Raw genomic sequence first — 57,671 nt, 5'->3', positions numbered from 1 at the left:
CTATGCAGAAAAAACGTGGGAATCCTTCTTTACTCGAGTTAATCGTACTATGAACTTAGTTCAACCCCTGGTCTTTATTTTTGTAGCTCTGCTAATCGTTTTATTGTACGCAGCTATGTTGCTGCCTATGTATCAAAATATGGAGGTAAATTTTTAGATGAAAAAAATGTTGATGAAATTAAAGAAAGCCAAGGCAAAAGCTTTTACACTGGTAGAAATGCTAGTTGTATTGCTCATCATTAGCGTCCTACTCTTACTGTTTGTGCCAAACCTAACTAAGCAAAAGGATGCAGTGAATGATAAGGGGAAAGCAGCAGTCGTCAAGGTGGTAGAAAGCCAAGCTGAACTCTATACTCTAGATAAAAATGAGGATGCTAGTCTAAGTAAACTAGAGGCAGATGGACGCATCACTGCTGAGCAAGCAAAAGCCTATAAGGAATACCATGCAAAACAAAAGACAAGTCAAACAGTTGCGGATTAGGGCTTTTACCATGCTAGAAAGTTTATTAGTCTTAGGAATAGCTAGTATGTTAGCCTTGGGCTTGTCAAGTTCAGTTCAATCAACTTTTGCAGCTGTGGAAGAACAGATTTTCTTTATGGAGTTTGAGGAACTTTATCGAGAAACCCAGAAGCGAAGTCTGGCTAGTCAGCAGAAGATCAACTTGATTTTGGAAGAGAGAAGTATTGGAAATGGCTATCAGAAATTAGCCATTCCAAAAGGAATTCAATTGCAGTCTAATCAATCAATTTCCTTTGACAAGGCTGGAGGAAATTCGTCTCTTGCAAGTGTGAGATTTCAAACAAGGAAAGAAGTAGTTCGCTACCAACTATATCTAGGAAATGGAAAGATTAAACGTATTCAAGAAGCAAAAAATTAAGGCGGTTATTTTACTGGAGGCAGTGATTTCACTAGCTATTTTTGCCAGTATTGCAACCCTCTTGCTGGGGCAGATTCAAGAAAGTAGACGACAGGAAGCAAGACTCTTAGAACAGGAAGAAGTTTTGCGAGTGGCTCGTATGGCTTTGCAGACTGGACAAAAGCAGTTGACGGTCAATGGGCTTACAGTTCATGTTGTATCGAATGAGCGAGGTTTGGAGGTGTATCATGGAACTGAAAAATTACTGGCGATTCAAGATAAGTAGAGTCAGAGCTTTTACACTTTTAGAATCCCTGGTTGCTCTTATTGTGATTAGTGGGAGTTTGCTCCTCTTTCAAGCTATGAGCCAACTATTGGTTTCAGAAGTTCGCTACCAGCAGAAAAGTGAGCAAAAAGAATGGCTCTTATTTGTGGATCAGCTGGAAGCAGAGCTGAATCGAGCCCAATTTGAAAAAGTAGAGAATGATAGACTTTACCTCAAACAGGATGGGAACCCCATTTCCATGGGGAAATCAAAGTCAGATGATTTTCGGAAAACAGATGCGAGTGGACGTGGCTATCAACCCATGGTCTACGGTCTGAAATCAGCTCGAATTCAAGAAAAAGGGCAGGAGCTGCACTTTCACTTTCAGTTTGAAAAGGGACTAGAGAGGGAGTTCATCTATCGTGTGGAAAAAGAAAAAAGTTAGAGCTGGAGTTCTCCTTTACGCGATTACTATTGCTGGAATTTTTAGTCTCTTGTTACAGTTTTATCTGAATCGACAAGTGGCTCATCATCAGGATTATGCACTGAATAAAGAAAAACTTCTTGCATTTGCAATGGCTAAGAGGACCTATGAAAAAGCTAGTTCTGAGAGTGGTCAGCAGTCATTTGATGCAGGAAAGGCAACTTATCGTAATGACCAAAAAGGATTTACAGCGATTGTTGACACCGGAAAAAAACAGTTTGATTTTCACTTTTCTCCTTTGAAAAAGACTGACGACAAGACGAAGAAAACAGAAAAAAAGTCAAAAGAAGAAAGCGAGAAGAAAAAAGAAGAACAGGTAAAAAATGAGACCACCGAGACATCTGAAGTTGCATCATCTAAGAATGACAAGACATAGATTATCAGATTTGTAGAATCTAGTTTAAGTGGTGATGTTGGACTCAGTGGGTTAGGACGAGGTTTTTGTCTGAAATCATGCTATAATAGATACATATGGAGGACGGAATATGTCAAGTGTAAAATTGTATCTAGTACGTCATGGGAAAACAATGTTTAATACAATCGGTCGTGCTCAAGGTTGGAGTGATACTCCCCTAACAGCTGAGGGAGAACGAGGTATTCATGAATTGGGGATTGGTTTGCGGGAATCAGGTTTAACCTTTGAACGTGCTTATTCAAGCGATTCTGGGCGGACCATTCAGACAATGGGAATTATCCTTGAAGAACTTGGTTTGACTGGGCAAATTCCTTATCGCATGGATAAGCGAATTCGTGAATGGTGCTTTGGTAGTTTTGATGGTGCTTATGATGGAGACCTTTTTATGGGTATCATCCCTCGAATCTTTAATGTAGATCATGTGCATCGTTTGTCCTATGCAGAGTTAGCTGAAGGTTTGGTAGAAGTGGACACAGCAGGTTGGGCTGAAGGTTGGGAAAAACTAAGTGGTCGTATCTGGGAAGGTTTTGAAGCCATTGCCAAGGAAATGGAAGCTAATGGGGGAGGGAATGCTCTCGTAGTCAGCCATGGAATGACTATTGGAACCATTGTTTATTTAATCAACGGCATGCATCCGCATGGCCTTGATAATGGAAGTGTGACGATTCTCGAGTACCAAGATGGTCAGTTCTCGGTCAAAATTGTTGGCGACCGTAGCTACCGTGAAATTGGACGAGTTAAGCTAGACGAGCAAGCTAGTTCAGAACAATAAAATTCAGCACTAAATTTAGAAGAATTTTTAAAGGATTGATAGAATGCTAATGTCGTGCTTGCACAAGCTTCTGAGAGCTGAGTGCTTTGACAATAGCATTCTTTTTTGTTAGAATAGCATCAACATGAAAGCATAAGAAGGGACTGACAGAGTTGTCGTTCCCTTTTGTCTATCTTAGAAGGGGGAAATATGCTGTTTCAGAAAATAAAAGCCTATAAATGGCAGGCTCTAGCTTCCTTAATTATGACAGGTCTAATGGTAACGAGTTCACTCTTGCAACCACGTTATTTGCAGAAAGTTTTAGAGGCACTGCTAACAGGTGATAATGAAGCTATTTATCATATTGGTTTTTGGTTAATCCTTGTTGCCTTGATTGGTTTGATTGCAGGTGGCATCAATGTTGTGTTAGCCGCCTACATTGCTCAAGGAGTCTCGTCAGACTTACGGGAAGATGCCTTTCGTAAGATTCAAACTTTTTCATACGCCAATATTGAGGAATTTAACGCAGGGAACCTTGTTGTTCGTATGACCAATGACATCAACCAGATTCAAAACGTAGTCATGATGACCTTCCAAATTCTCTTTCGACTACCACTTTTGTTTATCGGTTCCTTTATTCTAGCAGTTGTCACCCTACCTTCTCTATGGTGGGTGCTAGTTCTCATGGTCGTTCTGATTGTTGTCATAATGGGTTTTATGATGGGAGTGGTGGGACCACGCTTTGCAAAATTCCAGACCTTATTGGAGCGTATCAATGCCATTGCTAAAGAAAATTTGCGTGGTGTGCGCGTGGTTAAGTCTTTTGTCCGAGAAAAAGATCAGTTTGATAAATTTACGCAGGTGTCAGATGAATTATTGGGAGAAAACCTTTATATCGGTTATGCCTTTTCTGTTATGCAACCTGCAATGATGTTGATTTCTTACGGGGCTGTTTTTCTCTCAATCTGGCTTGTAGCAGGTATGGCAGAGTCAGATCCATCAGTCGTTGGTTCCATTGCTTCCTTCGTGAATTATCTGAGTCAGATTATCTTTACTATCGTTATGGTCGGATTTTTGGGGAATTCAGTTACTCGTGCCATGATTTCCCTTCGTCGTATTCGTGAAATCCTGGATACAGAACCGGCTATGACTTTCAAGGATGTGGAAGATGAAGAATTGGAAGGAAGTCTCAGTTTTGAAAATGTAACCTTCACCTATCCAAATGATGAAGAACCTATCCTAAAAGATGTATCTTTCGATATTGCAGCTGGTGAGATGGTTGGGGTTGTCGGAGCAACTGGTGCAGGTAAATCAACCTTGGCTCAGTTGATTCCACGACTGTTTGATCCTCAGCAAGGTTCGATCAAAATTGGTGGAAAGGACATTCGTACAGTTAGTGAAGGGACACTTCGCAAGACAGTCTCTATCGTTCTACAAAGAGCCATTCTCTTTAGTGGAACCATCGCAGATAATCTCAGACAAGGAAAGGGAGATGCGACAGTTTCAGAAATGGAACGCGCAGCTCGTATTGCCCAAGCGAGTGAATTTATTAGTCGCATGGAATTGGCTTTTGAAAGTCCGGTTGAGGAACGTGGAACTAACTTTTCTGGTGGACAAAAACAAAGAATGTCCATTGCGCGTGGGATTGTCAGCAATCCTAAGATATTGATTTTCGATGATTCAACCTCCGCCCTTGATGCCAAATCAGAACGTTTGGTCCAAGAAGCCCTCAACAAGGATTTGAAGGGGACGACTACGATTATCATCGCGCAAAAGATTAGCTCTGTTGTGCATGCGGATAAAATTTTAGTGCTTGACCAAGGGCGTTTGATTGGTCAAGGTAAGCATGCTGACTTGGTTGCAACAAACCCAGTTTATCGTGAAATTTATGAAACGCAAAAAGGAAAGGAGGAGTAGGATGAAGACATTTGAATTTTTTTGGAACTATTTTAAAGTTTACAAGATATCCTTTATCGTTGTCATTGCTATGATTATCATTGCAACGGTAGCCCAAGCCCTCTTTCCAGTATTTGCAGGTCAAACAGTCACAGAGCTGGCTAATTTGGTTATAGCCTATCAAAATGGAAATCCAGATATGGTTTGGCAAAGTCTCCTAGGACTCCTGCTCAATCTTGCCTATATTTTAATCGTTTTAGTAGTTTCTAGTCTTATCTATATGGTCTTGATGAGCCGCATTATTGCCGAATCTACAAATGAGATGCGTAAGGGACTTTTTGGCAAGCTTTCTCGCTTGACAGTTTCTTTCTTTGACCGCCATCAAGATGGTGATATCCTGTCACGTTTTACTAGTGATTTGGATAATATTCTCCAAGCTTTTAATGAAAGCCTTGTGTCTGTCATGACCAATATTGCCCTTTATATTGGCTTGCTGATTGTCATGTTCGCAAAAAATGTCACCTTGGCTTTAATCACAATTGCCAGCACTCCAATAGCTGTTATCATGTTGTTCTTTATCCTGAAGCTAGCGCGGAAATATACAAACCTCCAACAAAAGGAAGTTGGGAAGCTCAATGCTTATATGGATGAGAGTATCTCTGGACAAAAAGCAGTTATCGTTCAAGGTATCCAAGAAGATGTGATTGCTGGTTTTGTTGAGCAAAATGAACGAGTTCGAAAGGCCACTTTCAAGGGCAGAATGTTTTCAGGAATTCTCTTTCCTGTCATGAACGGAATGAGCTTGGTCAATACAGCTATTGTTATTTTTATCGGTTCAGCTGTCTTACTGAATGATAAGAACATCGAGACAGCAACTGCTCTGGGCTTGATTGTCATGTTTACTCAGTTCTCGCAACAGTATTACCAGCCCATTATCCAATTAGCAGCGAGCTGGGGAAGCTTGCAACTGGCCTTTACAGGTGCGGACCGTATCCAAGAAATGTTTGATGCAGAAGAAGAAATTCGACCTCAAGATGCTCCAGTATTTAACGAATTAAAAGAAGGTGTGGAGATTCGTAACGTGGACTTCTCCTACCTTCCAGGACAACCAATTTTGAAAGATGTTAGCATTTCAGCTCCAAAAGGAAAAATGATTGCGGTAGTTGGTCCGACAGGTTCAGGGAAAACAACTATCATGAACCTAATCAATCGTTTTTATGATGTGGATGCAGGAAGTATCAGCTTTGATGGCAGAGATATTCGCGAGTTTGATTTAGACAGTTTGCGAAGTAAGGTGGGAATTGTCTTGCAGGATTCTGTTTTGTTCAGCGGAACTATTCGGGACAATATTCGATTTGGAGTACCAGATGCTAGTCAGGAGATGGTAGAAGCAGCTGCTAAGGCTACGCATATCCATGAATATATCGAAAGTCTACCAGATAAGTACGATACTCTGATTAATGATGACCAGAGCGTCTTCTCAACCGGTCAGAAGCAGTTGATTTCCATCGCTCGAACCTTAATGACGGATCCCCAGGTCTTAATCTTGGATGAGGCAACATCAAACGTGGATACTGTAACAGAGAGCAAGATTCAAAATGCTATGGAGGCAATTGTGGCAGGAAGAACGAGCTTTGTGATTGCCCATCGCTTGAAAACTATTCTCAATGCCGATCAGATTATTGTCCTTAAGGATGGTGAGGTTATCGAACAAGGAAATCATCACGAATTACTCAAGCTTGGAGGCTTTTACTCCGAACTGTACCATAATCAATTTGTCTTTGAATAAGCAAAAAAGTTGTCCTAATTTTGGGCAACTTTTTCTGATAAAAAAATTTTATCACGGACTTAAAAAATACATATTAGACAGGAGTGGGTAAGGGTGATAAGATAAGATTATCAATGGAGAACGAAAGGAAGTCAGTAATGGTAAGAACAGTTGTTGGAGTAGCGGCAAACCTATGTCCTGTAGACGCAGAAGGAAAAAACATCCACTCATCTGTATCCTGTAAATTTGCTGAAAGTATTCGTCAGGTTGGCGGACTTCCTTTGGTCATTCCGGTTGGTGATGAGACACTTGTCCATGACTATGTAGAAATGATTGATAAGCTCATCTTGACTGGAGGACAAAATGTTCATCCTCAGTTTTATGGTGAGGAAAAAACAATTGATAGCGATGACTATAATCTAGCTCGCGACGAGTTTGAGCTAGCTCTTCTACAAGAAGCCTTGCGTCAGAACAAGCCAATCTTAGCCATTTGCCGTGGCGTTCAGTTGGTAAACGTTGCCTTTGGTGGTACACTCAATCAGGAGATTGAAGGTCATTGGCAAGGTCTACCTTTTGGAACTTCACATTCTATTGAAACAGTGGAAGGAAGTGTTGTGTCCAAGTTGTTTAGTAAAGAAAGTCAAGTAAACTCAGTTCATCGTCAAAGTATTAAAGACTTGGCACCTAATTTCCGCGTAACTGCAGTAGATCCACGTGACCAAACGATTGAAGCAATCGAATCTATCGATGAACACCGTATTATTGGTTTGCAGTGGCATCCAGAATTTTTGGTCAATAAAGAGGATGGCAACTTAGAATTATTTGAGTATTTATTGAATGAATTGTAACGACTGGAAACCTAGTCGTTTTTTTGTCTTATTTCGTTCAAATTTTAATATTGTAACATTTTTTACGCAAATGTTTAAATTATGATAAAATTTGGAAAAATTCAGTATAAAAACTTGAAAAAATCTAAGGTAAGGGTTATGATAGAAGAGAAGAAATTTTGGAGGAATATTATGTCACATATTAAATTTGATTATTCAAAAGTATTAGATAAATTTGTTGCACCACATGAACTAGATTATATGCAGCCTCAAGTGACTGCAGCAGATTCTGCTCTGAGAAATGGTACAGGTCCTGGGGCAGAAATGACTGGCTGGTTGAACTTACCTGAAGAATATGACAAAGATGAATTTGCTCGTATTCAAAAGGCTGCTGCTAAAATCCAATCTGATAGTGAGGTATTGATCGTAATCGGTATTGGTGGTTCCTATTTAGGAGCTCGTGCAGCTATTGATTTCTTGAATAATTCATTTGTAAACTTGCAAAGAAAGGAAGAACGCAAGGCACCTCAGATCCTCTATGCTGGAAACTCTATCTCTTCAAGCTATTTGGCTGATTTGGTAGACTATGTATCAGACAAAGATTTCTCAGTAAACGTGATTTCTAAATCAGGTACAACAACTGAACCGGCTATTGCTTTCCGTGTCTTCAAAGAACTCTTGGTTAAGAAGTACGGTCAAGAAGAAGCTAACCAACGTATCTACGCAACTACAGACCGCGCTAAAGGTGCAGTTAAGGTTGAAGCAGATGCTAATGGCTGGGATACTTTTGTAGTGCCTGATAGTGTAGGTGGTCGTTTTACAGTATTGACAGCAGTGGGGCTCTTGCCAATCGCAGCTGCAGGAGCTGATATCAGCAAGTTAATGGAAGGAGCAAATGCTGCTCGCAAGGCTTATGCTTCTGATAAGTTGGCTGAAAATGAAGCATATCAATATGCAGTTGTACGCAATATCTTGTACCGTAAAGGTTATCTGACAGAAGTTCTAGCTAACTATGAACCATCTCTGCAATACTTCTCTGAGTGGTGGAAGCAACTGGCTGGTGAGTCAGAAGGGAAAGACCAAAAAGGGATTTATCCAACTTCAGCTAACTTCTCAACAGACTTGCACTCTCTGGGACAATTTATCCAGGAAGGTACCCGTATCCTCTTTGAAACAGTTATCCGTGTAGATAAACCTCGCAAAAATGTGCTGATTCCTGAATTGGCAGAAGACTTGGACGGTCTTGGCTACTTGCAAGGAAAAGATGTTGACTTTGTCAATAAAAAAGCTACAGATGGAGTGCTGTTAGCACACACTGATGGTGGAGTTCCAAATATGTTTGTGACACTGCCTGAGCAAGATGAGTTCACTTTGGGCTACACTATTTACTTCTTTGAGTTGGCTATTGCTCTTTCTGGCTACCTGAATGGTATCAATCCATTTGACCAGCCTGGAGTTGAAGCTTATAAGAAAAACATGTTTGCTCTTCTTGGGAAACCAGGCTTTGAAGAGCTGGGTGCTGAGTTGAATGCACGCCTTTGATTCTCATATGCTTTGAGTTCATTTAGAATATAAAAAGATCCACAAGTTCATTTCTTGTGGATTTTTAGTACAAGCCTCTTAATTAGTTTATTATTTTTTTTAAAAGTGTAAAAAAGAGTGTCTTAATTCTTTTATGAAAGCGCTGTATAATTGCCTTGTAAATAAAATTTGAGAGGTATCAAAATGAATGATTGGTTAAACATAAAAGGCAAAACAGTTCTTGTGACTGGCGCGTCATCTGGGATCGGTAAGGCAATCGTTGAAGAATTGCTGGAATTAGGAGTCAATGTAGCGAATTTTGATCTTAGCGACAACGATTTGCGTCACCCGAATCTATTATTTGTAAAAGTTGATGTAACTTCTCGCTCTGAAGTAGAAGAGGGTGTTGCCAAAATAGTTGAAAGATTTGGCAATATTGATGCGGTAGTCAATAATGCAGGGATTAATGTTCCCAGATTATTAATTGATGCAGAAAATCCTAAAGGTCCTTACGAGTTAGACGATGAAACGTTTGAAAAAGTAACAATGATTAATCAAAAAGGTTTGTATTTGGTTAGTCAGGCAGTAGGACGTATTTTAGTGAAAAATGGAAAAGGTGTAATTGTGAACATGGCTTCAGAAGCAGGCTTGGAAGGTTCTGAAGGACAAAGTGCCTATGCTGCAACAAAAGCAGCAGTCTATAGTTACACTCGTTCATGGGCGAAAGAGCTGGGTAAGCATGGTGTACGTGTGGTTGGAATTGCTCCAGGAATTATGGAAGCTACGGGACTTCGAACTCTTTCTTATGAGGAAGCTCTTGCTTATACCCGTGGAAAGACGGTAGAAGATATTCGAGCTGGTTATGCTTCAACTTCAACAACTCCTTTGGGACGAAGTGGTAAACTACGGGAAGTAGCTGATCTTGTAGCATTCTATATTTCAGATCGTTCTAGCTATATAACTGGAGTCACTACAAATATTGCTGGAGGGAAAACTCGCGGTTAAAAAAATGAAGGTGAGGAAGAGAGTTGACCTTAGTAAATCGATGGTATAACATTTTAGAAAAAATGGTCTCACAGCCAACTTATTCCATGATAGATATGCGCTCAGAGCTGGATATTAGTATGCAAACCTTGCAAAAGAGTATCCAACAATTAAATGATGTTTTGGCTCCTAATATCCAGATTATCTCACAAGATGATAAGTTAATGTTAGAAGTGTATGACTATACAGAGTTGGAAAGGATTTTATCTGGTAGTTTAAAACAGGAGAGTGACTTCAATTCTTCCAGTAAAAGAATTGCCTATTTACTAAAACGTTTAATTAAGTCAAACTCCCCTCTTCTTATTGACGACTTGGCTGAGGAAGCAGGTGTTAGTAGAAGTACCCTTAATAAGGATTTAAAACAAGTAAAATCTTTGGCAGAGAGTTACTCTATCACTATTTCAGGAAAGCCCAACCGTGGGCTGGAGGTCTTGGGGGACGAGCTGAATTTGCGCTTGCTCTATATTCACCAAGTGGCCCCTTACTTTGAAGGAAGGACACTCACCGAGGCAACATCTTCTTTTCTGGAGACGCTACTCCAGGAGTATAAAATCCCGAAAGAAACAAAGGAACTCCTTCGAAAGACCATTTCAATTATGGTGGAGCGTATTCATGCATCTAGGGTGTTGAGTTGTCCTATTCCTTACTATAGGAATGATTTAACAGAGACCCCTTTGGTTGAGAAATTAATCTATCATATTGTGATGACTTATAAGATTTCCCTCAGTCAGTTTGAAATAGACTTTTTGTGTTTTCCTTTTAATGTCCGTTTTATTGACACTTTAAGCAAGCCGTCTTATCAATCTGAACAGCTTGCAAACATTTTTCAAGGGATTGTCAAGAAAGTCAAAGAAACAATGTTGGTTAACTTTGATGATGAAGAATTATTTGAAGAAATCAAGTCTCATCTAGGCCCCTTAATCAATCGACTGATTTTCCATGTGCAAGCTAATGATATATTTCATGGCGAGGTTCAAACTCAATATCCTTTTGCTTTTGAAATGGCGAAAATTGCTGGAGAAGAACTATCTGCAATTTTTGGTTCTGAATTGGAATTATCTGAAATCGGATATTTGGCTTTGTATTTTGAAATGATTTTAAGAAAGCAAAACTCTATTGTAAATAGTTCTCGCAAGCAGATAGCTGTAGTTTGCACAACAGGAAGAGGAACTGCTGCGATGATTATTCAGCAACTCAGACGAATCCTTGGAAATGATGTAGACATTACTCAGTATTCTGAAGAGGATTTTAATGTGGATTTGAATCAGGACTATTTCGCGATTTTTACGACAGTTCCTCTAAAATATAAAGATTCTAAATCTCCAGTCATTCAAGTTAATCATCTTTTTGATGATCAATGGTTGCGGGAAGAATGGCAGAGAGCCAATGCTTTTCATCAAAGAAATCTAGAAACAGTCAGCTTACGATTTGTTCGATTAGGTCCACAAAAAACCTATCATCAATACTTGCTAAATATGGTTGCAGAGTTAGAGAAACTTCAGATGATTGATGAAGGTTTTAGAAATCGGATAATTGATAGGGAGAAAAAACAATCAACCGTTTTTGGCGGAGGAATTGCTTTTCCCCATACAATTAACCAAGGTTATGCAAAAACTATTTTAATGTTTGGAAAACTAGAAGAGCCTTATCAAAAAGGAGATGATTGGATTGAATTTATCTTTCTAGTCGCTATACCCTCAGAAATTGAAAGAAAAATGGAAAGTGAATTGCTGGAATTGTATGACGACATTTTTCGAATTGCAGGAGAGCCTTCTCTAAAAGAAGCATTGAGGGCTGTAGAAACAGAGACAGAATTTCTATCATTTTCTAAGAGCAAAGGAGTATTTTAATGAATTCGCTAATAATTTTCGCTGTATTTGTCATGGCAGCTTATATATTTCAAATGTTCCTCGGCTGGCAGCAACTCAAAGACTTCAATAAGACCTATACGATGCTCCGGAAACTGGGGCGCGTAGCGATTGGCAGAAAATCCGGAAGAATCAAATCCGGTACGATTGTCATGTTCGCGGTTGATGAAAACGGTCGGGTTCTTAAAGCTAGCAAAATGCAAGGAGTCACAATCTTAGCGCGTTTTCAAAATATGGACGATTATGTTGGAGAAGACATCCATTATTTTGACAAGTATAATCCTCTTGTGAGAAAAGAAAATAAGTTGATGCAATCAGCTATAGAAGATGCTAGAAAAGTCTATCTTTGGCATGAGGCAGGTATTGAGAAAGAGACAAGTTCTTCTGATTCTTTTCTGGGATTCGGCTTTTATGCGGATTACTTACAATTATCTATTAAACAGTTATTTAAAAAAAATAAGAAAAGGAGTTCCTTATGAATTACATTACAGAATTTGCAGAGAGTTTTATGAAACTCTTCCAATTAGGTGGAGAAACCTTTATTAGCTGGATGACAAATATTGTACCTCTTGTCTTGATGCTATTGATTGCAATGAATACCCTTATCGCTTTCTTGGGAGAAGAGAAGGTCAATTCCTTGGCTAAGATTTCTGCCAAAAATCCTGTTAGCCGGTATATGATTTTACCTTTCATTTCAGCTTTTATGCTGGGAAATCCGATGGCAATCAGTATGGGACGTTTCTTACCAGAATATTATAAACCTAGTTTTGTAGCAGCTCAGATGCAGTTTTGCCATACTTCAAATGGTGTATTTCCACATATCAATCCTGGGGAATTATTTGTATGGATGGGAATTGCGACAGGAATTCAAACTTTAGGTTTAAGTCAAATGGACTTAGCCATTCGTTACATGCTTGTTGGGCTTGTCATGAACTTTGTAGGTGGTTGGGTAACCGATTTTACAACTGCTTATGTAGCAAAACAGCAAGGTGTTACCTTGAGTAAAACATTTGATTTATAGAAAGAGTGAAATTATGTCATATAAGAGTATAAAAGTTGTTAAAGGAAATGGCGGTTTCGGAGGACCTTTGGTCATTACACCTAGTGAAGCTAAGCATAAATTCATCTATATTACTGGTGGCGGAGAAAAGCCAGATATTGTAGATAAAATTGCTGATTTGACCGGTATGGAAGCTGTTAATGGGTTTAAAACTTCTATCCCAGATGAGGAAATTGCTTTAGCAATCGTGGATTGTGGCGGTACTCTTCGCTGTGGTATTTATCCTAAAAAGGGAATCCCTACAATAAATATTGTCGCTACAGGGAAAAGTGGGCCTCTAGCTCAATATATAACCGAGGAAATCTATGTGTCAGCAGTTGGCCTTAATCAAATTTCTGCTGCTAATGAAGACGAAAAAGCGACAACTGTGGTAACTGAAAAGCCAACTTACGATACTAGTAAAAAAATTACAGAGCAAAAAGCTGAAACAAGTATTGTAGCACGAATTGGGATGGGGGCTGGTAAGGTCGTTGCAACTTTCAACCAGGCTGCTCGTGAAGCCATCCAAACAATGCTCAATACAATAATTCCTTTCATGGCCTTTGTTTCCTTGCTGATTGGGGTTATTCAAGGATCTGGTGTTGGAAATTGGCTGGCAAAATTAATGGTTCCCCTAGCGGGGAACATCTGGGGACTCGTTTTAATTGGCTTTATCTGTTCCTTACCATTCCTATCTCCTTTGTTAGGTCCCGGAGCTGTTATTAGTCAGATTATTGGAACTTTAATTGGAGTCGAAATCGGAAAAGGGACTATTCCGCCCCAAATGGCTCTGCCAGCTTTATTTGCTATCAACACTCAAAACGGTTGTGATTTCATTCCTGTAGCACTCGGCCTATCTGAAGCCAAGGCTGAAACAGTTGAGGTTGGTGTCCCTTCGGTACTTTATTCACGCTTTCTCAATGGTGTTCCGCGAGTGCTAGTTGCTTGGATAGCTAGTATTGGTCTTTATCAGTAGACCTTTGATAGATGCCTGAAAACAGAGAACTATTATGTTAAACTTATCTATAAGCCTAAGTTTATGACAAATTAGAGAAAGTATGAATAGAAATCAGATGAAGAAAATTTTTGAAACTAAAGTAATTCAAGTAGGGTCTGAAGCTCAGAATATGATTCAAGATGCCAATATGCTCATTTTATTTGGAGAAGAAGCACCAGAAGATTTATCAGAGTATTGTTTTAAGATTGATAACAAAAATCTGCTAGGTTCAATACTAGAAGGTGGCAAGCTGGTGGTAGATAATCAGGAATATTCGATTAGTTCCGTAGGAAATGTAGTAGAAAAAAATTTAACTGGACTGGGACATATCACGATTTCTTTTGATGGTTCAAAAGAGGGGAGCCTTCCTGGTACACTCCATGTTGTAGCAGAGCAAGCGGTAGTAATTGAGAAAGGTTCTACTATTCAGATTTTTGAAACTGCTTGACCATAATAAAATTTCAAATCAAGCAACTTAGAAAAATAAAAGTCTAAAAAATTGATTCAGAGCCTGGACAAAAAGTCCAGGCTTCTCGGTCTAAATTAGAAAAAATAGATGACGCAGTGGTTGATTGGCAAGTCAATCAAACTAGCCAGTCAGTGTAAGGGAATTTCCAGCAGATGCATCCACAAGGGGTGCTTGAACAGAAGGGAAAGACCAAAAAGGTATCTACCCAACTTCAGCTAACTTCTCAACAGACTTGCACTCATTGGGTCAATTTATCCAAGAAGGAACTCGTATCATGTTTGAAACAGTTGTCCGCGTTGACAAACCTCGTAAGAACGTGATCATCCCTACTTTGGAAGAAGATCTTGATGGACTTGGTTACCTTCAAGGAAAAGACGTTGACTTTGTAAACAAAAAAGCTACTGATGGTGTTCTTCTTGCCCACACAGATGGTGACGTGCCAAACATGTACGTGACTCTTCCTGAGCAAGATGCCTTCACTCTTGGTTACACGATCTACTTCTTCGAATTGGCAATTGCCCTTTCAGGTTACTTGAATGCCATCAACCCATTTGACCAACCAGGTGTTGAAGCCTACAAACGTAACATGTTTGCCCTTCTTGGTAAACCAGGATTTGAAGAATTGAGCAAAGAACTCAACGCTCGTCTATAATAGAATAAAAAAGAGTGGTTTTCCACTCTTTTTACTTTTTCTCGAAAAGAGAAATTGGACTCTGGCAAGACTTGTGATATAATATAGAGAGCAAAAAGGCAGACGCCTAGAGACTTTATAGGAGAAGATATGTCAAAAGATATTCGTGTGCGTTATGCACCAAGTCCAACAGGACTATTACACATCGGTAATGCCCGTACAGCATTGTTTAACTATTTGTATGCACGCCACCATGGTGGAACTTTTATTATCCGTATCGAAGATACTGACCGCAAACGTCATGTCGAAGACGGAGAACGTTCACAGCTTGAAAACCTTCGTTGGTTAGGCATGGACTGGGATGAAAGTCCAGAAACTCATGAAAACTACCGCCAGTCTGAGCGTTTGGACTTGTATCAAAAATATATCGACCAACTCTTAGCTGAAGGAAAAGCCTACAAATCTTACGTTACAGAAGAAGAGTTGGGAGCAGAACGTGAACGCCAAGAAGCAGCAGGTGAAACACCTCGCTACATCAACGAATACCTTGGTATGAGCGAAGAAGAAAAAGCAGCTTATATCGCAGAACGTGAAGCGGCAGGCATCATCCCAACGGTTCGTTTGGCTGTCAATGAGTCTGGTATTTACAAGTGGCATGACATGGTCAAAGGTGATATCGAATTTGAAGGTGGCAATATCGGTGGGGACTGGGTTATCCAAAAGAAAGATGGTTACCCAACTTACAATTTTGCCGTTGTCATTGATGACCACGACATGCAAATTTCTCACGTTATCCGTGGAGATGACCACATTGCCAATACACCAAAACAGCTCATGGTCTATGAAGCGCTTGGATGGGAAGCACCTGAGTTTGGTCACATGACCTTGATTATCAACTCTGAAACTGGTAAGAAGTTATCTAAACGTGATACTAACACCCTTCAATTTATCGAAGATTACCGCAAGAAAGGCTACCTTCCAGAAGCAGTCTTTAACTTCATCGCCCTTCTTGGCTGGAACCCTGGCGGGGAAGACGAAATCTTCTCTCGTCAAGAACTCATCAAGCTCTTTGATGAAAACCGTCTCAGCAAGTCTCCAGCAGCCTTCGATCAGAAGAAAATGGACTGGATGAGCAATGAGTACATTAAGAATGCGGATCTTGAGACTATCTTTGAAATGGCCAAACCATTCCTCGAAGCAGCGGGACGTTTGACAGACAAGGCTGAGAAATTGGTGGAGCTCTACAAACCACAAATGAAGTCAGTGGACGAAATTGTTCCATTGACAGACCTTTTCTTCTCAGACTTCCCAGAATTGACCGAAGCTGAGCGAGAAGTCATGGCTGGTGAAACCGTTCCGACTGTACTTGAGGCTTTCAAAGCGAAACTCGAAGCCATGTCAGACGATGAGTTTGTGGTAGAAAATATCTTCCCGCAAATCAAAGCAGTTCAAAAAGAAACAGGTATCAAAGGGAAGAACCTCTTCATGCCAATCCGTATCGCTGTTTCAGGTGAGATGCATGGGCCAGAATTACCAGAAACCATCTACTTGCTTGGTCGCGAAAAATCAATCCAACATATCGAAAAAATGTTGGCAGAGATTGCAAAATAAGCTAAGTTCCGACTACTTTTGGCTATAGTAATTGTAGGACTTAGTTCAGAGAGAATCACAAGGTTCTCTCTTTTTTATTGTCAAAGTAGAATCATATTCAATTAAATGTTTAGGTGGCGCTTTAAAAAGAGTTATTTTTATATGTACTTATTTGAAAATGCAAAAGTTTTAGTGTATAATACTAAGTGACAGGGCAGGGAAAGAAGTCAGTGATATGGTAAAATTCTTTACAAACAGACTCGAATTAGCCCAGACATCGTCTATGTTGTTTGTTGAGTCGACTTATTTTTTCTTTGCGCTTTGCTGGACACAGGAAGAAATTCATGAGTTCATGCAACTATCATCCATAACGATGCCTTCGTTTTCGATTCGAAGTTTATGTGCGAGACTTTAGATTTAGATGTATATCTTGCTAGAGGTGCATATTTTTCTCTTTCTTCTCCCAAAAATAGAAAGAAATCGACCTTGCTCTGTTTACCTTGCGTTAAGCAAGGTTTTTTTGTGGAATAGTACTGGGCGATTTACGATTTTTCTATCAAGTGGTATAATATTAACTATTCTGATGAATTGAGGAAATCAAATGAAAGAATTTAACAAATCAATCAAATTAGAGCATGTGGCTTACGACATCCGTGGTCCAGTCCTTGAGGAAGCCATGCGTATGCGAGCAAATGGGGAAAAAATCCTTCGCTTGAATACAGGAAACCCAGCTGAGTTTGGCTTTACAGCACCAGATGAGGTCATCCATGATTTGATTATGAATGCGCGTGATAGTGAAGGTTATTCGGACTCAAAAGGTATCTTTTCAGCCCGTAAAGCAATTATGCAATATTGCCAATTGAAAAAATTCCCTAATGTAGGCATCGATGATATCTACCTTGGAAATGGTGTGAGTGAGTTGATTGTCATGTCCATGCAAGGTCTCTTGGACAATGGCGATGAAGTCTTGGTTCCAATGCCTGACTATCCTCTCTGGACAGCTGCAGTTAGCTTGGCTGGAGGAAATGCCGTTCACTACGTCTGTGATGAAGAAGCTGAATGGTATCCAGACCTAGATGACATTAAGTCTAAGATTAGTTCAAATACTAAGGCTATCGTTTTAATCAATCCAAATAATCCAACGGGAGCCCTCTATCCTAAAGAACTCTTACTAGATATCATTGAGATTGCTCGTCAAAATGACTTGATTATCTTTGCGGATGAAATTTACGACCGTATGGTTATGGACGGCAATGTCCACACACCAGTAGCAAGTCTAGCACCAGACCTTTTCTGTGTCAGCATGAATGGTCTGTCTAAATCTCACCGTATCGCTGGTTTCCGTGTAGGTTGGATGGTCTTGTCTGGGCCTAAACATCATGTAAAGGGCTATATTGAAGGTCTCAACATGCTTTCAAACATGCGCCTTTGTTCCAACGTCTTGGCTCAACAGGTTGTTCAAACTTCACTCGGTGGTCACCAATCGGTGGACGAATTACTCTTGCCGGGTGGTCGTATCTATGAACAAAGAAACTTTATTTATAATGCCATTCAAGATATTCCAGGTTTGTCCGCGGTTAAACCTAAAGCGGGTCTTTATATCTTCCCTAAAATTGACCGCAATATGTACCGTATCGATGATGATGAGCAGTTTGTCCTTGATTTCTTGAAGCAAGAAAAGGTGCTTTTGGTTCATGGACGAGGATTTAACTGGAGAGAACCAGATCACTTCCGTATCGTTTATCTGCCACGTGTAGATGAGTTAGCCCAAATCCAAGAAAAGATGACCCGTTTCTTGAAACAGTATCGTAGATAAGGCTTTCATAGCAAAAAAGCTGGAAACATTTGTCAGAGCTATTGACAAATGCAAAAGAATCAGATAGAATAGTAAAGTATGTTTAGTAACTGATCACTTTATAGCCGGCTAAACGAATACAAAATCTATGAGGAGGTATTCATCGTGAAACGTACTTATCAACCAAGTAAACTACGTCGTGCGCGTAAACACGGATTCCGTAACCGTATGTCAACTAAAAACGGTCGTCGCGTCTTGGCAGCTCGTCGTCGTAAAGGACGCAAAGTTTTGGCTGCATAATCCAAACGAATTCAACAAAGAAGTCAGTAGGAACTCGAGTCTACTGGCTTTTCTGTTTATCTAAAAGAGAGAAACTTCTATGGCAATTGATGTAATCTGAAAACTGTAGAAGATGCATTGGAAAGACGATCAATAGAAAAAGCTCAAAATCAGGAGGTGATTTCTCTGATTTTGAGCTTTTCTTTATTCTTTCAAATGATAAGAGTAGCTGGCAACGACGACATCTTCGTGCCATCTGAGAGCATATTTTAATTTGAGACTCATTTGATTGTGGAGGATATTTTGCCAAGGTTTGTTAGGGATAAATTGGGGTACTAGAACTGTGACTGTGTAGTTCTTTTTCTTGGCTTCTTGAGAGATTTTTCGAACATATCGAACTGTAGGTGTGATGATATCGCGATAGCTGGTAGTAATGTTTTTTAAAGTGATATTTGGAAAGTAGCCAGCAAATTCTTGGAGGATTTCTTGGTCTTTTTCTTCGGTTTCCTTGGTGGAAATGTGCATGGCCAAAACTTCATCTCCAATACTTTGAGCATAGTTAATAGCTCCGACGCTTACTCGAGTAACATTTCCCACTAAGACAAGGACGACATTGCCATCGTAGGTTTTCTTTTGAATTCCTTCATAGAGTCGAAGCTGTTTAGCTACCTTTTGGTAATGACTGTGGATGGACAAAAAGAGGAAGGTTAGGACCAGGATGATTGGGAAGAAGGGCCAAATATCTCCAAGTCTAAAGAAGAGTAGGATAAGAACGATAGCATAACAAATGATAGCGCCAAGGATATTTGCGAAGGCAGATTTTAAGAAATGAGAGCCTTTTTCTTTTTTCCAGTGGCGAATCATTCCTGTTTGAGAAAGGGCAAAAGGAACAAAAACTCCGATAGTATAAAGAGGAATTAAGCGTTCCGTATTTCCGTTAAAAATGAGCAGAAGGATCATAGCACCGAAGGCCAAGGTCAAAATACCGTTTGAATAACCAAGGCGGTCTCCCTTTTCCATAAAGAGATGGGGCATGTACTTGTTCTTGGCCATATTGTAAGCTAACATCGGAAAGGCAGAAAAACCAGTATTTGCAGCAACGGCTAGGATTAGGGCTGTTGAGAATTGGAAGAGATAATAAACAATCTGACCGAGAGCTGAATTTCCTAGAATTCCTTTCGCCATTTGTGAAAGGATTGTTTCTCCGTGTTGAGGAGTAATTCCCATCCAGTAGTTTAAGAAGGTAATCCCTGCAAATAGAAATCCAAGGATCAGAGACATGATGGTTAGTGTCTGGGCAGCGTTCTTCTCTTTGGGAGTTTTGAAAAACGGAACAGCGTTTGAGATAGCTTCAACTCCAGTTAGTGAAGCCGAACCGCTGGTGAAGGCTCTTAAAATGAGAATAATTGAGAGACTTGGGACGGTTTGACCAATTGCAGAAGTTGCATGATAGCTGAGAGAACCTGTCAATAGTTGGAAGATACCAAACAATAAGAGGAAGACGGTACTAAAGATAAAGAGATAGACAGGGATCATCAGAGAACTGGCAGATTCCTTCAAGCCTCGCAGATTCAAAAGCATGAGCAAACATACTAGAAAAATGGAGATGTGGAGGTTGTAAGGGTGGAGAGCAGGGAGGGCAGCTGTGATCGCATCAGCACCTGCAGCTACGGATACGGCAACTGTTAGCATGTAGTCAACAAGCAGACTTCCCCCAGCAATCAAACCTAGCTCAGGGGAGAGGTTTTCTCGAGTAACCATATAGGCACCCCCACCTTGAGGGTAGGCGTGAATGATTTGCCGATAAGATATCGTCAGGCTAGCTAATAGTAAGAGGACAAAAATGCCGATAGGAAGACTCCACCAAATAGCGAGGGGAGAAAGACTAGCCAAGACAAGAACGACCTGCTCAGGTCCATAAGCGATAGAAGATAGAGCATCGCTTGAGAGCATTGCGAGTGCTTGTGTTTTTCCAAGAAGTCCTCCTTCACCTTCTGTTAAGGATTTAAGGGGACGACCGATAAAAGTATATTTTAGTTTTGTAAACATTCTCTTTCCTTTTCTAAAAAATTCAACAAGAGTTATTATACTGCTATGAAAAAAGGCCGTCAAGGGAAAATGATTGATTTCAAAATATTTTTTCCTATAAGAATGAGACTAGTTTTTTGGTATAATAGAAGGTAGAAAAAACGAGGGAATATAAATGATTTTTGATACGCATACCCACTTGAATGTGGAAGAATTTTCAGGAAGAGAAGCAGAAGAAATAGCCTTAGCAGCTGAAATGGGTGTGACTCGGATGAATATTGTTGGTTTTGACAAACCAACCATTGAACGTGCCTTGGAATTGGTGGAAGAATATGACCAACTTTATGCGACGATTGGTTGGCATCCAACGGAAGCAGGAACCTATACAAGGGAAGTTGAGAATTACTTGCTAGAAAAACTAAAACATCCAAAAGTTGTTGCCTTGGGGGAGATTGGTTTGGACTATCACTGGATGACGGCACCTAAAGAAGTGCAGGAGCAAGTTTTCCGTCGTCAGATTCAGCTGTCTAAGGAACTGGACTTACCTTTTGTGGTTCACACACGTGATGCGCTCGAAGATACCTATGAAATTATTAAGAGTGAGGGAGTTGGTCCGCGTGGCGGCATCATGCATTCCTTCTCAGGTTCTTTGGATTGGGCTGAGAAGTTTGTGGAGCTTGGCATGACCATTTCCTTTTCTGGGGTCGTTACCTTCAAGAAGGCGACAGATATTCAGGAAGCAGCCAAAGAGTTACCTTTGAATAAGATTTTGGTAGAAACGGATGCACCTTATTTGGCCCCAGTACCCAAGCGTGGGCGTGAAAATAAGACAGCTTACACGCGCTATGTAGTAGACTTTATTGCAGACTTGCGTGGCATGACAACAGAAAAATTAGCTGCTGCGACAAGTGAAAATGCCGAACGAATCTTTGGATTGGAAAGTAAATCATGAAAGAGAAAATATCCCAAGTCATCGTAGTCGAGGGACGTGATGATACGGCCAATTTAAAACGCTACTTTGATGTTGAGACCTATGAGACTCGTGGATCGGCTATCAATGAAGAAGATCTTGAACGAATCCAACGTTTACATGAACGTCATGGGGTGATTGTTTTTACAGATCCTGATTATAATGGGGAACGAATCCGGCGCCTGATTATGACCGCTATCCCAACAGTTCAGCATGCCTTTCTCAAACGTGATGAGGCAGTTCCTAAGTCCAAGACCAAGGGACGTTCTCTGGGAATCGAGCATGCCAGTTACGAAGACTTGAAGACAGCACTAGAACAAGTCACCGAGCAGTTTGAAGCAGAAAGCGACTTTAATATTAGCCGTAGTGACTTGATTCGCCTTGGTTTTCTAGCTGGAGCAGACAGCCGAAAACGCAGAGAATATCTAGGAGAAAACCTTCGTATCGGTTATTCCAATGGGAAACAACTCCTCAAACGTTTGGAATTGTTTGGCATCGGTTTAGCTGAAGTTGAAGATGCCATGAAATCGTATGAGAATTGAGAAACCGTCCCAAAATGTAGGGGGAATATGATACAATAGAAGTAATCATATACGGTTTAATCAGGCTTGGTAGCAAGCATTAGAAAAGTGCTCCACAGGATTAGCCTTGTGTGGAGTTAATGAGGAAAAGTTATGGGAATCTTTGATTTTTTAAAAAAGACGGAAACTGCAGAGGTAGCTGAAATCACTGAAGCACAGAATGAAATAGATGAATTTAAAAACAATGCATGTATTGGAGTTTTAGATTTGTTCCCAATGAAGGAAACGAATCAATTATTGATCGTTGGGAGTTTAGAAGGGACTCTCAAGGTTGGAGATCAGTTGCAGTTTTGCAATCCTGACCAAGGAATGGAAAGTCTTGGTACTATAGAGGTTAAAAAGCTTAGCAGTCAAAACAAAGATACAGATAGTCTTACTGATGAAGTTCTCGCACATCTAGTGGTTGATATGGATCCTTCCTTGACTAAACTTAAAAAGGGAAGTGTCCTCTTTAGTTCAGGTGTTGATGAAGAACAAACATTATCTAGCTATTCAGATGCTCTGTATCGTGCTTTTGTAGCCATCCAAGAGGGGCAGTTGACCAATGAGGACTATTTGGCAGCTAGCCTTGATGACAGTGTAGAGATTTTACGTCTCTTTTTATGGAAATGTCGTCAAAATCAGGAAACTGAAAGTGAAGAAAGCTATCAAGCCAATACTCGCAAGTTGGAAGGTCTAGCGGAAATCGTTAAAGATAAGCTTTTAGAAGCAGATGCAGTTTATGCAGTTTATTCAGAAAAAACAGGCGAACCTTACCTCTTTTCAACTACTTATGATAGAGGTGAGGAAGGTTATCTGTGTACTGATCCCATGATCATGCTTTTGACACCATCTTGGTATCGCCAATTCAAGGAAACCATTGATAGCCGACCAAACTCAGTCGTCAAACTGATTGAAAATACGGAAGATAAAAAAGGAATTGAGAATTTCCTTGGGACAGCCTTTTACTTAAATGGTGCCTTGGGAGCAATCTTTAATTCCAAGGAAGTCAGCATCAGCGCCTCTGCCTTAGTCCAAAAACCAGATTTTTCTGATTTACCAGAAATACAAGTGCCTGTCATGAATCCTGACCTGGTAAGATGGATGCTCTTGATGGGGCAGATGGATCAACCGACTACAGAAGAGCAAGAACTAGTTTATGGGCTTTACTACAAGTTCTTCTCTATGGCTATGCCTAAAGCAAAATTCCTAATTCCTTTAGATGCTGCTTCGGAATTTAAGGACGATAGTCAAGAAGGAAGCTCCTTTGTCTTGGAAAAAGATTCTAGTTTCAACATTCCAGTCAAAGAAGGAAAAGATGGCAGAAATTCTGTTCCAGTATTTACTGATTGGAAACGTCTGCGAATGGTCTTTGATGAAAAATGGAATGGCATGATTGAAGAAGCAGGAGGCATGATTGAAGTTTTTGATTATGCCATTAATCCAACGGAATACTATGAAGCGGGTGCTTATGTTAGTCTGACAGCTTTTAAAGATATGCAAAAGCTCAGTGAGGAACTAGAAGGCAGAGCTAACGGTTAAACAAAGAATGAAAATACGAGTTGATAGAGATTCTGTCTGTATGGGGGATGATGTCCTGTCTCATGAGATGGAATTTGATGTTCCTGAAGATATGACGGTGAAAGACTTTTTTGATTTTTTAGAAAAGGAACGTTATTTGCCGTCTATCCAAGGAAATAATGTGGCCTGGGAACTTCGAAATCGAAATGGGGAACAAGGTGTTTATTTCACTAAAACAGGAGAGATTATCCATCAAGATGAGGTATTAAAAGAAATGTTAGAAGGACTTACTGAGACTCCCTTATTTGTTTTGCTCTATCATTACACCCCGGAAGCATACTACATTAGTAAAGAGAATAAATGAGAATTGCAGATGATGACCTGACCAAGGTTAAACTGGTCATGTAGTGTTATCGTCCCTTGGTGCTTTTATGAAACATCTTTTTCAATGAAGTCTAGGTTTTTGATTGGGGATGAAAAATTGGAAACTTTATAGTTTTATCTACATCCTACTTGAACCACTAACCTTTTTCAAAGATTTTGAAAGGAAATGATATGGCAAATAGAAGTTATATTTACTTAAAAAGCGAAGATGAAGCTCGTATTCTAACAAAGGGAATTTACACAATACCTTATTTTTGGCAATTGTTTTGGGATGAAGAAGATTTAAAAGCTTCTATTGCTCTCTGGAAAACAGCAGAAAAACTCGAAGAAGATGAAGAGCAAGCAGAAAAGTTTTACCAAGAGCAGAATGTAGATATCTTGCTTCCCATTGAAAAATTCCGGCAAAACGCCCTCCAAAACCGGTCTTTTTTAGAAGAAAATGTCCCACAATCCGTGCAACTATATGATGCCTTTGTTCGTTATATTCTTGCAAATGTCAAAGATGGTGATGTACTCGGATTTGATCTTTTGGATGTGGTTTTTATGGATCAAGTGTCTGTAGTCGCTGATAAACTGTTAAAAAATATCCGAGCTGTTCAGGAAAACCAGCCAAAAGATTTGGATTTTTCTCTAACGGATAAGAACTTAATAGGCCTTGCTATGGGCTTTCCTGATTATTATGCTTCAGAATTATTGCCAGAAGACAATATTCTAGATTCGGGTGCCTATCAGGATGAACTGAAGAAAATGAATCCCCAAGAAGATAAGAAAGTGCTTGATATGACTGGATCTGATTCAAAAGGGAATAAGCCTCGTGTTCTTTTAGTGTTTTGGATTTTGTTGGCACTAGGAATGATGTGGGTTTTATATATTATTTTTAGCTAATAAATAGAAAAGAGAATAAATGAGAATTGCAGATTATAGCGTGACCAAGGCAGTGCTGGAGCGTCACGGTTTTACCTTTAAAAAGTCCTTTGGGCAAAATTTTTTGACGGATACCAATATCCTTCAAAAAATTGTGGATACGGCTGAAATTGATGATCAGGTCAATGTCATTGAGATTGGGCCAGGTATTGGTGCCTTGACTGAATTTTTGGCTGAGCGTGCAGCTGAAGTCATGGCCTTTGAGATTGACCACCGTTTGGTGCCAATCCTAGCAGATACCCTGCGTGATTTTGACAATGTGACCGTAGTCAATGAGGACATTCTAAAAGTTGATCTAGCGCAACATATCCAGAATTTCAAAAATCCTGATTTACCAATCAAGGTAGTAGCAAACTTGCCTTACTATATCACAACCCCTATTCTCATGCACTTAATCGAGAGTGGCATTCCTTTTAGTGAGTTTGTGGTTATGATGCAAAAAGAAGTGGCGGATCGTATCTCTGCTCAACCAAATACCAAGGCTTATGGTAGCTTGTCGATTGCAGTTCAGTATTATATGATGGCCAAGGTTGCCTTTATCGTGCCTCGTACAGTATTTGTACCAGCGCCCAACGTGGACTCAGCTATCTTGAAAATGGTACGTCGCCCAGAACCAGCTGTGTCAGTTGAAGATGAGAACTTCTTCTTTAAAGTTTCCAAGGCTAGTTTCACCCATCGTCGTAAGACCTTGTGGAACAACTTGACGGGATTCTTTGGGAAAACCGATGAAGTCAAGGATAAGCTGACCAAGGCTTTGGACCAGGCAGGCTTGTCACCAAGTGTACGTGGTGAAGCTCTTGGCTTAGAAGAATTTGCTAGTCTAGCAGATGCGCTTAAAGGACAAGGACTCTAAGATGCAGGGACAAATCATTAAAGCCTTGGCCGGTTTCTACTATGTGGAAAGTGATGGTCAAGTTTATCAAACACGCGCGCGTGGGAATTTCCGTAAAAAAGGCCATACACCCTATGTTGGAGATTGGGTAGAATTTTCTGCAGAGGAGAACTCAGAAGGCTATATATTGGAAATTCATGAACGAAAAAATAGTCTGGTTCGTCCACCCATTGTCAATATTGACCAAGCCGTTGTCATTATGTCCGTTAAAGAACCTGACTTTAATAGTAACTTGTTGGATCGGTTCTTGGTTCTCTTAGAACACAAGGGCATCCATCCTATCGTCTATATTTCTAAAATGGACTTACTAGAGGATAGTGAAGAACTGGATTTTTACGAGAAAACCTATCGTGCTATTGGTTACGACTTTGTGACTAGTAAGGAAGAACTCTTGCCCTTGTTGACAGATAAAGTGACAGTCTTTATGGGGCAAACAGGTGTTGGTAAGTCAACCCTTCTTAATAAAATTGCACCTGACCTCAATCTCGAAACAGGAGAAATCTCAGACAGTCTGGGGCGTGGTCGCCATACTACTCGAGCTGTTAGTTTTTACAATCTCAATGGTGGGAAAATCGCAGACACGCCAGGATTTTCATCACTGGATTATGAAGTGACAACAGCAGAAGACCTGAACCAGGCCTTTCCAGAGATTGTCTCTGTCAGTCGCGACTGTAAGTTCCGTACTTGTACGCATACCCATGAGCCTTCCTGCGCGGTCAAACCAGCAGTAGAAGAAGGTATTATTGCGAGCTTCCGTTTTGATAACTACTTGCAATTCCTCAGTGAAATTGAAAATCGTAGAGAAACCTATAAAAAAGTCAGCAAAAAAATTCCAAAATAAGGAGAAACCTATGTCTCAATACAAGATTGCTCCGTCAATTCTGGCAGCAGATTATGCCAACTTTGAACGTGAAATTAAACGCCTAGAAGCAACTGGGGCAGAATACGCCCATATCGATATCATGGATGGTCACTTTGTACCTCAGATTAGCTTTGGTGCAGGTGTGGTCGAAAGCCTTCGCCCCCATAGCAAGATGGTTTTTGATTGCCACTTGATGGTCTCTAATCCTGAACACCATCTAGAAGATTTTGCGCGTGCAGGGGCAGATATCATCAGCATTCACGTAGAGGCAACACCTCATATCCATGGCGCTCTTCAAAAGATTCGTTCTCTAGGTGTCAAACCATCGGTTGTTATCAATCCTGGAACACCTGTTGAAGCGATTAAGCATGTCCTTCATCTAGTTGATCAAGTTTTGGTCATGACAGTTAATCCTGGATTTGGTGGGCAAGCTTTTCTGCCAGAAACCATGGATAAGATTCGTGAGTTGGTGGCCCTTCGCGAGGAAAAAGGTTTGAACTTTGAAATTGAAGTCGATGGCGGAATTGATGATCAAACCATTGCTCAAGCCAAGGAAGCTGGTGCAACAGTTTTTGTAGCAGGGTCTTATGTCTTTAAGGGAGATGTCAATGAACGAGTGCAAGCTCTCAGAAATCAACTGGACTAAAGCTGCAGTTTTTGCAGGGGGAGACCGCGGTCACTACCGGACAGATTTTGACTGTTTTGTCGGTGTGGATCGAGGCTCACTCTGGGTATTGGAAGAAGGACTTCCTCTTGCTTTAGCAGTTGGGGATTTTGATTCTGTGACTATGGAAGAGCGTCAGTTGATTCAAAAGCGTGCTCATCACTTTGTCCAAGCCCAGCCGGAAAAAGATGATACGGATCTGGAATTAGCACTTTTAACGGTTTTTGAAAAAAATCCTCAAGCTCGAGTGACCATTTTTGGTGCCCTAGGTGGTCGCATCGATCATATGCTGGCCAATGTCTTTCTACCCAGCAATCCCAAATTGGCACCCTATATGCGCCAAATAGAGATTGAGGATGGGCAAAACTTGATTAGCTATTGCCCAGAAGGGACCAGTCAGCTAGAACCACGTTCGGACTATGATTATCTGGCCTTTATGCCGGTTCGGGATAGTCAGTTGACCATTATCGGTGCCAAGTATGAACTGACAGAGAAAAATTTTTTCTTTAAGAAAGTTTATGCTTCTAACGAATATATAGATAAGGAAGTTTCAGTGACTTGCCCAGATGGCTATGTGGTCGTGCTGCATAGCAAGGATAGGAGGTAGGATGGAGAGTTTGCTTCTTGTATTATTAATTGTTAACCTAGCCGGTCTCTTTCTTATTTGGCAAAGGCAGGACAAGCAGGAGAAATATCTGACCAAGAGCTTGGAGGATCAGGCAGATCATTTGTCAGACCAGTTGGATTACCGCTTTGAACAAGCCAGACAAGCTAGTCAGCTTGACCAAAAAAATCTAGAAGTGGCTGTTAGTGACCGTTTGCAGGAGGTGCGACTTGAATTGCACCAAGGCTTGACTCAGCTTAGGCAGGAGATGAATGAGAATCTTCTCCAAACAAGAGATAAGACTGACCAACGCCTTCAGGCCTTGCAGGAATCAAATGAGCAACGCTTGGAACAGATGCGCCAAACGGTTGAGGAAAAGCTAGAAAAGACCTTGCAGAAACGCTTGCAGGCCTCTTTTGAGACAGTTTCCAAGCAACTGGAATCTGTCAATCGTGGCCTTGGAGAAATGCAGACGGTGGCGCGTGATGTTGGTGCGCTAAATAAAGTTCTTTCTGGAACTAAAACGCGAGGAATTCTAGGAGAACTACAACTGGGACAGATCATTGAAGATATCATGACACCTGCCCAGTATGAACGAGAATTTGCAACAGTTGAAAACTCTAGTGAACGTGTGGAATACGCCATCAAGTTACCTGGACAAGGTGATCAGGAATATGTCTATCTACCGATTGATTCTAAGTTTCCACTGGCAGATTATTACCGTCTGGAAGAAGCCTATGAAGCAGGTGACAAGGACGAGATTGAGCGCTGTCGTAAGTCTCTCCTAGCAAGCGTCAAGCGTTTTGCTAAGGATATTAAGAGTAAGTACCTGGCGCCACCTCGGACAACCAATTTTGGAGTCTTGTTTGTTCCGACAGAAGGACTCTATTCAGAAATTGTTCGAAATCCGATTTTCTTTGATGATTTGAGACGGGAGGAGCAAATTATCGTTGCAGGTCCAAGTACCTTGTCGGCTCTTCTTAACTCCCTATCGGTTGGTTTCAAGACTCTAAACATTCAAAAAAGTGCCGATCATATTAGTAAAACCCTAGCTAGTGTCAAAACCGAATTTGGCAAGTTTGGTGGGATTCTGGTCAAGGCACAAAAACATCTCCAACATGCCTCTGGCAATATTGATGATTTATTAAACCGTCGTACTATAGCTATCGAGCGAACGCTTCGTCACATTGAGTTATCAGAAGGTGAGCCTGCGCTTGATTTGCTCCAATTCCAAGAAGATGAGGAAGAATATGAAGATTAGTCACATGAAGAAAGATGAGCTTTTTGAAGGCTTTTACCTGATCAAGTCAGCTGACCTGAGACAGACACGTGCTGGGAAAAACTACCTAGCCTTCACCTTCCAAGATGATAGTGGAGAAATCGAAGGGAAGCTCTGGGATGCTCAACCCCACAATGTTGAAACCTTTACAGCAGGGAAAGTAGTCCACATGCAAGGTCGTCGTGAAGTGTACAACAATACCCCTCAGGTTAATCAGATCACCCTTCGCTTACCTCAGCCTGGTGAACCCAACGACCCAGCGGACTTTAAGGTTAAATCTCCAGTAGATGCCAAAGAGATTCGTGAGTATATGGCGCAGATGATTTTTAAAATTGAAAATCCAATTTGGCAGCGAATTGTTCGGAATCTCTACACCAAATATGACAAGGAATTCTACTCCTATCCAGCTGCTAAGACCAACCATCATGCTTTTGAGACAGGTCTTGCTTACCATACTGCTACTATGGTTCGTTTGGCAGAAGCGATAGCAGATATTTATCCTCAGCTCAATAAGAGTTTGCTCTACGCGGGGATTATGTTGCACGACCTGGCCAAGGTTATTGAGTTAACAGGTCCCGACCAGACAGAGTACACAGTAAGAGGAAACCTTATTGGTCATATTGCTTTGATTGATAGTGAAATTACCAAAGCGGTAATGGAGCTTGGCATTGATGATACTAGAGAAGAGGTTGTACTTCTTCGCCATGTCATTCTCAGTCATCATGGTCTCCTTGAGTATGGTAGTCCAGTTCGTCCTCGAGTGATGGAAGCAGAAATTATTCATATGATTGATAATCTGGACGCAAGCATGATGATGATGACAACAGCTCTGGCCCTTGTTGATGAGGGAGAAATGACCAATAAAGTCTTTGCTATGGACAATCGTTCCTTCTATAAGCCGAAATTAGACTAGAAACTAAAAAAATGAACTTTATTTAGGCAATAAAGTTCGTTTTTTTGCTTTAGTGTGATATAATGAGAAAAAGACTAAATAAAAAAGAATGGTAAAAATATAATGAAATTAAGAAGAAGTGATCGGATGGTTGTCATTTCCAATTACTTGATTAACAATCCATACAAATTAACCAGTCTCAACACTTTTGCGGAAAAGTATGAATCTGCCAAATCGTCTATTTCTGAAGACATCGTCATCATTAAACGGGCCTTCGAAGAAATTGAAATCGGGCATATTCAAACGGTGACAGGTGCTGGTGGTGGTGTTATTTTTACACCATCGATCTCTCCCCTTGAGTCTAAAACGATTATCGAAGAGCTTCGTGATAAACTTTCAGAGAGTGACCGCATTCTTCCAGGTGGCTACATTTATTTGTCTGACCTATTGAGCACTCCAGCTATTTTGAAAAATATCGGTCGCATTATTGCCAAGAGCTTTATGGATCAAAAGATTGATGCTGTTATGACTGTTGCGACCAAAGGGGTTCCGCTTGCAAATGCAGTGGCAAATGTCCTCAACGTACCATTTGTCATTGTCCGTCGCGACTTGAAAATCACTGAAGGTTCAACTGTTAGTGTCAACTATGTTTCAGGTTCTAGTGACCGTATCGAAAAGATGTTCCTTTCAAAACGTAGCCTCAAAGCAGGAAGTCGTGTCTTGATCGTCGATGACTTCTTGAAGGGTGGAGGAACCATTAACGGGATGATTAGCCTCTTGTCTGAGTTTGATTCAGAGTTGGCTGGTGTAGCTGTCTTTGCTGATAATGCGCAAGAAGATCGTGAACAACAGTTTAGCTACAAATCCCTCTTGAAAGTCACAAATATTGATGTGAAGAACCAACAAATTGCTGTTGAAGTTGGAAATATCTTCGATACAGAAAAATAAGAATTGACTTGAAATACAAAGGTTGGAACTTTCGTCCCAGCCTTTCTTTGATAATGAATATGAAGGAGTCCTATGAAAACACCATTTATTAAACGTGATGCCTTAGAAAAGATTGTTGAGGAGTTTCCAACCCCATTCCATCTTTACGATGAAAAAGGTATCCGCGAGAAAGCACGCGCAGTAAACAAAGCCTTTTCTTGGAATAAGGGCTTTAAAGAATACTTCGCAGTTAAAGCAACCCCAACCCCAGCTATTTTGAAAATCTTACAAGAAGAAGGGTGTGGAGTGGATTGTTCTAGTTATGTCGAACTCTTAATGAGTCATAAACTAGGATTTGCAGGTTCCGATATGATGTTCTCATCTAATAATACTCCAGATAGAGAGTATGCTTATGCGCGAGAATTGGGGGCGACGATTAATTTAGATGCCTTTGAAGATATCGAGCATTTGGAACGTGCAGCAGGCATTCCTGAGATTATCTCTTGCCGGTACAATCCTGGTGGCGTATTTGAACTGGGTACGGACATTATGGATAATCCTGGTGAAGCTAAGTTCGGGATGACCAAGGAACAGCTTTTTGAAGCCTTTGCTATCCTGAAAGAAAAGGGAGCTAAAACCTTTGGGATTCATTCCTTCCTAGCTTCTAATACAGTGACCCATCTCTACTATCCAGAATTAGCACGTCAGCTTTTTGAATTGGCAGTAGAAATCAAGGAAAAGTTAGGTATTTCACTGGATTTTATCAATCTTTCAGGTGGTATCGGGGTTAACTATCGCCCAGATCAGGAACCAAATGATATCGCTGTGATTGGTGAGGGAGTTCGTCAGGTTTATGAAGAAGTCCTCACACCAGCAGGACTTGGTCAGGTTAAGATCTTTACAGAACTAGGACGTTTCATGTTGGCACCTCATGGAATTCTAGTCACAAAAGTAACTCATAAAAAGAAAACCTACCGTACTTATCTAGGAGTAGATGCGTCAGCTGTCAATCTTATGAGACCAGCTATGTATGGTGCCTACCATCATATTACTAACATGATGCATCCTGATGGTCAGACTGAAGTGGTTGATGTTGTTGGTTCACTTTGTGAAAACAACGATAAGTTTGCAGTTAATCGTGAACTACCTCAAACAGAAATTGGTGATTTGTTAGTTATTCATGATACAGGTGCGCATGGCTTCTCTATGGGCTACCAGTACAATGCCAAGCTTCGTTCGGCAGAAATTCTCTATACAGAGGACGGTGGAGCACGCTTGATCCGCCGAGCAGAGCGACCAGAGGATTATTTTGCGACTCTCTATGGCTTTGATTTTGACAAGGATTAATAAATATTTTGAAAATCATGAAAGTTGAAAGTGAAAAACAGATTGTTTTCTAAAAAATAGGCAAAATCTGTGGTTTTTCTTTTCAGTCATGGTATAATAAAGACTATAAAACGTTTTCAAGGAAGGTAACGATATGTCTGAGGAAATAATTGACTATGGACAAGTGACAGGAATGGTGCATTCGACAGAGAGTTTTGGGGCGGTAGATGGCCCTGGAATTCGTTTTATTGTCTTTTTGCAAGGCTGTCAGATGCGTTGCCAATACTGCCATAACCCTGATACTTGGGCTATGGAAACCAATAAATCTCGTGTACGAACAGTAGATGATGTTCTAGAAGAAGCGCTTCGTTATCGTGGTTTCTGGGGAGACAAGGGAGGTATCACAGTCAGCGGAGGAGAGGCCCTCTTGCAGATTGATTTCTTGATTGCCCTCTTTACCAAGGCAAAAGAAAAGGGTATCCACTGTACCTTGGATACTTGTGCCCTTCCATTCCGTAACAAACCACGCTATCTAGAAAAGTTCAACAAGTTAATGGCCGTGACAGACTTGGTTCTTCTTGATATTAAAGAAATTAATGATGCTCAGCATAGGATTGTAACCAGTCAAAGTAATAAAACTATTCTAGCTTGCGCCCAGTATCTTTCAGATATCGGAAAACCAGTCTGGATTCGTCACGTTCTTGTACCTGGTTTGACAGACCGAGATGAAGATTTGATTGAACTTGGTAAGTTTGTAAAAACTCTCAAAAATGTTGATAAGTTTGAAATCTTGCCTTATCACACTATGGGTGAGTTCAAATGGCGTGAGCTTGGAATTCCGTATTCACTTGAAGGAGTTAAACCTCCAACAGCAGATCGTGTCAAGAATGCTAAAAAACTAATGGATACAGAAAGCTATCAAGATTACATGAAACGTGTACATGGATAAAAAAGAAGCCTGATGGGAACATCGGGCTTTTGTGATATAGAAAAGGCTCAGCATTTAAGCTAAGCCTTTTAGTTTTTATCTCGAATGTTGTTTTCCAGCATTGCGTTTTTTGCTTTTCTTCTTGTTAGAAGTTGTGATAGCTGTTGCTGGTTCAGGGGTTACATCTTTACGAGTGCTTGAAGTTTTGCTTGCTTTTGGTGGGTTCTTAGCAAATTCTTCGCGTACTTTTTTGCGAAGTTTTGGACGAATGATGTAGTTGACGATGAATTGTTGAAGAATCATCATGAAACCACCGACAACCCAGTAAAGTGTAACGCTGGCTGGTGAGAAGACAGAGAACACGACAATCATGAGAGGGCTCATATAGAGCATCTTCTTGATTTGTTCTCTTTGAGTTTCATCCTCAACTCCATGTAAAGAAAGGAGTGATTGAAGATAGTAAAGGATACCAGCAAAGACAACCAAAATCATACTTGGTGAGCCTAGAGGAATTCCTAGGTAGCTTGCTTGGGCAACTCCTTCAGTATGTTGGGCAGCAAAGTAGATAGCAGAGAAGAAAGGCATTTGAATGAGGATAGGGAAACATCCCACGCCGCCAAACATGCTGATGCCGTGCTCTTTTTGAGCAGCAAAGAGAGCTTGTTGGGCTTCTAGTTTTTCTTCTTGAGTCGTTGCTTCTTTCAGACGAGTTTGATGTGGCTCAAGGACATCTTTGAGGGCGTTCATCTTCTCAGAGTGAAGGGTCGCCTTCCATGATTGGTAGATACCAAGTGGAAGGATAAGCAAGCGCACGATAATGGTTACGATGATAATACCAACACCGAAGCCGAGACCTTGATTATTAGCGAAGTATTTGATAGCTTCAGCCATAGGCGCTCCGATGGTATTCCAGATAAATCCGGTTGGCTGACCTGTTGCTTTGTCAACCTGAACGCAACCTGTTAAGACTAATAGCATAGCCACTCCCATGACTGAGAAGGCGATTCGTTTAATTGATTTCACTGTTTTTATTCCTTCTTTAAAAATTATACCTTTCTATTCTACTGTTTTTTTGGAAAATATACAATAGTTCTAGAGACTTAATTTGCGACTTTGAAGTCTGAATAAGATGGAAAGTTACTCAATTGAACATCAAGATAGGTTACTTTAGAGAATGGGGTAGGGCCTTTTCGAATCTCTTGGATAAATTTGGCCATGATGGCTGAAGACTCTGCTTGGGCAAGAATTTCAACGGTTCCGTCATCGTTATTCCAGACACGCCCCGTAATGCCACCTAGTTCTAGAGCTAGAGTATAGACACCCCAGCGGAAGCCCACTCCTTGGACGCGACCTTGGGCGATCATTTTAACCTTTTGCATACCAAACCTCCTTGATTGTGTTATAATATTTCTATGACTATTATAACCTCTAAAGCCAATTCTGTGGTGAAAAATGCCAAAAAATTACATCAAAAAAAATATCGGAAAACCTCATATCTGATTGAGGGATGGCATCTGTTTGAAGAAGCTGTTCAGGCTGGTGCAAAGATTGAGAAAATTTTTGCTCTGGTAGAGTATGGAGATAAACTGGTAGACTATCCTCAGACTGTCCTTGTGACAGAAGAAATCTTGCTCGATTTAGCAGATTCTCAAACGCCTCAGGGCATTGTTGCCATTGTTCAAAAGGAGGAGGAGGAGCATTTACCAGATTTGAGTCGGGGGAAATATCTTTTCTTAGAAGATGTGCAGGATCCTGGAAATGTGGGGACCATGATTCGGACGGCAGATGCGGCAGGTTTTTCTGGAGTCATCGTTTCCAGCAAGTCAGCAGATATCTATAGCCTTAAAACGCTTCGCTCCATGCAAGGAAGTCATTTCCATTTGCCGATTTATCGCATGTCTGTTGAAATATTCGTTGAAGAGGCTAAAAAGAATCACCTGCCCATTTTAGCAACCACCTTGTCACAAAACTCTAAAGATTATCGTGAACTGGCTCGGTTAGAAGATTTTGCCTTGGTCATGGGAAATGAAGGTCAAGGGATTAGTCCATTCATGGCAGATCAAGCAGATCAACTGGTTCACATCAGCATGAAAGGGCAGGCAGAAAGCCTCAATGTCGCCATTGCTGCAGGTATACTCATGTTTTATTTGAGTTAAATGATTTAATTTTTGTTATAATCAGTAAAAAGATTTCATAAGGAGAAAAAGATATGAATCAAACAATTATTCAAGAACGTTCAGGTTTGAATCAATTTTATGCAAAAGTTTATGCTTTTGTAGGAGTTGGGATTGCCTTATCCGCACTTGTTTCAGCCTTAATGTTAACAACCTTCCAAGATTTACTTGTTCAGTTGATGCTTAATGCCCGCATATGGCTAATCGTAACAGGAGTAGTTGAAGTTGCTCTTGTAATTGCAGCCAGTAATATGGCTTATAAAAATAGCCCAGCAGCTCTTCCGATGTTTCTCATCTATTCAGTAGTGAACGGTTTTTCGCTGAGTTTCATCGTATCGCTCTATCTTCCAGGAACAGTTTTGACAGCCTTTATCTCTAGTGCAGCCCTCTTCTTTGTCATGGCTATCATAGGAGTCGTCATCAAAAAGGATTTGAGTGGTATCGGACGTGCTTTGATTGCAGCCTTGGTAGGTCTCATTTTAGCTATGATTGTCAATGTATTTTTAAACAGTGGTTTCTTCGACTACATTATCAGTATTGTCATGGTTCTTGTTTTTGCAGGTTTGATTGCCTGGGATAACCAAAAGATTCGCTATGTTTATGAAGAATCAAATGGTCAAGTCGCTACAGGTTGGGCAATTTCTTTGGCGCTTAGCCTCTACCTTGACTTTATCAACCTCTTCCTTAGCTTCTTGCGTATCTTTGGAAGTGACGATTAATACTTTTAGAGCTCAAATGGGCTCTTTTTTTAAACTTTTACTTTTATTTTTACTGGTAAAAGGGTATAATCATCTTATTATTCAAAAGGAGAGATGTATGAAGAAAAGTTTTATCCATCAACAGGAAGAAATTTCCTTTGTAAAAAATACCTTTACTCAGTATTTGAAAGATAAATTAGAAGTTATAGAAGTGCAGGGACCAATCTTGAGTAAGGTTGGGGATGGGATGCAGGACAACCTTTCAGGGATTGAACATCCAGTTTCTGTTAAGGTTTTGCAAATCCCAGATGAAACCTATGAGGTAGTGCATTCCCTTGCTAAGTGGAAACGCCATACCTTGGCCCGTTTTGGTTTTGGTGAGGGGGAAGGACTCTTTGTTCACATGAAGGCCCTTCGCCCAGACGAAGATTCCCTAGATGCGATTCACTCAGTCTATGTAGATCAGTGGGACTGGGAAAAGGTCATTCCTAATGGGCAACGCAATCTAGCCTATCTTAAAGAAACGGTAGAAAAGATTTATAAGGCTATTCGTTTAACAGAGTTAGCAGTAGAAGCACGCTATGATATTGAGTCAATTTTGCCTAAGCAAATTACCTTTATCCATACAGAAGAGTTGGTAGAACGCTACCCAGACTTGACACCAAAAGAACGTGAAAATGCCATCTGTAAGGAGTTCGGTGCTGTCTTCTTGATTGGTATCGGTGGAGAATTGTCAGATGGAAAACCTCATGACGGACGTGCACCAGACTATGATGACTGGACAACTGAGTCTGAAAATGGCTATCATGGCTTGAATGGGGACATCCTTGTTTGGAATGATAATTTGGGTGCAGCCTTTGAATTGTCTTCAATGGGCATTCGTGTCGATGAAGATACTCTCCGTCGCCAAGTAGCTATCACAGGAGACGAAGACCGTTTAACTTTAGAATGGCATAAGGCTCTCCTAAATGGACTTTTCCCATTGACAATCGGTGGAGGAATTGGTCAATCTCGTATGGCTATGTTCCTGCTTCGTAAGAAGCACATCGGTGAAGTCCAAACCAGTGTTTGGCCGCAAGAAGTGAGAGATACTTACGAAAATATTCTTTAATCAATCGAGCCGTAAGGTTCGATTTTCTTTTTTTGATAAGAATTTGGTATAATAGACGTTATGAAAATCGTATCAGGAATCTACGGTGGGCGTCCTTTAAAGACGCTGGACGGTAAAACGACAAGGCCAACATCAGACAAGGTTAGGGGCGCTATTTTCAATATGATTGGCCCTTACTTTGAAGGCGGGTGTGTGCTAGATCTTTATGCTGGCAGTGGCGGTCTATCCATCGAGGCAGTCTCAAGAGGAATGTCCAGTGCCGTTCTGGTTGAGAAGGATCGTCGAGCCCAGAATATAGTCGCAGAAAATATCCGAATGACCAAGGAAACCTCCAAGTTTCAATTGTTGAAAATGGAGTCCAGCCGTGCATTGGAGCAGGTCGATGGTGTCTTTGATCTTGTTTTTTTGGACCCTCCCTATGCAAAAGAACAGATCGTATCCGACATTGAAAAAATGGCAGAGAGAAATCTTTTTTCAGAGGATGTCATGGTGGTATGTGAGACCGATAAATCAGTAGAACTTCCAGAAGAAATCGCTTGTTTGGGTATCTGGAAGGAAAAAATATATGGGATTAGTAAGGTGACGGTTTATGTCAGATAAGATTGGGCTATTTACAGGTTCCTTTGATCCGATGACCAATGGACATTTGGATCTTATTGAGCGTGCAAGTAAGCTCTTTGATCAATTGTATGTAGGGATTTTTTATAATCCCCATAAAATAGGATTTTTACCGATAGAGAGCCGAAAGAAAACTGTTGAAAAAGCAGTAGCACATCTCAACAATGTTAAAGTTATAGCTTCTCACGATGAATTAGTCGTTGATGTTGCTAGAAGATTAGGTGCAGAGATCTTAGTGCGTGGTTTACGCAATGCTACGGATCTTCAGTATGAAGCTAGTTTTGATTTTTACAACCATAAATTAGCGGGAGAAATGGAGACAATCTATCTCCACAGTCGGCCGGAGCATGTTCACATCAGCTCTTCAGCTGTGAGAGAACTATTAAAATTTGGTCAAGATATCAGTGAGTATGTACCAAATGCTGTCCTAGAGGAGTTAAACAATGAAGAAAAAAACTAGATGGCCCTTATATCTCATTATTGGGCTCATTATCACTTTTATAGCTTTTACGGTGCCCCTGCCATATTATATCGAGGTGCCAGGAACTTCTGAAGATATTCGAAAGGTTTTACAAGTTAATAACCAACCTGACCAAGAGGAAGGTTCCTACCAATTTGTGACGGTTGGAGTTAAGCACGCCAGAATGGTTGACTTGTTTTATGCCTGGCTAACACCTTTCACGGATATACATAGTGCCAAAGAGATGACGGGTGGCTCGTCAGATGCAGAATTTATGAGAATCAACCAGTTTTACATGGAAACTTCGCAAAACATGGCCAAATATCAAGGCCTGAAGACAGCGGGTAAGGAAATTGAGATCAAATATCTGGGTGTCTATGTTTTGACTGTAACAGATAACTCGACTTTCAAGGGAGTTCTTAATATTGCTGACACCGTAACCGCTGTGAATGATAAGACTTTTGAGAGTTCCAAGGAGATGGTTGACTACGTTAATTCTCAAACTCTAGGTGATCAGGTTAAGGTTACTTATGAGGAGGATGGAAAAGTTAAGACTGCCGAAGGAAAGATCATTACTCTAGAAAATGGGAAGAATGGTATCGGAATCGGTTTGATTGACCGCACAGAAGTATCTAGTGATGTACCAATCAAGTTTTCAACTGCTGGCATTGGTGGTCCTAGTGCTGGGATGATGTTTAGTTTATCCATCTACACGCAAATTGCAGATCCCACTCTTCGAAATGGACGCATCATTGCGGGTACAGGAAGCATCGATAGAGATGGCAACGTAGGTGACATTGGCGGAATTGATAAAAAAGTGGTTGCCGCAGCTAAAAAGGGAGCAACTGTATTCTTTGCTCCTAACAATCCAGTAACTGAAGAAGCTAAAAAGTCAAATCCAAATGCCAAGAGTAACTATGACACAGCTCTAGAAGCAGCTCAAATGATTAAAACAGACATGAAAATCGTTCCAGTCAAAACGCTTCAAGATGCGATTGACTATTTGAAAAACAATCCCTAAACAGTAGGCGAATCCCTAAACTAGCTTAGAAAAAAAGAAGATGGTATAATAGGCAAATGATTCAATTGTTTTTTACCCTTAGTAGTCATATGTTTTTTGTCTACCTAGTCTTTCAGCTCTTGAAAGATTTGGTCAGATGGGATCAAATTTTGAAGGTGACAAAGGATAATGCGAAGAAGGTTCGACTCTTGGTAGTATTGTGTAGTATCGGTTTAGGATATCTGATTAGTTCCTTTTTCCTAAATCTCTACCAACTTTGGCAAGAAGCAGTTAGAACACTATTCTAAAATTGTAAGTGAAGGAAAATACTCTATGGAAAAAATTGTAGTTCAAGGTGGCGATAATCGTTTGGTTGGAAGTGTTACCATCGAGGGCGCAAAAAATGCAGTTTTGCCACTGCTTGCAGCAACTATTTTAGCAAGTGAAGGAAAAACAGTCTTAAAAAATGTTCCTATTTTATCTGATGTTTTTACCATGAATCAGGTGGTTCGTGGATTAAATGCGAAAGTAGACTTTGATCAAGAAGCACATATTGTTGAAGTTGATGCAACCGGTGATATCACAGAAGAAGCTCCCTATAAATATGTCAGCAAGATGCGTGCTTCTATTGTAGTATTGGGGCCAATCTTGGCTCGTGTAGGACACGCAAAGGTTTCTATGCCAGGTGGCTGTACGATCGGTAGTCGTCCGATAGACCTCCACCTTAAAGGACTCGAAGCAATGGGGGCTGAGATCACCCAAACGGCAGGTTATATTGAAGCTAAGGCGGAACGCTTGCACGGTGCACATATCTACATGGACTTTCCAAGTGTAGGTGCTACTCAAAACTTGATGATGGCAGCAACTCTTGCTAACGGCGTAACTGTCATTGAAAATGCTGCGCGTGAACCTGAGATTGTCGACTTGGCTGTTCTCCTAAATAAAATGGGTGCCAAAGTCAAGGGGGCAGGAACAGAAACTATTACCATTACTGGTGTTGAACAACTACACGGTGCAACCCACAATGTTGTGCAAGACCGTATTGAAGCAGGGACCTTCATGGTAGCAGCTGCCATTACAGGTGGAGATGTCTTGATTCTGGATGCTATCTGGGAACACAATCGCCCCTTGATTGCTAAATTACAGGAAATGGGTGTTGAAGTCATCGATGAGGACGAAGGAATTCGTATTCGTTCTCAACGTGAAAAATTAAAGGCTGTCCACGTTAAGACACTTCCACATCCAGGATTTCCGACAGACATGCAAGCGCAGTTCACTGCTCTGATGACTGTTGCTCAAGGTGAGTCAACCATGGTAGAGACTGTATTTGAGAATCGTTTCCAACATTTAGAGGAAATGCGTCGTATGGGCTTGCACTCTGAAATCATCCGTGATACAGCCCGTATCGTCGGAGGACAGCCTCTCCAAGGTGCAGAAGTTCTATCGACAGACTTACGTGCCAGTGCAGCCTTGATTTTGACAGGCTTGGTAGCTGAAGGTGAAACAGTTGTAGGAAAGCTTGTCCATTTAGATAGAGGTTACTACCGTTTTCATGAAAAATTAGCTCAGTTAGGAGCTAAGATTGAACGGGTAAGTGTGGAAGCTGATGAAGATGAATAAACGATCCAAATATGTCTTACGTCGCTTAATCTTAGTAATTGTAGTATTACTACTAGGAGTCTTAGCTCTTGCTATTGGTTTGATGATTGGCTATGGTATTCTAGGAAAAGGTCAAGATCCTTGGGCTATTTTAGCACCAGCAAAATGGCAAGAACTCATCGCAAAATTTACAGGAAAATAGGCTGGGAGACCAGTCTTTTTCTAGGAAGTGAAATGAAGGAGAAAGTATGAACAAAAAAACAAGGCAGGCCCTAATTGGCCTCTTGCTCTTTTTGCTCTTGTCAGCAGGAAGCTACTATATTAAACAAATGCAGTCTTCCAACACTGCACCACAAACACAAGTAAAACAAAAATCACAGTCGTCTGATACTCCAAGTCAAGAACTGGCTGAAAGTGTACTGACCGATTCAGTTAAAAAACAAATTAAGGGTACTCTAGAGTGGAATAGCGCAGGAGCCTTTATCGTCAATAACAATAAAACCAATCTAGACGCCAAGGTTTCAAGTAAACCCTATGCGGATAATAAAACAAAGACTGTAGGAGGAGAGACAGTTCCCACAGTAGCGAATGCAATCATGTCAAAAGCGACCAGACAGTACAAGGACCGTGAAGAAACTGGCAATGGTTCAACATCTTGGACGCCTGCGGGTTGGCATCAGGTTAAGAATCTAAAGGGAAGTTACAACCATGCGGTCGATAGAGGGCATTTGTTGGGCTATGCCTTAATCGGTGGTTTAGATGGCTTTGATGCTTCTACTAGCAATCCTAAAAACATTGCCGTACAGACAGCTTGGGCCAACCAAGCGCGTGCAGAAGATTCTACAGGCCAAAACTATTATGAAAGTCTGGTTCGAAAAGCTCTAGATCAAAACAAACGAGTGCGTTACCGTGTGACGTTGCTCTATGCGTCTGAGGAAGACTTGGTGCCGTCCGCATCGCAGATTGAAGCCAAGTCCTCTGATGGGGAGTTGGAGTTTAATGTCGTTATTCCAAATGTCCAAAAGGGAATTCAGTTAGATTACCGAACAGGTGAGGTCACAGTCACAAAAAATAGCTAATTGATCAAGAGGTTGAGGAAAAATCCCAACCTCGTTTTTTATTAGTCATGAACTGTAGAAACGATTGCTTGTTTTTTGCTCTTCTGATTTTAAAGAGCTTTTTTGAAGATTCACAAGGCTTGAACTAGGGCGTCGAGACTTGGATTGCAGCTCTCTATTCAGCGCCCCTTTATCATAGAAATTGAAAATTAATGTGTAGAAATTGGAAAATATGGTATAATGGTTTCAATTATACTTTTTAGGAGAAGGAAAATGGAAGACCCGAGCAGTCAGGATTTGTTACTGCAATTTATTTTATTAGTTGTTTTGACCTTTTTAAATGCCTTTTTCTCTGCAACAGAAATGGCCATGGTTTCACTTAGTCGTTCACGTGTTGAGCAAAAAGCTGAGGAGGGAGATAAACGCTATATCCGTTTACTAAAGGTACTTGAAAACCCCAATCACTTTTTATCAACCATTCAAGTTGGTATCACCTTAATTACGATCTTGTCAGGGGCTAAACTAGCAGATTCACTTGGAGAGTTGATCGCCTCTTGGATGGGAAATAGCGAGACTGCCTATGCGGTAGCTAGCTTCTTATCATTAGCTTTCTTGACCTATATTTCTATTGTTTTTGGTGAGCTTTATCCTAAGCGAATTGCTCTAAATCTTAAGGATGCCTTGGCTATCAGAACAGTACCGTTTATTATTGCTCTTGGTAAGATTGTGAGTCCCTTCGTTTGGATGCTCTCAGCATCAACTAATCTCTTGAGTCAATTGACACCGATGACATTTGACGATGCAGATGAAAAAATGACTCGTGATGAGATTGAGTACATGTTGTCTAAGAGTGAAGAAACCTTGGATGCTGATGAAATTGAAATGTTACAAGGGATTTTCTCGCTAGACGAGCTCATGGCACGTGAAGTCATGGTTCCTCGAACCGATGCTTTCATGGTAAATATTCAAGATGACACTCAAACCATTATCCAAAGTATCTTAAAACAGAATTTTTCTCGGATTCCTGTTTATGATGGAGATAAGGACAATGTTATTGGATTGATTCATACCAAGAGTCTCCTTAAAGAAGCCTTTGCCAGCGGGTTTGACAATATTGTCTGGAGGCGAATCTTACAAGATCCACTCTTTGTACCTGAAACTATTTTTGTGGATGATTTATTAAAAGAGTTTAGAAATACTCAAAGACAGATGGCTATCCTTCTGGATGAGTATGGAGGTATGGCTGGTCTAGTTACGCTGGAGGATCTCCTTGAGGAGATTGTTGGTGAAATTGATGATGAAACTGACCGAGCTGAAGTTTATGTTTATACAATTGGCGAAGATACCTATATCGTCCAAGGGACAATGAATTTAAATGACTTTAATGCTTACTTTGATGTTGAACTTGAAAGTGATGATGTAGATACAATCGCTGGTTACTATTTGACCGGTGTGGGAACTATTCCAACATCAGAAAAACTCAGCTATGAGTTAGAAAGTAGCAATAAGCATATCACCCTAACTAATGATAAGGTCAAAAATGGACGTGTAACCAAGCTTAAGGTTCAAATTCAAGAACTTGAATCAGAAGAAGAAACAGAATAAAACAAAAGCTTTATCAGAGCAGAACTGATAAAGCTTTTCTAGTAGTTAAAAGAAAAAGACTCCTGTAGGAGTCTTTGATAATATAGAGGCGGTAGACGGATTTGAACCGACGATCAAGCTTTTGCAGAGCCGTGCCTTACCACTTGGCTATACCGCCTTAGCTTTTATTATTATACCTTTTAAATTAAATCTCGTCAATAGTTTCTTTTCTGAAAATGTAAGTTTTCCTGCTTTCAAAAGGCATGCGACAAAATATTCTGAAAATTCGTTTACTTTTGAAAGGGAGTGTGGTATAATTAACAGTATCTCATTAATTTTATATAGAGGAGTTAACTAAACATGAAAAAAAGTCGGATTCTTGCGGTAGCAGGGGTTGCCCTACTCGCAACAGGCGTTCTCGCAGCTTGTGGTTCTTCAAAATCATCAAATGCTGAAGCACCAAAAGCCTATGGCTATACTTATACTGCTGACCCAGAAACATTGGACTACCTTATCTCTGGGAAACAAAGTACAAAAGTTGCTACTTCAAATGGTATCGATGGACTCTTTACAAATGATAAGTATGGTAACCTTACTCCTGCAGTCGCTGAAGACTGGTCAGTGTCTCAAGATGGATTAACATACACTTATAAGATTCGTAAAGGTGTAAAATGGCTCACATCTGATGGTGAAGAATATGCAGAAGTAACTGCAAATGACTTTGTTACAGGTTTGAAACACGCAGCCGACAATAAATCAGCCGCTCTTTACCTAGCACAAAATTCTGTTAAAGGATTGGCTGACTATATATCAGGGAACAATACAGACTTCTCTGCTGTAGGTGTAAAGGCTGTTGATGATTACACTCTTCAATACACTTTGAACCAACCAGAACCATACTGGAACTCTAAATTGTCTTACGCAATCTTCTGGCCTTTGAACGCAGAGTTTGAAAAATCAAAAGGTAAAGACTTTGGTAAGGCAACAGACCCAACATCATTGCTTTACAATGGACCTTTCTTGCTTAAAGGGTTGACGGCTAAGTCTTCTATCGAATTTGCAAAGAATGATCAGTATTGGGATAAGGACAATGTTCACATCGATACTGTAACACTTTCTTACTATGATGGTTCAGACCAAGAGTCACTTGAGCGTAACTTTACAAATGGTGCATACAGTTATGCCCGTCTCTTCCCTACTAGCTCAAACTATTCTAAGGTAGCAGAAACATATAAAGACAATATTTACTATACTCCACAAGGAGCTGGTATTGCTGGTTTGGGTGTTAATATTGACCGTCAAAGCTATAAGTACACATCAAAAACAACTGACGAAGAAAAAACATCTACTAAGAAAGCCCTTCTTAATAAAGATTTCCGTCAAGCTTTGAACTTTGCTTTTGATCGTACTGCTTATTCAGCTCAGCTAAATGGTAAGGATGGAGCAGCCCTTGCTGTCCGTAACCTCTTCGTAAAACCAGAATTTGTTTCAGCAGGTGAAAAAACATTTGGTGACTTGGTCACTGAGAAAGTTGTTTCTTATGGTGATGAGTGGAAAGATGTAAACTTTGCGGATGGCCAAGATGGTCTTTACAATGCTGATAAAGCTAAAGCAGAACTAGCTAAAGCTAAAAAAGACCTTGAAGCAGATGGTGTGAAATTCCCAATCCACTTGGATATTCCAGTTGACCAAACATCTAAAAACTATATCGCTCGTATCCAATCATTCAAACAATCTGTTGAAACCGCTTTGGGTACAGATAATGTAGTTATCGATATCCAACAAATCACTACGGATGAATTACACAATATCACGTACTACGCTGCTAGTGCGGCAGCAGAAGATTGGGACCTTTCAGGTGCTGTTGGATGGAATCCAGACTATGATGATCCATCGACTTACCTTGATATCTTGAAATCAACTAATAGTGAAACAACTAAGACCTACATGGGCTATGACAATCCATCAAACCCAGCGGTTGCTCAAGTTGGTTTGAAAGATTACGACAAATTAGTTGATGATGCAGCTAGTGAAACAAGTGACCTTAACAAACGTTATGAGAAATATGCAGCAGCTCAAGCTTGGTTGACAGATAGCTCACTCTTCCTTCCAGCTATGTCATCTTCAGGAGCAGCACCAGTTATTTCTCGTGTAGTACCATTCTCAGCCTCTTACACTCAATCTGGTGATAAAGGTTCAGATGTATACTTCAAGTACCTTAAATTGCAAGCTAACACTGTAACAACAAAAGAGTACAAGGAAGCTCGTGAAAAATGGCTCAAAGAAAAAGCTGAATCAAACGAAAAAGCTCAAAAAGAGTTAGCGAGTCATGTGAAATAAATAATGCTCATCAGAACTTTCTCTCCTAAAGGAGAAGGTTCTTTTGGGATTTTAAAGGAAATAATATGAAAAAATATGTTTTTATGCGTATCTTGCGGTCGTTGGTTTCTATTTTCTTAGTAACGACCTTGATTTACACAATCATCTATACGATGGTTCCACGGAAGTTGATCTTCAAACAAGATACTAACTACAATAAAATTGCGACAACGGCTGATAAACGAGATAACTATGAAAATACTGTCTTTGAGCGTATGGGTTATATCGAATATTACGATACGAAAGAGTTGCAGGAAAAAGCTAGTAGCATTGACTCTTCTGTTACAGTAGATGCAAATGATACAAATAAAGCAATCTATGAAAAATATATCCAACAACTTGGGAATGGTTGGACTCTAGGTGAGTTTACAGAGAGTGGACAATTCTACGCTACACGTGAAATTCCTATTTTTGAACGTGTGTTCAAATTCTATGCAAACTTGCTTGATATTGACCATACAAACAAGATTCAAGACCCAGAAAATCCAAACTTAGAGCGTTATTTGCGCTTTGAGAATGACCCTGCGATCGGTTGGTCTCTTGTGGGTTCAGGTACTAAACATAAATACCTCTTGTACTTCAATAGTCAGTTCCCATTTGTTCACCAAAACTTTGTCAACTTGAACCTAGGAGATTCTTATCCAACTTATGCCAATACTCCTGTTCTTCAAGTTATTACACAAGGACAAGGACAAACCAAGACTTCTGAAGTTCAATTCCCAACTGGTAAGAAAACATCATCAGTTAATATTTACTCAAGAACTTATAAATCTCCGAGTCAAGCTGATGCTCGTGAAGTAGCGAACTACGGTAAAGATGATCCATATACAGCTACTGAGAGCAACTATCAGTACCCGTCTATGATTGCAAGTTCTGCTATTACTGGTTTGATTGGTCTTGCGATTTCATATGCGATTGCGATTCCTCTTGGCTCAGCAATGGCTCGTTTCAAAAATACTTGGATCGATAGTTTCTCTACAGGGACTCTAACTTTCTTGTTGGCTCTTCCAACGATTGCCCTAGTCTATATTATTCGTTTGATTGGTTCTTCAATCGGCTTCCCAGACTCATTCCCAATCTTGGGTGCTGGTGATTGGCGTTCTTATGTCCTTCCTGCAGTGATTCTGGGCTTGCTAGGAGCACCTACTATGGCAATTTGGATTCGCCGTTATATGATTGACTTGCAATCACAAGATTTCGTTCGTTTTGCTCGTGCTAAAGGTTTGTCTGAGAAAGAAATTTCTGATAAGCACATCTTTAAAAATGCTATGGTACCACTCGTTTCTGGTATCCCAGGTTCTATCATTGGTGTTATTGGTGGAGCAACTCTTACTGAAACAGTCTTCGCCTTCCCAGGTATGGGTAAAATGTTGATCGACTCTGTAAAGGCTTCAAACAATAATATGGTAGTTGGTCTCGTCTTTATCTTCACTTGTGTTTCAATCTTCTCAAACCTTATTGGAGATATTTGGATGACCATTATTGACCCACGTATTAAATTGACAGAGAAAGGAGGCAAATAATGTCTGCAATTAGTAATGAAAAATTTCAGTTTGTAAAACGTGATGATTATGCCTCTGAAGCAATTGATGCTCCTGCCTACTCATACTGGGGTTCTGTCTTTAGACAGTTTTTGAAGAAGAAATCAACAGTAATCATGCTAGGTATCTTGATTGCAGTTATTTTGATGAGTTTCATTTACCCAATGTTCTCTGATTTTGACTTCAATGATGTAAGTAAGGTAAATGATTTTAGCGCTCGTTACATTAAACCAAATGCTGAGCATTGGTTTGGTACAGATAGTAATGGTAAATCTCTCTTTGATGGTGTCTGGTTTGGAGCTCGTAACTCTATCTTGATTTCTGTCATTGCGACCTTTGTCAACCTTTTTATCGGTGTTGTTATTGGTGGAATTTGGGGGATCTCAAAATCAGTTGACCGTATCATGATGGAAGTCTACAACGTTATCAACAATATCCCATCACTTTTGATCGTTATTGTTTTGACTTACTCTATCGGTGCAGGTTTCTGGAATTTGATCTTTGCCATGAGTGTAACCACTTGGATTGGTGTTGCCCATTCAATTCGTATCCAAATGTTACGTTACCGTGATTTAGAGTACAACCTTGCTTCACGTACCTTGGGAACACCAAGTTACAAAATTATTATGAAAAACATTATGCCCCAATTGGTATCTGTTATTGTTACGAGTACGTCGCAAATGCTTCCAGCCTTTATCTCATATGAAGCCTTCCTATCATTCTTTGGACTTGGCTTGCCAATCACAGTACCAAGTTTGGGACGTTTGATTTCAGATTATTCTCAGAACGTAACAACCAATGCATATCTCTTCTGGATTCCATTGACAACTTTGGTCTTGGTATCCTTGTCCCTTTTCGTAGTAGGTCAAAACCTAGCAGATGCTAGTGATCCACGTACACATAGATAGGAGTAGACATGATAAAAGGAAAAAATGTAATTTTGACTGCTCAAGATATTGTCGTGGAATTTGATGTTCGTGACAAGATTTTGACAGCTATTCGAGGTGTCTCCATCGATTTGATTGAGGGAGAGGTCCTCGCCTTAGTTGGGGAGTCAGGTTCAGGTAAATCAGTTTTGACAAAAACATTCACAGGAATGTTGGAAGAAAATGGTCGTATTGCACAAGGTAGTATTAATTACCGTGGACAAGATTTGACAACCTTATCTTCTCATAAAGAATGGGAAAGTATTCGTGGTGCGAAGATTGCAACTATCTTCCAAGATCCGATGACCAGTCTAGACCCAATCAAGACAATCGGAAGTCAAATCACAGAAGTTATTGTTAAACACCAAGGTAAGACTGCTCAAGAAGCTAAAGAGATGGCTATTGACTATATGAATAAAGTTGGTATTCCAGATTCTGAGAAACGTTTTGACGAGTATCCTTTCCAATATTCTGGGGGAATGCGTCAACGTATTGTTATCGCGATTGCTCTTGCCTGTCGTCCAGACATTCTTATCTGTGATGAGCCAACAACAGCTCTTGACGTGACCATTCAGGCACAGATTATTGATTTGTTGAAGTCACTTCAACACGAATACCACTTTACAACAATCTTTATCACCCACGACCTAGGTGTAGTAGCAAGTATCGCTGATAAAGTTGCGGTTATGTATGCTGGTGAAATCGTCGAGTATGGTACTGTTGAAGAAATCTTCTACGACCCACGTCATCCATATACATGGAGCCTCTTGTCGAGCTTGCCTCAACTTGCGGATGACAAAGGTGAATTGTACTCAATCCCTGGAACACCTCCATCGCTTTATACTGAATTGAAGGGAGACGCTTTTGCTCTTCGGTCAGATTATGCTATGAAGATTGACTTTGAGGAAAAAGCACCTCAGTTTGCAGTATCTGATACTCATTGGGCTAAGACATGGTTGCTTCATGAACAAGCTCCAAAAGTTGAAAAACCATCGGTGATTGCAGATTTACACGACAAGATTCGTGAAAAGATGGGCTTTACACATCTTGAGGACTAGGAGGAAGGAAATGTCTGAAAAATTAGTAGAAATTAAAGACTTAGAAATTTCCTTCGGTGAAGGAAGCAAAAAGTTTGTCGCTGTTAAAAATGCGAACTTCTTTATCAACAAAGGAGAAACTTTCTCACTTGTTGGAGAGTCTGGTAGTGGTAAGACAACAATTGGTCGTGCTATTATCGGTCTTAATGATACTAGCAAAGGTGATATCATCTTTGAAGGTAAAAAAATTAATGGTAAAAAATCACGTGAACAAGCTTCGGAATTAATCCGTCGTATCCAAATGATTTTCCAGGACCCTGCTGCAAGTTTGAATGAACGTGCAACAGTTGATTATATCATTTCTGAAGGTCTTTATAACTACCATTTATTTAAAGATGAAGAAGAAAGAAAAGAAAAAGTTCAAAATATCATTCGTGAAGTGGGACTTTTGGCTGAACACTTGACACGTTACCCACATGAGTTTTCAGGTGGACAACGTCAACGTATCGGGATTGCCCGTGCCTTGGTTATGCAACCTGACTTCGTTATTGCGGATGAGCCAATTTCAGCCTTGGACGTTTCAGTACGTGCCCAAGTTTTGAACTTGCTCAAGAAATTCCAAAAAGAATTAGGATTGACTTATCTCTTTATCGCCCACGATTTGTCAGTAGTTCGTTTCATCTCTGATCGTATCGCGGTAATTTATAAGGGTGTTATTGTTGAAGTGGCTGAAACTGAAGAATTATTTAACAATCCAGTTCATCCATATACGCAAGCACTTCTATCAGCTGTTCCTATTCCAGACCCAATCTTGGAACGTAAAAAAGTTTTGAAAGTCTATGATCCAGATCAACATGACTATGAAACTGATAAACCTTCTATGGTAGAAATTCGTCCAGGTCACTATGTTTGGGCAAACCAAGCAGAGTTGGGACGCTATAAAAAAGATTTGAAATAAGAAAGAGTTTTGTAATCTTGATAGAACAGTTCTATTAAGATTATGAAACTTTTTTATTTTTGTAAAAGAACATTAGTTTAAAGATAGATAACTATATACCCGAAAACATGCTAATACTCAATGAAAATCAAAGAGCAAACTAGGAAGCTAGCCGCAGGTTGCTCAAAGCACGGCTTTGAGGTTGCAGATAAAGCTGACGTAGTTTGAATTTGATTTTCGAAGAGTATAAGATTAGTCTTCAATGACAATTGGATGAGAGATCAAAGGAGCTGTTTTCTTTGAAAGAGTATTGAATCTATACAGAATGGAATGAATAAAACTACTTTCAGATAAGCTTTTATGAATCTTCAAAATTAAAATCACTTTCTATTTAAAAATCCATCTTGCAAAGCCTACCTATATGTGCTAGAGTTATGGTAACGGTTACAAAATTAAGGAGGGTTTTATGAGAAATCCAGCATTAGTAGAAGAAATGAAAACATACCAAGGAAGGGATGAAGTTCCTCATGATTTTGATGCTTTTTGGGATGGGGAGATTGATAAGGTTTCGGTCTTGCCAGATTATCAACTAGAGGAACGTGATTTTCATATTCCAAATGTGAAGTGTTATGAGTTAAGCTTTAAAGGTACCCGTGATGGCCTTGTTTATGCACGTATAGTCTTACCAAAATCAGAAAAGAAAGTACCTGTCATTTTCCACTTCCATGGCTATATGGGACGTTGCTGGGATTGGACAGATATGCTAGCCTTTACAGTAGCTGGTTATGGTGTCGTATCGATGGATGTTCGTGGACAATCTGGATACTCACAAGATGGCTTGCGCTCACCACTCGGAAATACAGTTAAGGGCCAAATTATCCGTGGTGCAGTAGAAGGAAAAGAGCAACTCTTCTATAAGGATGTCTATCTAGATATTTATCAATTGATTGAAATTGTCGCTAGTTTCCCACAAGTGGATGAGGGGCAATTAGCAAGCTATGGAGCTTCTCAAGGAGGGGCACTAGCTCTAGTGGCTGCGGGGCTAAATCCACGTATCAAGCGTACAGTTGCTATTTATCCATTCTTATCAGACTTTAGACGGGTACTCGAGATTGGAAATACCAGCGAAGCCTATGATGAACTCTTTCGTTATTTTAAGTTCCATGATCCATTCCATGAGACAGAAGAGCAGATTATGGAGACGCTCGCTTATATCGATGTAAAAAATCTTGCCCATCGCATTAAGGGGGAAGTTCGGATGATTACTGGGCTTGATGACGATGTCTGCTATCCAATCACTCAGTTTGCTATTTACAACCGTTTGACTTGTGAAAAGAGTTATCGTATCATGCCTGAATACGCTCATGAGGCCATGAATGTTCATGTCAATGATCAAGTTTACAATTGGTTGTGTGGTAGTGAGATCCCCTTTACCTATCTTGGTCACTAAAAATTGAAAAAAAGCTCTGTAGTTTCGAATGAACTACAGGCTTTTCTTTATGTGACCCAGATAATGAGAAAGTAGTTTCAGGTAGTTTGAAACTTCTAAATATCTTTGAAAGTATAATCTATTATAGATTATAAAGTCTAAAATTTAGAATATTTATTATATAATATGATTAAGATAAAATGTGAAAGGAGTATAGCTAGTTGCGAATCTTTTAACATGGAATTTATAAAAGAGCAACAGCATTTCATCTACAAAGAATGACAATTTCATTCAATAATACAGTTTCTTATTTGCAGCTAGTTTGAAAGGCTAAAAATTTTAAGCAAAAAAGAAAGCGCTTTATTTTTTTAAAAAATAACGGAAGGGAACACATGAAACAGAGATATTTTGATAGAAAACAGAGATATGGAATTCGGAAATTTGCAGTTGGAGCGGCTTCAGTAGTGATTGGAGCGGTTGTTTTTGGTGCTGCACCGGCTTTGGCTCAAGAGGCGCCATCAACGAATGGTGAAACAACGGGGCAATCTTTGCCAGAATTGCCTAAGGAAGTAGAGACAGGAAGTCTAGCTAATTTAGATAAGGAGCCTGCAGGCCAAGTAACCACAGTAAATAATAGTGGAACAGAAGTGAGCCGTGAAGAGTTGCAAGCAAACCCAGGGTCTGAAAAACCAACAGAAACAGAAGCATCAAACGAAACTCCAGCTACAGAGAGTGAAGAAGAAGTTGGAAACATTCCTCGTGACTTTTATGCAAGAGAGTTGGAAAATGCCAATACTGTTATAGAGAAGGAAGATGTTGAAACCAATCCTTCAAACGGTCAAAGAGTTGACATGAAAGAGGAACTCGATAAGCTTAAAAAACTTCAAAATGCGACCATTCATATGGAGTTTAAGCCAGATGCATCTGCTCCACGTTTTTACAACCTTTTCTCAGTTTCTAGTGATACCAAAGTAAATGAGTATTTCACTATGGCCATCCTTGATAACACAGCTATCGTTGAAGGTCGTGATGCAAATGGAAACCAATTCTATGGTGATTATAAAACTGCTCCTTTGAAGATTAAGCCAGGTGAGTGGAACTCTGTAACCTTCACAGTTGAAAGACCAAATGCAGACCAACCAAAAGGTCAAGTTCGTGTCTATGTAAATGGTGTCTTGTCGCGCACAAGTCCTCAGTCTGGTCGTTTCATCCAAGACATGCCAGATGTCAACCATGTGCAAATCGGTACAACGAAACGCACAGGCAAAAACTTCTGGGGTTCTAATCTTAAAGTCCGTAATCTAACTGTTTATGATCGCACTCTTACTCCAGAAGAAGTTAAAAAACGTAGCCAATTTTTTGAAAGAGGAGAGTTGGAGAAGAAACTTCCTGAAGGGGCAGAAGTTACTGATAAACTGGACGTTTTTGAAGGTGGTGAGAACCGTAAGCCAAATAAAGATGGTATCGCAAGCTACCGCATTCCAGCCTTGCTGAAAACTGATAAGGGAACCTTAATTGCTGGAACTGATGAGAGACGCTTGCATCACTCTGACTGGGGTGATATCGGTATGGTTGTTCGTCGTAGTGATGATAAGGGTAAAACTTGGGGAGATAGAATTGTCATCTCAAATCCTCGTGATAATGAGAATGCTAAGAATCCAGAATGGCCATCACCAGTCAACATTGACATGGCCCTAGTCCAAGATCCGAAAACTAAGAGAATCTTTTCAATTTATGATATGTTCCTTGAAGGTAAGGCTGTATTTTCTCTTCCAGGAAAAGCACCACAAGCCTATGAACAAATTGGGGACAAGGTATACCAAGTCTTGTACAAACAAGGTGATTCAGGACGTTATACAATCCGTGAAAATGGTGAAGTTTTCGACCCTGAAAATAGAAAAACAGAATATAGAGTTGTAGTTGATCCTAAGAAGCCAGCCTATAGTGATAAGGGTGACCTTTACAAGGGTGAAGAACTAATCGGCAATGTCTACTTTGAGTATAGTGACAAGAATATCTTTAGGGTTTCAAACACAAACTATCTCTGGATGTCTTATAGTGATGATGATGGTAAAACTTGGTCTGCACCAAAAGATATTACCTACGGTATTCGTAAGGACTGGATGCACTTCTTAGGTACTGGACCTGGTACGGGTATTGCCTTGCATTCTGGACCTCACAAAGGACGTCTCGTTATCCCAGTCTACACGACAAATAACGTATCCTACCTCAGTGGTTCTCAGTCTTCACGCGTCATTTACTCAGATGACCATGGTGAAACTTGGCACGCTGGTGAAGCGGTCAATGATAACCGTCCGGTAGGTAATCAAACAATTCACTCTTCAACTATGAATAATCCAGGTGCTCAAAATACGGAGTCAACTGTTGTTCAGTTGAACAACGGAGACCTCAAACTCTTCATGCGTGGATTGACAGGAGATTTGCAGGTTGCAACAAGTAAGGATGGCGGAGCAACTTGGGAAAAAGATGTGAAGCGCTATGCGGATGTCAAAGATGTCTACGTTCAAATGTCTGCTATTCATACGGTACAAGATGGTAAGGAATATATTGTCCTCAGTAACGCAGGTGGGCCAGGACGCTACAATGGTCTGGTGCACTTGGCACGTGTGGAAGCTAATGGGGATCTAACTTGGCTCAAGCACAATCCAATTCAAAGTGGTAAATTTGCTTATAACTCCTTGCAAGATCTTGGAAATGGTGAATTTGGCTTGCTTTATGAGCATGCGACTGCCACTCAAAATGAATACACCTTGTCTTATAAGAAATTCAACTGGGATTTCTTAAGCAAGGATAGAATTTCTCCAACAAAAGCAACTGTGAAAAATGCTGTGGAGATGAGCAAAAATGTCATTGCTTTAGAATTTGATTCTGAAGTATTGGTGAATCGGCCACCAGTTCTTAAACTGGCAAATGGTAATTTTGCGGCTTTCTTGACGCAATACGATACAAAAACATTGCTTTTCGCAGTTAACAAGGAAGATATTGGTCAAGAAATTACAGAAATCATTGATGGTGCAATTGAGAGCATGCATAATTTACCTGTAAGTCTTGAAGGTGCAGGAGTTCCTGGTGGTAAAAATGGAGCAAAAGCAGAAATCCATGAAGTCCCAGAATTTACAGGTGCAGTCAATGGTGAAGGTACAGTTCACGAGGATCCAGCCTTTGAAGGTGGCATCAACGGTGAGGAAGCAGCCGTTCATGATGTGCCAGACTTCTCAGGTGGTGTGAACGGCGAAGTAGCCGCTATTCATGAAGTTCCAGAAATAGAGGTCGAAGAAAATCCACCGGGAACTATCCATGAAGTCCCAGAATTTACAGGTGCAGTCAATGGTGCTGAAGCAGCCATTCATGAGATTCTGGACTTCGAAGGTGGTGTGAACGGCGAGGAAGCAGAAATCCATGAAGTTCCAGAAGGTAGTCTAGTAGAAAGCTCAAAAGGGGAGTCTGTCATTCATGACGTTCCAGCTTTTGAAGGTGGCGTCAATGGTGAGGAAGCAACTACATCAGAAAGCCCAGCCTTCGAAGGTGGTGTCAATGGTGCTGAAGCAACTACATCAGAAAGCCCAGAATTTGAGGGTGGCGTCAATGCAGTAGAATCCGCTAAGTCAGAAATTCCGGAGTATACAGGTGGTGTGAATGGAGTGGAGGCCGCTAAGTTAGAAGTTCCAGAGTATGCAGGTAGCGTGAATGGAGTAGAATCCGCTAAGTTAGAAGTTCCAGAATACATAGGTGGCGTGAATGGAGTAGAGGCCGCTAAGTTAGATTCTCCAGAATACACAGGTGGCGTGAATGGAGTAGAATCCGCTAAGTTAGAAGTTCCAGAATACACAGGTGGTGTCAATGGAGTGGAGGCCGCTAAGTTAGAAACTCCAGAATACACAGGTGGTGTCAACGGAGTGGAGGCCGCTAAGTTAGAAACTCCAGAATACACAGGTGGCGTCAACGCAGTGGAAACTGCTAAGTTAGAAGTTCCAGAATACACAGGTGGCGTCAATGGAGTAGAGACCGCTAAGTTAGAAGTTTCAGAATACACAGGTGGCGTGAATGGAGTAGAGGCCGCTAAGTTAGAAGTTCCAGAGTACACAGGTGGCACTAATGCGGTAGAGGCTGTTAGTTCAGATATCCCAGCTTTTGCGGGTGGTGTAAACGTAAACAGTGCTGAAGCTGCTGTTCATGAGATCTCAGAGTATAAGGGAGAACAGTCAGTTGTGGTTCAGGCTATGGCACAAGATCGTACTTATCAAGCTCCTGCTGCTCGCCAGCATCTCCTTCCTGAAACAGGAAGTGAAGATGTTGCTCCTCTTTCCTCTTTAGGATTTGTAGGCATGCTCCTAGGTATGTTTGCCATGGGGAAGAAAAAAGAAGATCAATGAAATAGTTAAAACCAACGAAATTCATAGAGAAATTTGATCTTATATTAGAAAGGGTCGTGGCTAGAACTAGTTACGGCCTTTTTGATCTAGATAAATCAGGAGTCAAATAGATAATACTCTTCGAAAATCTCTTCAAACCACGTCAGCTTCGCCTTACCGTACTCAAGTACAGCTTGCGGCTAGCTTCCTAGTTTGCTCTTTGATTTTCATTGAGTATAAGTTTGAGATAAAGTTCATTAAAAAAACGATTCAACTGAATGAAGCAATTTTATGTTAGAAAAATCTAAAGCATCCGAAAGTAGTTTCAAATGTCCAATTTTATATTTCTAAAACCGAAAGTAAAATCTGTTCTATATTCATCTATCTTAAAATAGAGAAACTTATTATATAATGAGAATAAGATAAAATTTGAAAGGAGTAGGAGACTCTAGTTAACGATGGCATGATGATAGATTGTTGATCGTTAAGTGAGAGAAAATTTGAAAGAGCGAGTGTAACCATTCGTGAAAAAGTAATTTTTGTCATTTAGTCAGATGACTAAAAATTTTAAGTAAAAAAGAAAGCGCTTTATTTTTAAAAATGAAAGGAAGAAAGATGAAGCATAATCAGTTGGATAGAAAACAACGATATGGAATTCGCAAATTTACAGTAGGAGCCGCTTCAGTCGTTATTGGAGCAGTTGTTTTTGGTGCATCGCCAGTATTAGCACAAGAATCAACAACTACCAATAAGGAAGCGACAGAACTAGGAGTAGAGAAGGATCAGGCAGAAAAAGTAGTAGATACTGAAAAGAGTGCGACAGAGTCTAATGGGGTAGATACAGTCACACATACATCTACAGAAGCACATACTGGAACAGAGACAACTGCAACGGCAGAAACAACTGCAACAGCAGAAACGGCAGAAGCAACTAGAGAAATCGAAAAAGATCCAGCTTCGCTTCCACGTGATTACTATGCTAGAGAGTTAGAGAACGCCAATACTGTTCTTGAAAAGGAAGATGTAGAGACTAATGTTGCAAATAGCAATAGAATTGATCTGACAGAGCAATTGAACAAACTGAAACAGCTTCAAAATGCGACCATTCATATGGAGTTCAAACCAGATGCTTCTGCACCAGCATTTTACAACCTTTTCTCAGCCTCAAGTGATACGGTTCGAAATGAATATTTCACCATGGCTGTTTACAACAACGTTGCCTTGATTGAGGGCCGCGATCAAAACGGCGACCAATTTTATGATAGATACACAGACGCACCATTAACAGTCAAACCAGGTCAATGGAATTCAGTAACCTTTACAGTTGAAAGACCAAGTGCAGATTCTCCAGATGGACAAGTTCGTCTCTATGTAAATGGAGTCTTGTCACGAACAAGTAAGAAATCAGGACGCTTTATCAAAGATATGCCTGATGTGAATCATATGCAAATTGGTACCACAAATCGTGCAGGAAGTATGGTTTGGGGGGC

Annotated in this window: 56 protein-coding genes, 1 tRNA gene and 1 pseudogene (2 of these 58 cut by a window edge); 54 read left to right on the top strand and 4 right to left on the bottom strand. The window is 40.4% G+C overall.

The annotated features are described in order from the left end of the window. From comGB to rpmH, 21 genes and pseudogenes are all read left to right on the top strand, one after another. Window positions 1–157, top strand: the final stretch of a protein-coding gene (gene comGB / locus O3633_RS07170) for a competence type IV pilus assembly protein ComGB (RefSeq protein WP_371620837.1). 887 nt of this gene lie to the left of the window's left edge; 157 of the gene's 1,044 nt are visible here — the last part of the coding sequence; its start codon lies beyond the left edge, outside the window; it ends in the stop codon at window positions 155–157. Beyond that, window positions 158–481 carry a competence type IV pilus major pilin ComGC gene (comGC, locus tag O3633_RS07165; RefSeq protein ID WP_320692970.1) on the top strand — a complete coding sequence of 108 codons (324 nt, stop codon included), beginning with the start codon at window positions 158–160 and terminating at the stop codon, window positions 479–481. It begins immediately after the preceding gene. Then, window positions 444–878 carry a competence type IV pilus minor pilin ComGD gene (gene comGD / locus O3633_RS07160; RefSeq protein WP_049529717.1) on the top strand — a complete coding sequence of 145 codons (435 nt, stop codon included), beginning with the start codon at window positions 444–446 and terminating at the stop codon, window positions 876–878. Before comGC ends, comGD begins: the two co-directional genes overlap by 38 nt. Continuing rightward, window positions 841–1,143: a competence type IV pilus minor pilin ComGE gene (gene comGE, locus O3633_RS07155; RefSeq protein WP_049529718.1), complete on the top strand. Its 303-nt coding sequence runs from the start codon at window positions 841–843 to the stop codon at window positions 1,141–1,143. The genes comGD and comGE overlap by 38 nt, the downstream gene beginning before the upstream one ends. Further along, entirely contained in the window at window positions 1,106–1,567 is a 462-nt protein-coding gene (gene comGF, locus O3633_RS07150) for a competence type IV pilus minor pilin ComGF (RefSeq protein ID WP_371620836.1), read from the top strand. Before comGE ends, comGF begins: the two co-directional genes overlap by 38 nt. After that, complete coding sequence (gene comGG, locus O3633_RS07145) at window positions 1,545–1,982, top strand: competence type IV pilus minor pilin ComGG (protein ID WP_049529720.1); 438 nt, start codon at window positions 1,545–1,547, stop codon at window positions 1,980–1,982. Before comGF ends, comGG begins: the two co-directional genes overlap by 23 nt. Before the next feature lie 109 nt (window positions 1,983–2,091). Beyond that, window positions 2,092–2,793: a histidine phosphatase family protein gene (locus O3633_RS07140; RefSeq protein ID WP_049529721.1), complete on the top strand. Its 702-nt coding sequence runs from the start codon at window positions 2,092–2,094 to the stop codon at window positions 2,791–2,793. 189 nt (window positions 2,794–2,982) lie between these two features. Beyond that, the gene (locus tag O3633_RS07135) at window positions 2,983–4,689 is read left to right on the top strand and encodes an ABC transporter ATP-binding protein (protein ID WP_320692969.1); all 1,707 of its coding nucleotides are present in this window, start codon (window positions 2,983–2,985) and stop codon (window positions 4,687–4,689) included. Window position 4,690: 1 nt separating this feature from the next. Further along, window positions 4,691–6,457, top strand: coding sequence for an ABC transporter ATP-binding protein (locus tag O3633_RS07130; protein WP_371620835.1), 1,767 nt, complete (start codon window positions 4,691–4,693; stop codon window positions 6,455–6,457). Window positions 6,458–6,594: 137 nt separating this feature from the next. Next, window positions 6,595–7,284, top strand: a complete 690-nt coding sequence (locus O3633_RS07125) for a gamma-glutamyl-gamma-aminobutyrate hydrolase family protein (protein WP_070889112.1) — start codon at window positions 6,595–6,597, stop codon at window positions 7,282–7,284. Between the two features lie 171 nt (window positions 7,285–7,455). Next, window positions 7,456–8,805, top strand: a complete 1,350-nt coding sequence (locus O3633_RS07120; RefSeq protein ID WP_000018239.1) for a glucose-6-phosphate isomerase — start codon at window positions 7,456–7,458, stop codon at window positions 8,803–8,805. Window positions 8,806–8,988: 183 nt separating this feature from the next. Then, window positions 8,989–9,789 (top strand): SDR family oxidoreductase, encoded by an 801-nt coding sequence (locus O3633_RS07115; protein ID WP_038804195.1) that lies wholly within the window; start codon window positions 8,989–8,991, stop codon window positions 9,787–9,789. 62 nt (window positions 9,790–9,851) lie between these two features. Then, window positions 9,852–11,678, top strand: coding sequence for a BglG family transcription antiterminator (locus O3633_RS07110; protein WP_371620840.1), 1,827 nt, complete (start codon window positions 9,852–9,854; stop codon window positions 11,676–11,678). After that, complete coding sequence (locus tag O3633_RS07105) at window positions 11,678–12,175, top strand: transcriptional regulator GutM (RefSeq protein ID WP_049548210.1); 498 nt, start codon at window positions 11,678–11,680, stop codon at window positions 12,173–12,175. Before O3633_RS07110 ends, O3633_RS07105 begins: the two co-directional genes overlap by 1 nt. Continuing rightward, window positions 12,172–12,717 carry a PTS glucitol/sorbitol transporter subunit IIC gene (srlA, locus tag O3633_RS07100; protein WP_001106813.1) on the top strand — a complete coding sequence of 182 codons (546 nt, stop codon included), beginning with the start codon at window positions 12,172–12,174 and terminating at the stop codon, window positions 12,715–12,717. Before O3633_RS07105 ends, srlA begins: the two co-directional genes overlap by 4 nt. Before the next feature lie 13 nt (window positions 12,718–12,730). Further along, the gene (srlE, locus tag O3633_RS07095; RefSeq protein ID WP_000120696.1) at window positions 12,731–13,711 is read left to right on the top strand and encodes a PTS glucitol/sorbitol transporter subunit IIB; all 981 of its coding nucleotides are present in this window, start codon (window positions 12,731–12,733) and stop codon (window positions 13,709–13,711) included. Between the two features lie 97 nt (window positions 13,712–13,808). Then, window positions 13,809–14,180, top strand: a complete 372-nt coding sequence (locus tag O3633_RS07090) for a PTS glucitol/sorbitol transporter subunit IIA (protein ID WP_049478985.1) — start codon at window positions 13,809–13,811, stop codon at window positions 14,178–14,180. 196 nt (window positions 14,181–14,376) lie between these two features. Further along, window positions 14,377–14,853, top strand: a pseudogene (locus O3633_RS07085) (glucose-6-phosphate isomerase); the annotation flags it as partial. Window positions 14,854–14,982: 129 nt separating this feature from the next. Next, a complete protein-coding gene (gene gltX / locus O3633_RS07080; RefSeq protein ID WP_049529725.1) occupies window positions 14,983–16,443 on the top strand; it encodes a glutamate--tRNA ligase in 1,461 nt (486 codons plus the stop codon). 580 nt (window positions 16,444–17,023) lie between these two features. Next, a complete protein-coding gene (locus O3633_RS07075; protein ID WP_049529726.1) occupies window positions 17,024–18,238 on the top strand; it encodes a pyridoxal phosphate-dependent aminotransferase in 1,215 nt (404 codons plus the stop codon). 144 nt (window positions 18,239–18,382) lie between these two features. Continuing rightward, the gene (gene rpmH, locus O3633_RS07070) at window positions 18,383–18,517 is read left to right on the top strand and encodes a 50S ribosomal protein L34 (RefSeq protein ID WP_000831905.1); all 135 of its coding nucleotides are present in this window, start codon (window positions 18,383–18,385) and stop codon (window positions 18,515–18,517) included. A 183-nt stretch (window positions 18,518–18,700) separates the two neighbouring features. Here rpmH and kimA read toward each other — a convergent pair whose 3' ends face one another. Beyond that, window positions 18,701–20,545 carry a potassium transporter KimA gene (gene kimA, locus O3633_RS07065; protein WP_049529727.1) on the bottom strand — a complete coding sequence of 615 codons (1,845 nt, stop codon included), beginning with the start codon at window positions 20,543–20,545 and terminating at the stop codon, window positions 18,701–18,703. 154 nt (window positions 20,546–20,699) lie between these two features. On the opposite strand from kimA, the gene O3633_RS07060 reads away from it, so the two are divergent. From O3633_RS07060 to pflA, 14 genes are all read left to right on the top strand, one after another. Further along, a complete protein-coding gene (locus O3633_RS07060) occupies window positions 20,700–21,476 on the top strand; it encodes a TatD family hydrolase (protein WP_371620834.1) in 777 nt (258 codons plus the stop codon). Further along, window positions 21,473–22,036 (top strand): ribonuclease M5, encoded by a 564-nt coding sequence (gene rnmV, locus O3633_RS07055; RefSeq protein WP_371620833.1) that lies wholly within the window; start codon window positions 21,473–21,475, stop codon window positions 22,034–22,036. The genes O3633_RS07060 and rnmV overlap by 4 nt, the downstream gene beginning before the upstream one ends. Before the next feature lie 132 nt (window positions 22,037–22,168). After that, on the top strand, window positions 22,169–23,596 hold the full coding sequence (locus O3633_RS07050; RefSeq protein WP_371620832.1) for an SseB family protein: 1,428 nt from the start codon (window positions 22,169–22,171) through the stop codon (window positions 23,594–23,596). A gap of 7 nt (window positions 23,597–23,603) precedes the next feature. Next, entirely contained in the window at window positions 23,604–23,939 is a 336-nt protein-coding gene (locus tag O3633_RS07045; protein ID WP_371620831.1) for a hypothetical protein, read from the top strand. 191 nt (window positions 23,940–24,130) lie between these two features. Next, window positions 24,131–24,844: a dimethyladenosine transferase gene (locus O3633_RS07040; protein ID WP_371620839.1), complete on the top strand. Its 714-nt coding sequence runs from the start codon at window positions 24,131–24,133 to the stop codon at window positions 24,842–24,844. 19 nt (window positions 24,845–24,863) lie between these two features. Next, window positions 24,864–25,736 carry a 16S rRNA (adenine(1518)-N(6)/adenine(1519)-N(6))-dimethyltransferase RsmA gene (gene rsmA, locus O3633_RS07035; protein WP_371620830.1) on the top strand — a complete coding sequence of 291 codons (873 nt, stop codon included), beginning with the start codon at window positions 24,864–24,866 and terminating at the stop codon, window positions 25,734–25,736. A 1-nt stretch (window position 25,737) separates the two neighbouring features. Beyond that, on the top strand, window positions 25,738–26,616 hold the full coding sequence (gene rsgA, locus O3633_RS07030; RefSeq protein WP_371620838.1) for a ribosome small subunit-dependent GTPase A: 879 nt from the start codon (window positions 25,738–25,740) through the stop codon (window positions 26,614–26,616). 10 nt (window positions 26,617–26,626) lie between these two features. Beyond that, window positions 26,627–27,283, top strand: coding sequence for a ribulose-phosphate 3-epimerase (gene rpe, locus O3633_RS07025; protein WP_049529734.1), 657 nt, complete (start codon window positions 26,627–26,629; stop codon window positions 27,281–27,283). Beyond that, window positions 27,246–27,908 (top strand): thiamine diphosphokinase, encoded by a 663-nt coding sequence (locus tag O3633_RS07020; RefSeq protein WP_371620829.1) that lies wholly within the window; start codon window positions 27,246–27,248, stop codon window positions 27,906–27,908. The genes rpe and O3633_RS07020 overlap by 38 nt, the downstream gene beginning before the upstream one ends. A gap of 1 nt (window position 27,909) precedes the next feature. Next, window positions 27,910–29,166 (top strand): DNA recombination protein RmuC, encoded by a 1,257-nt coding sequence (locus O3633_RS07015; RefSeq protein WP_371620828.1) that lies wholly within the window; start codon window positions 27,910–27,912, stop codon window positions 29,164–29,166. After that, a complete protein-coding gene (locus O3633_RS07010; RefSeq protein ID WP_000703215.1) occupies window positions 29,156–30,097 on the top strand; it encodes a 3'-5' exoribonuclease YhaM family protein in 942 nt (313 codons plus the stop codon). The genes O3633_RS07015 and O3633_RS07010 overlap by 11 nt, the downstream gene beginning before the upstream one ends. A gap of 102 nt (window positions 30,098–30,199) precedes the next feature. Then, the gene (gene purR, locus O3633_RS07005; protein WP_371620827.1) at window positions 30,200–31,024 is read left to right on the top strand and encodes a pur operon repressor; all 825 of its coding nucleotides are present in this window, start codon (window positions 30,200–30,202) and stop codon (window positions 31,022–31,024) included. 72 nt (window positions 31,025–31,096) lie between these two features. Next, window positions 31,097–32,350, top strand: a complete 1,254-nt coding sequence (locus O3633_RS07000) for a diaminopimelate decarboxylase (protein WP_371620826.1) — start codon at window positions 31,097–31,099, stop codon at window positions 32,348–32,350. Between the two features lie 133 nt (window positions 32,351–32,483). Next, window positions 32,484–33,278 (top strand): pyruvate formate-lyase-activating protein, encoded by a 795-nt coding sequence (pflA, locus tag O3633_RS06995; protein WP_049529740.1) that lies wholly within the window; start codon window positions 32,484–32,486, stop codon window positions 33,276–33,278. Window positions 33,279–33,353: 75 nt separating this feature from the next. Here pflA and yidC read toward each other — a convergent pair whose 3' ends face one another. Both yidC and O3633_RS06985 read right to left on the bottom strand, forming a co-directional pair. Beyond that, a complete protein-coding gene (gene yidC, locus O3633_RS06990; RefSeq protein WP_371620825.1) occupies window positions 33,354–34,280 on the bottom strand; it encodes a membrane protein insertase YidC in 927 nt (308 codons plus the stop codon). A gap of 77 nt (window positions 34,281–34,357) precedes the next feature. After that, window positions 34,358–34,636 (bottom strand): acylphosphatase, encoded by a 279-nt coding sequence (locus tag O3633_RS06985; RefSeq protein WP_001174501.1) that lies wholly within the window; start codon window positions 34,634–34,636, stop codon window positions 34,358–34,360. A gap of 33 nt (window positions 34,637–34,669) precedes the next feature. On the opposite strand from O3633_RS06985, the gene O3633_RS06980 reads away from it, so the two are divergent. The 11 genes from O3633_RS06980 to O3633_RS06930 all read left to right on the top strand — a co-directional run bounded on the left by O3633_RS06980 (window position 34,670) and on the right by O3633_RS06930 (window position 43,580). Beyond that, window positions 34,670–35,413 (top strand): TrmH family RNA methyltransferase, encoded by a 744-nt coding sequence (locus O3633_RS06980; protein WP_371620824.1) that lies wholly within the window; start codon window positions 34,670–34,672, stop codon window positions 35,411–35,413. Between the two features lie 53 nt (window positions 35,414–35,466). Beyond that, a complete protein-coding gene (locus O3633_RS06975) occupies window positions 35,467–36,150 on the top strand; it encodes a Bax inhibitor-1/YccA family protein (RefSeq protein ID WP_371620823.1) in 684 nt (227 codons plus the stop codon). Between the two features lie 97 nt (window positions 36,151–36,247). Then, on the top strand, window positions 36,248–37,240 hold the full coding sequence (asnA, locus tag O3633_RS06970) for an aspartate--ammonia ligase (RefSeq protein WP_371620822.1): 993 nt from the start codon (window positions 36,248–36,250) through the stop codon (window positions 37,238–37,240). A 60-nt stretch (window positions 37,241–37,300) separates the two neighbouring features. Then, on the top strand, window positions 37,301–37,840 hold the full coding sequence (gene rsmD, locus O3633_RS06965) for a 16S rRNA (guanine(966)-N(2))-methyltransferase RsmD (RefSeq protein WP_371620821.1): 540 nt from the start codon (window positions 37,301–37,303) through the stop codon (window positions 37,838–37,840). Beyond that, entirely contained in the window at window positions 37,830–38,318 is a 489-nt protein-coding gene (coaD, locus tag O3633_RS06960) for a pantetheine-phosphate adenylyltransferase (protein WP_371620820.1), read from the top strand. Before rsmD ends, coaD begins: the two co-directional genes overlap by 11 nt. Beyond that, window positions 38,302–39,339, top strand: a complete 1,038-nt coding sequence (locus O3633_RS06955; protein ID WP_371620819.1) for a SepM family pheromone-processing serine protease — start codon at window positions 38,302–38,304, stop codon at window positions 39,337–39,339. The genes coaD and O3633_RS06955 overlap by 17 nt, the downstream gene beginning before the upstream one ends. A 56-nt stretch (window positions 39,340–39,395) precedes the next feature. Then, a complete protein-coding gene (locus O3633_RS06950; protein WP_000615324.1) occupies window positions 39,396–39,626 on the top strand; it encodes a DUF1146 family protein in 231 nt (76 codons plus the stop codon). A gap of 25 nt (window positions 39,627–39,651) precedes the next feature. Then, window positions 39,652–40,938, top strand: a complete 1,287-nt coding sequence (gene murA, locus O3633_RS06945; protein WP_070460789.1) for a UDP-N-acetylglucosamine 1-carboxyvinyltransferase — start codon at window positions 39,652–39,654, stop codon at window positions 40,936–40,938. Beyond that, window positions 40,931–41,119: a DNA-directed RNA polymerase subunit beta gene (locus tag O3633_RS06940; RefSeq protein ID WP_371620818.1), complete on the top strand. Its 189-nt coding sequence runs from the start codon at window positions 40,931–40,933 to the stop codon at window positions 41,117–41,119. The genes murA and O3633_RS06940 overlap by 8 nt, the downstream gene beginning before the upstream one ends. A 46-nt stretch (window positions 41,120–41,165) precedes the next feature. Continuing rightward, on the top strand, window positions 41,166–41,996 hold the full coding sequence (locus O3633_RS06935; RefSeq protein WP_060956212.1) for a DNA/RNA non-specific endonuclease: 831 nt from the start codon (window positions 41,166–41,168) through the stop codon (window positions 41,994–41,996). A 252-nt stretch (window positions 41,997–42,248) separates the two neighbouring features. Next, window positions 42,249–43,580 carry a hemolysin family protein gene (locus O3633_RS06930; protein ID WP_371620817.1) on the top strand — a complete coding sequence of 444 codons (1,332 nt, stop codon included), beginning with the start codon at window positions 42,249–42,251 and terminating at the stop codon, window positions 43,578–43,580. A gap of 86 nt (window positions 43,581–43,666) precedes the next feature. Here O3633_RS06930 and O3633_RS06925 read toward each other — a convergent pair. Then, window positions 43,667–43,737: transfer RNA gene (locus O3633_RS06925), tRNA-Cys, on the bottom strand. Between the two features lie 182 nt (window positions 43,738–43,919). Between O3633_RS06925 and O3633_RS06920 the strand changes: the two genes are divergently transcribed. The 8 genes from O3633_RS06920 to O3633_RS06885 form a co-directional block, all read left to right on the top strand. Beyond that, window positions 43,920–45,899: a peptide ABC transporter substrate-binding protein gene (locus tag O3633_RS06920; protein WP_371620816.1), complete on the top strand. Its 1,980-nt coding sequence runs from the start codon at window positions 43,920–43,922 to the stop codon at window positions 45,897–45,899. A gap of 65 nt (window positions 45,900–45,964) precedes the next feature. Continuing rightward, a complete protein-coding gene (locus O3633_RS06915) occupies window positions 45,965–47,461 on the top strand; it encodes an ABC transporter permease (RefSeq protein ID WP_371620815.1) in 1,497 nt (498 codons plus the stop codon). Then, window positions 47,461–48,387, top strand: a complete 927-nt coding sequence (oppC, locus tag O3633_RS06910) for an oligopeptide ABC transporter permease OppC (protein ID WP_371620814.1) — start codon at window positions 47,461–47,463, stop codon at window positions 48,385–48,387. The genes O3633_RS06915 and oppC overlap by 1 nt, the downstream gene beginning before the upstream one ends. A gap of 8 nt (window positions 48,388–48,395) precedes the next feature. Continuing rightward, window positions 48,396–49,463, top strand: coding sequence for an ABC transporter ATP-binding protein (locus tag O3633_RS06905; protein ID WP_049502740.1), 1,068 nt, complete (start codon window positions 48,396–48,398; stop codon window positions 49,461–49,463). 10 nt (window positions 49,464–49,473) lie between these two features. Continuing rightward, on the top strand, window positions 49,474–50,400 hold the full coding sequence (locus tag O3633_RS06900; protein ID WP_371620813.1) for an ATP-binding cassette domain-containing protein: 927 nt from the start codon (window positions 49,474–49,476) through the stop codon (window positions 50,398–50,400). 445 nt (window positions 50,401–50,845) lie between these two features. Next, a complete protein-coding gene (locus O3633_RS06895) occupies window positions 50,846–51,829 on the top strand; it encodes an acetylxylan esterase (RefSeq protein ID WP_049529752.1) in 984 nt (327 codons plus the stop codon). 371 nt (window positions 51,830–52,200) lie between these two features. Beyond that, on the top strand, window positions 52,201–56,202 hold the full coding sequence (locus tag O3633_RS06890; protein ID WP_371620812.1) for an SIALI-17 repeat-containing surface protein: 4,002 nt from the start codon (window positions 52,201–52,203) through the stop codon (window positions 56,200–56,202). A gap of 594 nt (window positions 56,203–56,796) precedes the next feature. Continuing rightward, window positions 56,797–57,671: the beginning of an SIALI-17 repeat-containing surface protein gene (locus O3633_RS06885; RefSeq protein WP_371620811.1), read on the top strand. It continues 2,518 nt past the right edge of the window; only the first 875 of its 3,393 coding nucleotides appear in the window; its start codon is at window positions 56,797–56,799; the stop codon falls past the right edge of the window.

The sequence above is a fragment of the Streptococcus sp. 27098_8_22 genome (assembly GCF_041432415.1).
GTDB lineage: Bacteria > Bacillota > Bacilli > Lactobacillales > Streptococcaceae > Streptococcus > Streptococcus pseudopneumoniae_M.
Note: the sequence above shows the minus strand (reverse complement) of the source record. Positions and strands in the feature narration are given on the sequence as shown.

Coding starts and splice junctions, on each gene's coding strand:
- O3633_RS06900 (WP_371620813.1), top strand. CDS start 49,474: ATGTCTGAAAAATTAGTAGAAATTAAAGACTTAGAAATTTCCTTCGGT.
- O3633_RS07120 (WP_000018239.1), top strand. CDS start 7,456: ATGTCACATATTAAATTTGATTATTCAAAAGTATTAGATAAATTTGTT.
- O3633_RS07125 (WP_070889112.1), top strand. CDS start 6,595: ATGGTAAGAACAGTTGTTGGAGTAGCGGCAAACCTATGTCCTGTAGAC.
- O3633_RS06980 (WP_371620824.1), top strand. CDS start 34,670: ATGACTATTATAACCTCTAAAGCCAATTCTGTGGTGAAAAATGCCAAA.
- gltX (WP_049529725.1), top strand. CDS start 14,983: ATGTCAAAAGATATTCGTGTGCGTTATGCACCAAGTCCAACAGGACTA.
- comGF (WP_371620836.1), top strand. CDS start 1,106: ATGGAACTGAAAAATTACTGGCGATTCAAGATAAGTAGAGTCAGAGCT.
- O3633_RS06985 (WP_001174501.1), bottom strand. CDS start 34,636: ATGCAAAAGGTTAAAATGATCGCCCAAGGTCGCGTCCAAGGAGTGGGC.
- rsmD (WP_371620821.1), top strand. CDS start 37,301: ATGAAAATCGTATCAGGAATCTACGGTGGGCGTCCTTTAAAGACGCTG.
- O3633_RS07010 (WP_000703215.1), top strand. CDS start 29,156: ATGAAGATTAGTCACATGAAGAAAGATGAGCTTTTTGAAGGCTTTTAC.
- O3633_RS07050 (WP_371620832.1), top strand. CDS start 22,169: ATGGGAATCTTTGATTTTTTAAAAAAGACGGAAACTGCAGAGGTAGCT.
- O3633_RS07020 (WP_371620829.1), top strand. CDS start 27,246: ATGAACGAGTGCAAGCTCTCAGAAATCAACTGGACTAAAGCTGCAGTT.
- O3633_RS07075 (WP_049529726.1), top strand. CDS start 17,024: ATGAAAGAATTTAACAAATCAATCAAATTAGAGCATGTGGCTTACGAC.
- rsgA (WP_371620838.1), top strand. CDS start 25,738: ATGCAGGGACAAATCATTAAAGCCTTGGCCGGTTTCTACTATGTGGAA.
- O3633_RS06955 (WP_371620819.1), top strand. CDS start 38,302: ATGAAGAAAAAAACTAGATGGCCCTTATATCTCATTATTGGGCTCATT.
- O3633_RS06895 (WP_049529752.1), top strand. CDS start 50,846: ATGAGAAATCCAGCATTAGTAGAAGAAATGAAAACATACCAAGGAAGG.
- O3633_RS06940 (WP_371620818.1), top strand. CDS start 40,931: ATGAATAAACGATCCAAATATGTCTTACGTCGCTTAATCTTAGTAATT.
- O3633_RS06920 (WP_371620816.1), top strand. CDS start 43,920: ATGAAAAAAAGTCGGATTCTTGCGGTAGCAGGGGTTGCCCTACTCGCA.
- oppC (WP_371620814.1), top strand. CDS start 47,461: ATGTCTGCAATTAGTAATGAAAAATTTCAGTTTGTAAAACGTGATGAT.
- O3633_RS06890 (WP_371620812.1), top strand. CDS start 52,201: ATGAAACAGAGATATTTTGATAGAAAACAGAGATATGGAATTCGGAAA.
- O3633_RS07105 (WP_049548210.1), top strand. CDS start 11,678: ATGAATTCGCTAATAATTTTCGCTGTATTTGTCATGGCAGCTTATATA.
- comGD (WP_049529717.1), top strand. CDS start 444: ATGCAAAACAAAAGACAAGTCAAACAGTTGCGGATTAGGGCTTTTACC.
- O3633_RS07090 (WP_049478985.1), top strand. CDS start 13,809: ATGAAGAAAATTTTTGAAACTAAAGTAATTCAAGTAGGGTCTGAAGCT.
- O3633_RS06930 (WP_371620817.1), top strand. CDS start 42,249: ATGGAAGACCCGAGCAGTCAGGATTTGTTACTGCAATTTATTTTATTA.
- pflA (WP_049529740.1), top strand. CDS start 32,484: ATGTCTGAGGAAATAATTGACTATGGACAAGTGACAGGAATGGTGCAT.
- O3633_RS07110 (WP_371620840.1), top strand. CDS start 9,852: ATGGTCTCACAGCCAACTTATTCCATGATAGATATGCGCTCAGAGCTG.
- O3633_RS06935 (WP_060956212.1), top strand. CDS start 41,166: ATGAACAAAAAAACAAGGCAGGCCCTAATTGGCCTCTTGCTCTTTTTG.
- rnmV (WP_371620833.1), top strand. CDS start 21,473: ATGAAAGAGAAAATATCCCAAGTCATCGTAGTCGAGGGACGTGATGAT.
- comGC (WP_320692970.1), top strand. CDS start 158: ATGAAAAAAATGTTGATGAAATTAAAGAAAGCCAAGGCAAAAGCTTTT.
- O3633_RS07130 (WP_371620835.1), top strand. CDS start 4,691: ATGAAGACATTTGAATTTTTTTGGAACTATTTTAAAGTTTACAAGATA.
- O3633_RS06950 (WP_000615324.1), top strand. CDS start 39,396: ATGATTCAATTGTTTTTTACCCTTAGTAGTCATATGTTTTTTGTCTAC.
- O3633_RS07045 (WP_371620831.1), top strand. CDS start 23,604: ATGAAAATACGAGTTGATAGAGATTCTGTCTGTATGGGGGATGATGTC.
- kimA (WP_049529727.1), bottom strand. CDS start 20,545: ATGTTTACAAAACTAAAATATACTTTTATCGGTCGTCCCCTTAAATCC.
- coaD (WP_371620820.1), top strand. CDS start 37,830: ATGTCAGATAAGATTGGGCTATTTACAGGTTCCTTTGATCCGATGACC.
- O3633_RS07040 (WP_371620839.1), top strand. CDS start 24,131: ATGGCAAATAGAAGTTATATTTACTTAAAAAGCGAAGATGAAGCTCGT.
- rpe (WP_049529734.1), top strand. CDS start 26,627: ATGTCTCAATACAAGATTGCTCCGTCAATTCTGGCAGCAGATTATGCC.
- O3633_RS07115 (WP_038804195.1), top strand. CDS start 8,989: ATGAATGATTGGTTAAACATAAAAGGCAAAACAGTTCTTGTGACTGGC.
- rsmA (WP_371620830.1), top strand. CDS start 24,864: ATGAGAATTGCAGATTATAGCGTGACCAAGGCAGTGCTGGAGCGTCAC.
- purR (WP_371620827.1), top strand. CDS start 30,200: ATGAAATTAAGAAGAAGTGATCGGATGGTTGTCATTTCCAATTACTTG.
- srlE (WP_000120696.1), top strand. CDS start 12,731: ATGTCATATAAGAGTATAAAAGTTGTTAAAGGAAATGGCGGTTTCGGA.
- asnA (WP_371620822.1), top strand. CDS start 36,248: ATGAAGAAAAGTTTTATCCATCAACAGGAAGAAATTTCCTTTGTAAAA.
- murA (WP_070460789.1), top strand. CDS start 39,652: ATGGAAAAAATTGTAGTTCAAGGTGGCGATAATCGTTTGGTTGGAAGT.
- comGE (WP_049529718.1), top strand. CDS start 841: ATGGAAAGATTAAACGTATTCAAGAAGCAAAAAATTAAGGCGGTTATT.
- O3633_RS06915 (WP_371620815.1), top strand. CDS start 45,965: ATGAAAAAATATGTTTTTATGCGTATCTTGCGGTCGTTGGTTTCTATT.
- O3633_RS06905 (WP_049502740.1), top strand. CDS start 48,396: ATGATAAAAGGAAAAAATGTAATTTTGACTGCTCAAGATATTGTCGTG.
- O3633_RS07135 (WP_320692969.1), top strand. CDS start 2,983: ATGCTGTTTCAGAAAATAAAAGCCTATAAATGGCAGGCTCTAGCTTCC.
- srlA (WP_001106813.1), top strand. CDS start 12,172: ATGAATTACATTACAGAATTTGCAGAGAGTTTTATGAAACTCTTCCAA.
- O3633_RS07140 (WP_049529721.1), top strand. CDS start 2,092: ATGTCAAGTGTAAAATTGTATCTAGTACGTCATGGGAAAACAATGTTT.
- O3633_RS07060 (WP_371620834.1), top strand. CDS start 20,700: ATGATTTTTGATACGCATACCCACTTGAATGTGGAAGAATTTTCAGGA.
- O3633_RS07000 (WP_371620826.1), top strand. CDS start 31,097: ATGAAAACACCATTTATTAAACGTGATGCCTTAGAAAAGATTGTTGAG.
- O3633_RS07015 (WP_371620828.1), top strand. CDS start 27,910: ATGGAGAGTTTGCTTCTTGTATTATTAATTGTTAACCTAGCCGGTCTC.
- O3633_RS06975 (WP_371620823.1), top strand. CDS start 35,467: ATGAATCAAACAATTATTCAAGAACGTTCAGGTTTGAATCAATTTTAT.